Below are 42848 nucleotides of genomic sequence, written 5' to 3'. Positions count from 1 at the left end.
ACCTCAGCAGACAACCAAGCCGAACCTTGCGTCTGACCTGCGATACGGGTCAAGAGTGAATGGTGTACACGTATGCCATTAATCAAGGTGGTACCGCGGAACTCCTATTTCGTCCTTAAAACAGATGAAATAGGAGTTTTTTATGTAGAAATGGGATAGGAGTCGTGATGATGAAAAAAGGCAGATTGGTCGTAAAGATTGGAAGCAGTTCGTTAGCGAAGCGAAACGGCAGTATTGACCACAAATCATTAATCAATTACGCAAATGCGGTTAGCCACTTGCACGCATCAGGATACGAAGTCGTCCTCATATCTTCCGGTGCAGTTGCCGCAGGGTTTCAAAAAATCGGGTACCGCACAAGACCCATTACAACCGTAAAGAAACAAGCCGCTGCCGCTGTCGGGCAAGGTCTATTAATGGAAGCTTATGAGAAAGCCTTTAGTAAGAATACAATTGCGGTCGCCCAATTATTACTCACGAGAGAAAGCTTTGTTGTGGAAGAACAGTATGACAATGCGTATGCGACCCTTGAAGAATTACTACGGCGAGGAGTCGTGCCAATCATTAATGAAAATGACTCGATTGCAATAGAAGAATTAACGTTCGGCGATAACGATTGGTTATCAAGTCTTGTTGCTGGCTTGATTCGTGCAGACATGCTCATTCTTCTCACCGACGTGAACGGTGTGTACAACAAACACCCATCCAGCCCGGATGCCGTTCGCTATTCGACAATTACAGACGTTACCGATGACTTGTATGAACAAACCGCATCCACTCGTTCTACGCTTGGCACAGGAGGGATGCGCTCCAAACTCGAAGCCGCTAAGCGGGCGCAGCAACTCGGTATCCGGACGTTTATCGGGCAAGCAAGGGACACTCGCTCTCTTGAAGACGCTGTTCACTCAAACGGAGACGGCACGTACGTAGACGCCGGGCACACGCCGTGGACGAAAGGGAAGCAATGGGTCGGGCTTCACTCTCCTGTTGAAGGTGCAATCATGATTGATAACGGCGCGAAACAAGCCCTTCTTCACGACAAAAAAAAGTTTGCTAACCGTCGGCATCGTTGACGTAATTAAGACATTCCCTGAAGGAGCAGTTATTGACGTTTGTGACCAAGATGGTCATACAATCGGACGGGGAAGAAGTGCGGTTTCATCGGATCAAATTAAAACAACACATTATAATCAGTTGTGCATTCATAGAAATCACTGGGTATCTTACGTAAACGGAGGCGAATAATATGACAACCACAAAACAATTAGCATTACAAAGTAAAGCTGCGTCAAAGTCACTATCATCATTTACAGCTGCTGAGCGAAATGATGCGCTTCAAGCCATCGCCAATGTCTTACTCGACCATAAAGTTGACATACTCGCGGCCAATCAAGAAGATGTTGAACTGGCGAAAAAAAAATGATGTAAGCCGGGAGATGTTGGATCGCTTAACGTTAACAGAAGAACGTTTACAATCGATCTCACAAGGCTCGTGCACGTCAAAACGTTATCAGATCCGCTCAGTCAGCCTCCAAGCCGCTATGTTCGTGATGACGGCCTGGTTATAGAAAATCACCGGGTTCCTTTCGGTGTCATTGCGATGGTATATGAAGCCCGGCCAAACGTCACTGTAGATGCGGCTGGGTTGTGCTTAAAATCAGGAAATAGCGTCCTTTTACGCGGCAGTTCCTCGGCACAAAAAACGAACCGGGTACTCGTCAAATGTATGCAGGAAGGGTTGAAAAACGCTGGGCTACCAGCGGATGCAATTATCCTCGTCCCTCCTCATACACGTGAAAATGTGAAAGAGCTCGGCCAACTTCGTGGCATTGTCGATGTGATGATTCCAAGAGGAGGTGCCGCACTCATCCAAGCGGTTGTTCAAAACTCAACCGTCCCTGTATTGGAAACTGGAGAAGGAAATTGTCACCTTTTTATTGATCAATCAGCACGTGAAGACATGGCCATTTCCGTCGCAATTGATGCAAAAACTGACCGCCCATCGGTGTGCAATGCCATCGAAACGATCCTCGTTAACGAGGACTGGCTTTCTCGCCACGGAAAACAATTACTGCAAGCTTTGCTTTCCAAAGGGGTTACGATTTATGGAGACGAGGCCGTGCAACGATTAGATAACCGTGTAAAACAAGCGACCGAAGAAGATTGGGCAAAAGAATACTTGGACCGATTGTCGCCATTAAATGTGTGTCAAGTGTAGCAGAAGCAGCTCAGCATATTGAAAAGTACGGGACTAAGCATTCAGAAGCCATTATTTCTGAAGATGACGAGCACGTTGCGCAGTTTCGTCATTTGATCGACGCCGCTGCAGTCTATCACAATGCCTCTACTCGCTTCACTGACGGAGCTGAATTTGGATTTGGTGCAGAGATTGGCATTAGTACACAAAAATTACACGCCAGAGGTCCGCTTGGACTTGAAGCACTTACAGCGAATAAGTACTACATTACCGGTACAGGTCAAACGAAAGGGTCAGGTACACATGATGCACAATAAGCGCTTACTCTTTGTCGGGGCAGGGGCGATGGCTGAGGCGATCATCTCAGGCATTCGCCTAGCCGAACAACAACAATCTGACATTCGTGTGATCAATCGTAGTGATGAAACACGCCTGTCTTTACTTAATGAAAAATATAACATCGATAAAGGAATTGAAATGGATTTGGCCGTCGCTGAAGCTGACATGATTATTCTTGCTACGAAACCGAAAGATATGGCGTCAGCAATCGACCGAATTCAACCTTATGTGGAGCCAAGACATTTGATTATCTCTGTGCTAGCAGGCATTACAACGCAAACAATAACGAATCACCTCGGGAAAAACAACCCGATCATTCGAGCGATGCCTAATACTTCAGCGAATGTATTGCAGTCCGCTACAGCCGTTTGCAAAGGGGATTATGCCTCAGAATATGACCTGTCACTCGCAACCGCACTATTTGAAACGATTGGTTCCGTCATTCACGTTGAAGAAACTCAGATGGATGCAGTGACTGGAATTTCTGGCAGCGGCCCTGCTTACATGTATTACATGATGGAAGGTCTTCAACAAACCGCCCTCCAAAACGGATTAAACAAGGATGAAGCGAAAAAACTCATTGTCCAAACGGTTCTTGGTGCTGCGATGCGTTGGACGAAAACAGATGCTTCATTAGAGAGTTTATATAAAGAAGTGATGAGCCCAGGAGGTACGACCGAAGCTGCTTTTGTTACGCTCGAAGAAAACGAAGTGCAACGCCATTTTTCACGCAGCGTTCAAGCAGCGATTGAACGGTCCAAACAACTCGGTTCCTAATTAGGGGGAGTGTAGATGTGAATCAACGAAAAAACTGGAGGCAAACCCTTCAAGAAATTACAGACCACCGCTTTTTTACGGTGGTCGTTATGTTGCTTATCGGCGTGAATGCCATTATCGTAGGCTTGGAAACCTATCCTGAATTGTATGTTCCATATAAAGAATGGTTTTATATTGCGGATCGGATTCTTCTATGGATTTTTACCGTTGAAATTGCGATGCGGTTGGTCGCAGCGCAGCCGATGATTACCTTTTTCAAAAGTGGCTGGAACTGGTTTGACTTTTTAATTATATCCGCAGGTCACTTGTTTGCTGGCGCTCACTTTGTTACAGTTCTTCGTGTGCTTCGTGTATTGCGTGTACTTCGAGCCGTGTCCGTCATTCCATCATTGCGAAGGCTTGTCGATGCGCTGATGAGGACAATTCCTTCACTATTCAACATTATGTTCCTCATGAGTCTCGTCTTCTACATATTCGCAGTCATTGGGACAATGCTCTTCTCATCGATCTCACCAGAATACTTCGGGTCTTTAGGTCGTTCAGTGCTCACGCTATTTCAAATTGTCACACTGGACTCTTGGACAGAGGCTGTGATGCGTCCAATACTCGAAATTGAGCCGTTAAGTTGGATCTACTTTATTTCGTTCGTTCTCGTCGGTACATTTATCATCTTCAACCTCTTCATCGGTGTTATTGTGAATAACGTCGAGAAAGCCAATGAAGAAGACGAACAACTTCTAGGCAAAAATAAAAAAGATCAAGACATCGAGTCATTGCAAAATGAACTCCAAGAAATTAAAAAGATGCTTCGAGATATGAAAAGCGACAATTAGTAATGGATTGAGCTTGAGGACTGTTTCGTTCTTAAGCTCTTTTTGTTGTCAGTTGCCGGTAGCATCTCAGCATCGCCTCTTCGGGGTGCAAACACGACAATGTCAGCACCTGCGATCCACACGGAATGCAGTTAGCCATGCTGGTCACAGCCGCAGATGGACAATCGTGAATAATCCCTATTTCGTACAATCGGTTCTTCACACCTCTACTTGCAACTGTCATTTTAATGCACTCTCAAAAAACCCCAAAAAGTGAGTGTTAACTCTACCTTTTGGGGGGCACTTGTTCAATAGCCTCGAAGTTTTACGAGAGCCTTCTCAAGTTTATTGCTTAGCAACTCGAGCAAAGAATTCCTCATATAAGGCTTTTAATGCATTGTCCGCGTCTCGCTCTTTTACACCGAACGTTAATGATACTTCGGAAGAGCCTTGATTCACCATTTCGAGGTTAACACCTGCTCCAGCAATAGCGTCGGTAGCGCGAGCGGCAAGACCTACGGTTTCGTGCATGCCTTCACCAACAACCATTACCATCGCAAACCCATGTTCAATATAAGCGTCATCTACACCCAGTTCTGTTTGAATCCGTGTGAGAAGACGGTTTTCGCTATCTAAAGAAAACTGAGACGTTCTTAAAATGACCGACGTGTCATCAATGCCTGAAGGCAAGTGCTCATAGGAAAGGCCTTCTTCTTCAACCATCTCAAGAAGTCGACGTCCAAATCCAATTTCTCGGTTCATTAAGTATTTGCGCACGTAAATGATGCTAAATCCTTTATCTGCGGCAATTCCCGTAACCGGATAATACGTATCTTCTTTTCTTCTGCTCGCGGTAATTAACGTACCGTCACTAGAAGGGTTGTTCGTATTTTTAATGCTTACCGGTATATCATGTTGGAATGCTGGAATGAGTGCAACATCATGGAATACTGTAAAACCAGCATAAGAAAGCTCCCGCATCTCTCGGTACGTCATGTGATGGATTTCTTCAGGCTGGTCAATGACCATTGGATTGGCCACACAAACCGAATCGACATCTGTGAAATTCTCATATAAAGTCGCATTTACACCTGCTGCGACAATGGCGCCCGTAATATCTGAACCTCCGCGTGGGAAAGTAGTGAGAACGCCCGCTTCTGTGTATCCAAAAAAGCCTGGGAACACAATAATTCTTTCTTCTTTTTGCAGCTCACTTAATTGATCGTATGCTTTTGGAATGACTTGGGCATCACCTGCTTCGCCAGTAACGAGCAAGCCTGCATCTTTAGGATTCATGTACACGGCATCAAAACCAATGTTGTTAAAATGAGCCGCGATTAATTTAGCATTGTTATCTTCCCCTGCGGCTTTCATCTGATCCATAAACTGACCTGCATTATCTGCGTCGTACCGAACGCGCTCTTTAAGATCTGCTTCGATTTCTTCAATGACCGTCATCGGTAATGCCAATTCTTTGGCGATAGACTGATAACGACCGGTTACTGCCGCAAGTGCATCGGAAGTATCCTCGTTATTCAAACATTTCTCCCCAAGATCAATGAGCATATCTGTCACTTTCACATCGTCCGATGAACGTTTGCCAGGAGCAGATACAACAATGACCTTTCGTGTTTCATCATCTTTTACGATATTCGTGATTTTTTCAATTTGCGGTCCGCTTGCCACGGAAGTCCCGCCAAATTTTACGACTTTCATTCGAATGGTTCTCTCCCTTTTGTATAGTGAACGTCCGTTACAGACGATCTTCTTCTGTCCACTTCTGTTCGCCAATACCGACGAGCTGGAACACAGCTAATAGCAGAGGCACATCATTTTGCGTATAGAATTCTTGAGAACACGATGATTCTGCCTCGTAATCAAGAGATTGCGCATGCCCATACGTCGTTTCTTGCAAAAAATTCGTCATGTCTGCTGAATCAAAGCAAGACGGTGAGGCATACGTATGTGTCGTGTGGTCCAAGATGGTCCGTGTGTCTGATGGGGCATTTACGGTTATCGGAATAAACATTCCCGCAATAATGAGCACCACGAGCGTCGATAACAGCACTGTAATAATGTTCTTGTCCCTCTTTTTCATACGATGTTCCTTTCCATAATGCAACCTCTCCTCATTATACGTGGATTTACACAGAGGGTCTACCGTTAGTCTAATCGTTTTGTCGATGTCAGAAAGCATCACACAATTCTTGACAAAAATATGGCAAACTTCTACGATTATACATAGTACTACAATGTTTCATGCTGGTGTATGATGTCTTGCTTAGGCGAAAGGGACGTGATGACATGACGATTGACACCTTAAAGAATCGCCAGCTCATAAATAAAGAAATACACGATCTGATCATTTCACATGAAAAAGTGGCCCACGTACAATTACAAAACCGACTGGATCATGCGCTCTTAGTTTTGATTAAATCTGGTTATACTGCCATACCCGTATTGGATGTGGATTACCGTGTTCACGGTCAGATTAGTAAAAATGAAATCCTCGATTCAATTTTAGGTCTTGAACAATTAGAAATGGAAAAACTTCATGACATTACTGTTGATACGGTCATGAACACGAAACTGCCTCGTTTACGAATGGATGCAACATTTCATAAAGCACTAACGACCTCGATTAACCATCCATTCATATGTATTGTTGATGATGACGACGCCTTTGTAGGCATACTCACACGCCGTTCGATTTTGGCACTCATCCACCGTTATCTACAATAATAAAAATCGAGATGAAGATTCGACCTCTTCATCTCGATTTTTATCGTCTAACTACAACTACAACTACCGCCTGAACCGCAACCCCCACTGCATGAGGATGAGTCAAAGTATGGATTCGACGAAGGAATTTTAATACTTGGCGAAACAGAGTAGGCTAACAGCTCACTAATGCCCGTTAACAACTTCTCAAGTTCCCGTTCTGTCTTTCTATAATTCGCCACCAATTCACAAACATCCATTTCCCTTTTTGCTAATCGGAGTGCTTTCGTCACTTCATGATAGTCTGGATGATATTTACCAAACCGTTGCACTTCTTCAAAACGTTCTTTCTCTTGATTAAATGTATGAATAAGTGTTTGCGCCTCTTCGTCTTCATTCATCGCTCTTCTTGCGTCTGTAAATGCTTGATATAATTCAGATTGAAGCATCATACGAGAGAGCTCTTCTGAGCGATCGAGCAGTTCAATTGGTGTGGAAACAACCGTTTGCACCACAATCACCTCCATCATCACCAGTATAACATGTCCATTATGACATTTGAACGGTCTCTTCGTGCTCATAAAGCAACGTGTGCTCGAGATCGTACAACTGGAAGTGAACGTGATGTTCGCCTTCACTTAACCCTGTAATTGTAAAAGCCGCTTGATGCACACTTTCTGCAGGTTCTCCATCTACTGATACGGTCATATAACCTTTTGTTCGCTCATGATCCTTAGCTTCTGTCCGAAATGTAAAATCAGGAATGTATGACTCTACAAAAAGGGTTTCGTCTCTCACTTCAACCGATATTCGCACGTCTTGTACATCTTGGCTTACTTCGAGTATTTCTGGTAATGGCTCAATTTTAATTTCATCAGCATTCATCGTGAAACAAATCACAAATAAGAAATACACCAACATATAAACCCTCCTTTGGCTAGTATGTGCCAAAGGAAGGTCGGTTTATGCTATTTTCTGAACATGCTAAGCAAACTCATTGTCATCCCTAACCCTTGATTAACACGAGCTACACGTTGTGGCCACGTCTGACCATTAAACACTTTCGCTTCCTTCTCCATTTCCTGAAGCTGCTCAGGATGTCTTGCCAGGATGCGATACCATGTAGGCTCGGCACGCAAATACCTTTTCAAATCTTGCCGACTCGTTATATATACGAGCAGATCATTCCTCATACAACCTCTCCTTTATGTTAGAAACCACGGAACGAAAAAGGATTTTCTCTCGTACTGTTTTGAACAGGGCCACCCGTGTTTTGAAATTGACCCATGAGTTGCTGAACATTTCCCATTACACCACTGAATTGCGACAAATACCCTTGGAGATCATTAACATTCATCTGGCCGAGACGACTGACGACCGATGATACGGTCGGGTTGCTTTCCAAAAATTGATTTAACGAGTTTTGAGCTGCGTTCGTTGACGTTTCTCCACTCGTCTGTGTGTCATTCGTCGATGCTTCACCTACAGGCTCTGGCCCAGGGTTCGTTTGATAAGACGTCCAGTCAGCATGGTCACCTCCGATAATTGCCCATTCTTGATATAAATCATTCCATGAGTATCTTCCGTGTCGTACTTCTTGGATTAACCCTGGATGATTTTGAACGAACGTTTTGAATTCAATCACCGAAGGGTCCATATGCTCATCCGACATGAAAACCCCCTCCTTTTACAACTACTATACGTATAGACTCTTGTCTACGTTCCAGTCGTTAAGTTCACTTGGAACAATTGCAAATCTAAGCATTTCCATATAAAATAAAGAGTGGATTGATCCTTTGAGGAGGGAACGGCAGTGAAACTAACAGACTATAACTTTCCAGAAAAAGAATTGAAATTTGGCAACCTCTTGCCGGTAATGGACGAGCTCGGTTTTGTTCATGCAGAACAATGGGACTATGAAAGAGTCATGTTTGACTATAAAATGCTTGATGACCGTGTGAACGCTACGTATTACCTTCGCGTTCCGGCATATGCAGTAGAAGGTGACATTCCTGGAGAGGACACCATTGTGAAGCTAATGACACCTATCGTTGGCCGCCACTACTACCCTCACGGTGTAGAATATGACGAAGAAATGCCAAGCAAAGTACTTAACAAATGTGCAACAAAACTAAAAGGCATTGAAGAAGGCTTAAAAGGCTTCTAAAAAAGAAGGATGAGGGTGCAAACCCCCGTCCTTCTTTTTTATCCATAATATGGTGATATGAGAATGTAAATGAGTACGCCGGTAATACTTACGTATAACCATAGTGGCATCGTCCACCGGACAATCTTTTTATGTTTTTTCACTTGATTCGTGTATCCCCAAATTACAGATAAAAGGACGAGCGGGACGATGATGGCCGCAAGCGGAATATGTGTGAGTAAAATAAAGTAATACACGGTTTGTAAGATTCCATCTCCTCCGTACGTTGTGGAGTCAGCCAACAGATGGTGAGCCACATACGTGACGAGGAACAACGTCGTCGTCGTTAACGCCGCATAGATGAATCGACGATGAACTTTCACGTTCTTTTTTTAAAATTGCATAGAGCGCTGCAAACAGGAAAACGGTCGTAAAACTATTGTAGATTGCGTTAAGCATCGGCAAAAGCGTAACGTCAAATGAAGCTTCTGCGCCAATACCATCCATGAAAAAGAGCACGGCGATTAACCCGTTAATCACGATCGTTAACGTGACAACTAAGCCCGTGTAATTTTTATTACTTTTTGGTATTTGATTCGTATTTTCCAAGCTGGACAACCTCCTATCGCTTTCATTATACGTGAATGCCGCTCGAGAAACAAAACCACACCTTGACGATTGTATGACAACGCTTGAGCTGTGCTGAATCGTCAGATGCGTCCGAGACAAATGTTAGCGTAGAGGCAATAAGCTTCTGAGGTAGTTGAAAAACCTATATCGAATGAACTTAACATTTACCTGATTTGCTCAGTTAGTTGTTGCTTTCCACTGCAGGCGGATGCTTGCACTCCAAAGTATAAGGGCAACATCGGCGGCCAAAATACGTCCGCCGTGTTTTCTATACACTCCAGAGCACAAGTGCAACATCGATGGCGAAACTTCTGCCATCGTGTTTTCTATGCACTCCAGAGTATAAGTATGACATCACCTCACCCTGCGCTGGTGCTTGTGTTCGCTGTGTCTACTTGACCGCGGAGGACCGTGCGAGCCTCCTCGGTCACTCCGTTCCCTGCGGGGTCTCGTCCCGGCCCAACTTCTACAGGCGTCACCGCCTTTCGTTCCAAACAACGGTACTGAATACGCAACGTTATTGCACGAAAGGTGCTTAATTGTGACACGAAAAGTTATCGATGCACTTTGACTGTCAATGGTAGTCATAGAAACCATTCATTAATACTCCCATTGTAAACAATTAACATCGATCTCCAACGACTTTTACCTTTAAGCTCTAACAATTGGTTTACCATTGGTTCGTGAACAAATTCTATAGTTGAAATTATATAGATATTGTTTTTATAGAAGACTAGGGGTTGTAATGGCTACGCGTTGCATCAGCTACCTGGCTTCACGTGAGGATCTTTGGCAAATGGAATAAGGAAGTTCGACATCATTATGAATCATAATGATGTCGCACCAACCTGCTAAGGAGGCCGCCGTATGTTTCTCAGCCTTACACCCTACTTGCCTTTTTACACAATTTCATTAAGATATTTAGTTGTTTAGTCTTCTATGGAACCACCCGTGTAACCAAAAATAATGCTGTTGAGTATTTCTGGTTGCCACTTCTTCTACATTTTTACAGCCTTTTTCATCTCTTTCAGCATTGAAGTCTCCAAAGCGTGATACATTGCATGGATACGCAGCTCCTTGTCTATGACTAGTTTCTCGGCAAATTCAAGTATAGAGGACAAAGGAGCCTGCGTATTTTTTGCCTCAGTTGTTTTCCCACCCTAACATTTAGTGTAGAGCCGAGAAAAAACCCATACGGTCATGACCGTATGGGTTTTCCTTTACTCACATTTAGTACTTCGTCACACCGATAAGAAGCATAAGTGCAACAATGGTAGGAATAACAAGCACGATTCCGGATACAATAAACGTATTCGGCCAACCGTGGTCTTTATCCTTTAGGTGCATAAAATAGAACAGCTGCAAGAAGAGTTGAACCCCTGCAAGTCCGAGGATAAATGGTGTTGCAAAGGCGCCAGGCACAACATCTGCGCCAACAGCGATAAACGCTAGCAACGTAATTGCAATCATGAATGCAAATGCAATCGTTTGAATCCGTTGCTCACGGTTTATCTTTACCATCTCTTCTTGAGTCATCGCACTTTTCTCAAAGGGTTGAGATAAATTTTCACCCATTTATGATCAACCTCCGATTCCCATTAGATAGACGACGGTGAAGATAAAGATCCACACGACATCAATAAAGTGCCAGTACAGACTCGAAACATAGAATTTCGGTGCATTCGTTAACGTAATTCCGGAATTGCGATAGCGAATGAGTAACAAACTGATCCACAAAAGTCCAAAGAGAACGTGAGCACCGTGCAAACCAACAAGTGCATAAAATGATGAAGCAAATGCGCTTGTCGTGAATCCAAGTCCATAGTGTACATATTCCACAAACTCATAGATTTCAAAACCTAAGAATGCAGCACCTAGAGCAACCGTTACCCACATCCAAGCCTTCATCTTCTTGAACTGGTTCTTCTTCATTGCAAACATCGCGAACACACTTGTCAATGAGCTCGTCAAAAGAATCATCGTCATGATGAACACGAGTGGCAAAGAGAATATGTCTGCTGCTTCTGGGCCAGATCCTGTACCGTTTCTCAGACCGAGATACGTACCGAAAAACGTTGCAAACATCGTTGTTTCCCCGGCGAGGAAAACCCAGAAGCCAAGAAACTTGTTCTTACCTTCTAGCGTTGCTCGTTCCGGATGGGAGGGAAGTCCTTTCGAAAGATCAGTCGTTTCAGCCATTCGTCCCCACCTCTTTCTCAATTTCTTCTACAGTTTCTTTCGTAATGTGATAACCGTGGTCTTCTTTCACAGAATGTAAGGCCATTGAACCAAAGGTAATAATACCTCCGATAGCAATTACAATCCATGGGCTAATGATGGCTTCCATGTTGAGCATAATAAAACCAAAACCTACAAAGAATAAACCTAAACTAATTGTAAATGGATAGATCGATCCATTTGGCATATGAATATCTGCAACAGGTTCGGCAGGCTTCATCGTGCCGTCTCCATGAATCTTTTCATAGAATAGTGGATCAAGAGATCGAACTTGCGGCGTTTGCGCAAAGTTGTACTCTGGAACTGGTGTGTGTGTCGCCCACTCAAGTGTACGGCCATCCCAAGGGTCGCTACTCGCTTTCGGTGATTTCATTGCAGAGTACACGACGTTTACAACGAGTAAAATAATTGCAACACTCATGACAAACGCACCGATTGTAGAGACCATGTTCATCGCTTCCATGCCTTGGTCTTCGAGATATGTATACACTCGACGAGGCATACCAATCAGACCGAGAATGTGCTGTACGAAGAACGTTAAATGGAAACCAATGTAGAACAACCAGAACGTGAGCTTCCCTAATCCTTCATTTAGCTTATGGCCGAACATCTTCGGATACCAGTAGAACGTTGCACCAATGAGTCCAAGAACAATACCACCGAGGATAATGTAGTGGAAGTGAGCGACAACGAAATACGTATCGTGATACAAATGGTCAACAGGCGCCATTGCAAGCATAACCCCAGTTACACCACCAAGTACGAATGTCGGTACAAATGAAGATGCACAAAGCATGGCTGTGTTGAATGTGAGCTTACCGCCCCACATTGTAAATAGCCAGTTAAATATTTTAATCCCTGTCGGATCCCGATCACCATTGTCGCAATCGCAAAGACTGAGTTTGCAATCGGCCCAATTCCTACGGTAAACATGTGGTGCATCCATACCATGAAACCGAGGAAACCGATGATAAGTGTTGCAAATACCATCGCTGTATAACCAAACAAGCGCTTCTTGGAGAACGTTGGAATGATTTCAGAAATCATACCGAAAGCTGGCAATACGAGAATGTATACTTCTGGGTGTCCAAAGATCCAGAAGATGTGTTGCCAAATGACAACGTTTCCGCCCTCACCTGGGATAAAGAACTGCCCATCAAACATCCGATCAAGCATTAATAGTGCAAGACCTGCTGCAAGTGGTGTAAATGCGAAAACGATAAGAATAGACGTTACGAGCGTTGTCCAACAGAAAAGTGGCATACGCATCATCGTCATTCCTGGCGCACGCATGTTAATGATCGTAACGATAAAGTTAATCCCCGAGACGAGCGTACCAATCCCGGATACTTGTAGACCAAGAACATAGAAGTCAATCCCTATGCCCCCGTATTCTCGACTTGCAAGCGGCACATAAGACGTCCAACCTGCATCAGGTGCTCCGCCAAAGAACCAGCTCAAACTTACGAGAAGTCCCCCGAAGAAAAACAACCAAAAACCGAGTGCGTTCACAAACGGGAAGGCAACATCTCGAGCACCAATTTGCAAAGGAACAATATAGTTCATAAAAGCAAATAACAACGGTGTTGCCGCTAAAAACAGCATGATCGTACCATGCATCGTAACAAATTCATTAAATGTTTGGCCGCTTAGAAAATCATTCATTGGGCGCATGAGTGTATCCTCATGAAAACCGCCATAAGGCCGGCTTTCAAGAAGAACAGCGTACCCGAAATGAGATATAAGACGGCTAGCTTCTTATGGTCAACAGTCGTCAACCAATCCCAAAGCACGCTCTTTCTGAGCGTATTCGTAGCCTCTCTTACCACGTGGATTAGCCTCCTTTATGCATACCTTGAACAATTAGTCTCGTTCAAGTCCCTCTTTCGTTTCTGGATCTAATTTCTCTAATTGATTCAAGTAAGCAACAATCGCGTCGAGCTCTTCATCGCTGAGCTCTGGATACGCCGGCATCTCATTGCCTTGTTTTAACGATTGTGGGTCTTGAATCCATTCTTTTAGGTTCTCATCTGTGACTTCTAGGTAGTTCGCAATAGTCTCGCGATCGCCGAAGTTCGTTAATGCTGGTCCTTGCGCAGACCCTTGTCCTTCGACAGCGTGACAACTAATACACCCTTGCTCTTCAAAGATTTCACGACCTTGGTTAGCGAGTGTATCCGCAGGCTCTTCTGCTTCTTCTTGCATTGATTCTGCCCACTCTTCATAGTCGTCTTGTTCCAAAGCGATTAACCTGAAGTCCATGAGCGCGTGGGAAGGTCCGCAAAGCTCAGCACATTTCCCTTTATAAACCCCTGGTTCATCTGCTTGTAGCCACATGTAGTTTTCAATTCCAGGGATGTTATCAACCTTACCTGCAAGTGCAGGAACCCAGAACGAGTGCATAACATCTTCAGCTTCCAAGATGAACGCGACTTTCTCTCCAACCGGAACATATACTTCATTTCCGGCAGTGAATCCATCACCATGGTTGTAATCAAATTGCCACCAGAACTGATGACCTGTTGCTGTAATTTGAAGAACGTCATCATTCAGTTCTTCTAATTCTTCTTCAGACAACTCTTCTTCATTTACATCTTCTTGCGCTTCAGCATCTTCTAGGCCGGTATTCGATAAATAAAATTGACCGGTCACTGTCGGAACAGCAAGAATCGCAAGCAAGAAGAGTGGAATCACTGTCCAGGCAACTTCAAGCTTTGTGCTTCCATGTACCTGTTCAGGGTATTCGTTATCTCCTTCTTTATGTCTGAATCGAATAACAACGATAAAGAACAACACAAAGACTACAATAATTACGATTGCCATTACGTAAAGGCTCAAGATCATGTTGTCATAAATCCATTGTGACTGAGGTCCCATTGGATCAAGAGCCGTCAATCTCCGTTCACCACAGCCTGCTAGGAACAGGAAGACTGCCATAAACGGCGCAAACTTGAGAAGTTTTCTCCAACCATTCATGAGTGTTTAACCCCACTTTCTTTCTATCGCTGATATTACAAGTGTATCCGTTGCAACATGAAAACATGTAAAAACATCGGCGTGTGCATACAAATGAAAACATTTGTAGTTCTACACCGAACAGTCAACAGATTACAATTCTTCATCAGCCTTTTTGCATTCATCTGCACCATCTGCAACTTACAAATGTTTAGGCTGGCAGACAAACATCATCGCGAACAAAGTTCAGTCCGTTGTCATGCAACAAAGCATGAATACTTGTGTTCAGAAAATCGCGGTGCACATCAGCCTTAATTATGCACACATCGACGTTACAGGTAAGACGAATTGATAACGGCTTAATTGGCGGCAAAAGCAATTGCTTGATCGTCAAGCTCTTTACGAAAGTGGGTTCTCACGACCTATGTATGAAAAAAGCTCGGATCATCTGAGGTGAGTGCCTCCGTTCACAAAAGAGTCACAGACAAGTCATACTTCGCACGGTATACACGTTGTATTCATTCCTTCTAACTGTTCATCCTACACCATTAACGCCATGTCCGCCTTTGTCCGTCTTCACCCCCTTTTTGAAATAGACCAGTGAACACCATTCTTTGTTCGGCGACCAGTCAAACCCTACCTTATTCTACTACAAATAACGTGTAAAACGTAAGGGTTATCGATTTAATCTTATTATAGCCTAAAATAGAATTGGTTTCATTACATAAGGTGTAATCGTTTTAATTCCCTGAACTGAATTGCCACGAAATGTTCACTGGAGAAAAATTGACTTCCTTTGATTTCCTTCTTACTATTTAGTATAAAGGCATGTTTATTGTGCGTCGAGTTCTAGACAGCCTACATAGAATAATCGCTCGTCGACGGTTTGTCAACTTGTGTCGAATATACAGAATTGGGTATGCTAAATATTACTACACCCATCTGAATTTGGTAGAAAAGGTGATTGCTTTGAATAGAGGTTTAAAGTTTTTTGGCGTGGTCACATCACTCGGAATGATTCTCGTTTTGTTACAAGGGGCGATTGTGACGAAAACCGACTCCGGTGATGGCTGCGGAGACACATGGCCACTTTGTTTTGGCGAAGTGATCCCTAGTTCAACCGCACTCGCCACACTTATTGAGTATAGCCACCGGTTGGTTTCTGGCTTTGTTGGCTTACTCGTTATTATTCTCGCCATTTGGTCTTGGAAGAAGTTAAGCCACGTAAAAGAGACGAATTTCTGGGCACTTATGGCTGTGTTATTCATTATTTTCCAAGGCATGATGGGAGCCGCCGCTGTCGTGTTTGGGCATTCAAACATCGTCTTAGCCTTGCATTTTGGGATTTCAGCCATCTCGTTAGCGACTGTTGTCATCCTAACGATCCTCGCCTTTGAAGATGGTCACAACCCGCCAGCCCCGCGTGTTCGTAAAGGGTTTCGTAACTATTTATTTTTTGTTCTCGTGTATGCCTATCTTGTTATTTACACTGGAGCATACGTGAAACATACAGGGTCAACATACGCATGTACGAGCTTTCCGTTCTGTGACCCGGTAGCATCAAGCATGACGTTGCAAACGATCGTACAAATCGTCCATCGCTCAGCAGCAATTTTGCTCGTCGTACTTCTTATCATACTTGCGATTAAAGCGATCCGTTATTATCGAGAAAGTAAAGCATTGACTGTATGTGCATGGCTCAGCGTTGTACTCGTCTTCATTCAAGCGACTGCTGGTGTGTTGATTGTCATGTTACCACAATACTATATGGCAACCGCTCTGACACACTCGCTCGTCGTATCGATGATGTTTACGATCCTTTGCTACATGGCAATGATTTCAGTAAGAAAACCGGCGTATTAACTAAAAAGGAAGTGCCAAGGGCACTTCCTTTTTAGTTCGCTCTAGAATGCATCAAACAAGTTCGGGCGTGTCGACGGGATGGCTAAACATAGATCTCGAACATCTTGAGCCTCACCTTTTATCCGTCCATCAGCGTATAAATGTTCGCCGTTGACATATCCGAACAACAAAGGAACAAGTGTGGACACATCCATCTCGATAGGATGCGGGCCATCATCCATCCGTTTCACACCTTCAGAACTCACTTCAAAAATCCCGTCATTCCACGCGGCAAACTGGTCAGTAATCTTTAATACGAACGCCTGATCATCTTTGAATTGGAACGGAAATATAGAGAAGATTGCTTCTACATTTACAATTCTTCCCATAAAAAACGCTCGTTTCTTTTCTAAAGCCTTTGGGTTTTCCATGAAAAAACGCCATGACTCATTGTTTGCCACCTTCACATTCATACTGTCTGCCATTGAATCATGGTTTGCAAGAAATCGCCATAGCTGGCGCTCGGCTTCGTCATCTACAGCAACAAATTCTGACACTTTTAACTGCCTATCTTTCATTGAATAAAGCACATACCCACGGTCTTCGCCCTCAGCGTTGGTAAAAATGATATTTCTTCGCTGTTTCGTCCAATGTCTAAACTTGCGGCGCGTCCACCACCATTCATCCCGGTCGATCATCCCGGTAAATCGCGGGGCGTATGTCGCGTAAATATGCTGAAGTGCTTGCCAATCTTCTTGATTAACACTGCGAAAGGAACCGTTGCCTTCTTTTACAGGCGTTGGGAACTCGTCTTTTTTGAGTTCGGCGATCGTTTCATCGCAATACAGCTCCCAGCCAAACTTGCGATAATAACCAACAGAAAATGGATCGAGCAAGGAGACGAGGCTCCACGCTCTTTCATATCTTCGAGCCCTCGTTGCAATAATTCACGAACTAAACCTCCTCGACGCTCTTCTGGCCACGTGGAAACTCCTGTCACGCCACACCCTTGTACGGAAATGCCATGCAACCACACGTTAAGCGGCAGCAAGGATACTTTTGAAGCGAGTCTCTCGCCATCAAACGCTCCCCATACATTTTCAGGTTGAGTATTCTCCCGCAGGTAATCACGATCCTCATCTGTAAACCGATGTTGAAAGGCAAATTCTCCTAATTGTATTGCTTGTTCTTTTTCCTCTGGTTGTAATGTTCGAAACTCCACAACTTGGCTCCCTTCAGCCACTTTCTTACTCGGAGAACTCCACTAAAAGATCACCGGCTTCTATTGTATCTTGGGCTTGTACATGTATGGATTTTACCGTGCCATCCTTAGGCGCTTGTACGGTTGTTTCCATTTTCATTGCCTCAGTAATGAGCAAGTGATCTCCTTTCTTCACTTCTTCTCCATCACTGACGAGTACTTTTAAGATCGTTCCTGGCATTGTTGCTCCGATATGCGCAGCGTTCTTTTTATCTGCTTTTACTTTTTCTCGAATGTCTGTTTTAATACTTCGATCTTTAATGACGACCTCACGAGGTTGCCCATTCAATTCAAAGTATACGATGCGATCCGCTTTTTCATCAGCTTCTGAGATGGAGATCAGTTTTACGATCAACGTTTTTCCTTCTTCAATCACGACTTCAATTTCCTCACCTAAGCGAAGGCCATAGAAAAATGTCGGGGTGTCAAGGACAGACACATCGCCAAATCGATTTCTAAACTGCTCATATTCTTCGTACACTTTCGGGTACATCGTGTAGTTTAGAATATCGTGAGCAGTCACTTCTCGGTTTAGTTCTTCATACAACTGCTTACCGACTTCATCAAAGTCTACTGCTGACATATGACTGCCTGGGCGACCGGTTAACGGTTTGCGATTTTTGATAATGATGTTTTGAAGCTCCTTTGGAAATCCACCAGGTGGCTGACCAATTTCACCGGCAAACAATTCAATGACCGATTCAGGAAAATCAAGTGATTCACCTTTTTCAAAAATGTCTTCTTCTGTAAGTTCATTTTTCACCATGTATAACGCCATATCACCAACAACTTTGGATGATGGCGTTACTTTCACGATATCTCCAAACAATTGATTCACTCGTTGATACATATCCTTGACGTCGTCCCATTGTTCTTTCAAACCAACTGCCTTCGCTTGTTGAAGCAAATTGCTGTATTGTCCCCCTGGCATTTCATGCTCATAAATCTCAGGGTGTGGCGAGAGCAATCCATTTTCAAACCCTTGGTAAAAACCGCGAACATCTTCCCAATAGCCTGTAAGCTTACGTGCGGATTGAATGTTCAAGTTAGGCTCTTTGCCCGTTCCGCTTAACGCATAATATAAGCTTTCCATACTCGGTTGCGAAGTCGAACCCGCCATTGAACTAATCGCTGTATCGATAACGTCTACTCCTGCATCGATGGCTCGGCTGTACGTATACACCCCGTTACCACTCGTGTCATGCATGTGCAAGTGAATCGGTAAATCAACGGTAGCTTTTAGTTCACCAATCAACTCAAAAGCGGCTTCCGGCTTTAATAGCCCGGCCATATCTTTAATCGCTAGAATATGCGCCCCTTCACTCTGCAGTGTCTTAGCTAACTGTTTATAGTACTCGAGATTGTATTTCGAACGGTTCGGGTCAAGAATGTCACCCGTATAACAAATGGCAGCTTCAGCGACTTTATCTGCTGAGCGCACCGCATGAATGGCTTGTCGCATCCCTTCAACCCAGTTCAACGAATCAAACACACGGAACACATCAATTCCTGCATCCGCTGAACGCTTCACGAACTCCTCAATCACATTGTCTGGATAATTCTTATATCCGACAGCATTTGCTCCGCGAAGCAGCATTTGGAACAGTACGTTCGGCATCTTCTCTCTTAGATGGATTAAACGCTCCCACGGGTCTTCATGGAGAAAGCGCATTGATACATCATACGTTGCCCCGCCCCACATTTCCATCGAGAACAAATCAGGAAGCAAGTGTGCCGTTTCTTCAGCAATTGACGTTAAATCTTTCGTACGGATGCGCGTAGCTAAAAGTGATTGATGAGCGTCACGGAATGTCGTGTCTGTGATCATCGTCTTTTCTTGGTCTTTTAGCCACTTCGCCAATCCGTCTGGGCCGTGTTGTTCAAGCACTTGTTTCGTACCGCTTGGAAACGGTTTGGTGAGATCCACATCTGGTATACGAGGTTTGCTAAACAGCGGCTTGTCTTGTTTTTCCAAGTCAGGATAGCCGTTCACGATCGTTTCACCGATAAAGCTTAACATCTTCGTTCCCCGGTCTTTCCTTCTCGGGAACACAAACAATTCTGGCGTATCATCAATAAACGATGTATTGTATTCTCCATTTAAGAACGACGGGTGACGAACAACATTCTCTAGAAACGAGATGTTCGTTTTGATCCCTCGAATTCGAAACTCTCGCAAGTTCCGAATCATCTTCTCAGCTGCTACATCGAACGAAAGCGCCCACGTCGATACTTTAACGAGTAACGAGTCATAATGAGGCTAATGACCGCTCCTTGGAATCCGTTCCCGGCATCTAAACGCACGCCAAAGCCGCCGCTAGAGCGATAAGCCATAATTCGTCCCGTGTCTGGCATAAACTGATTTTCTGGGTCTTCTGTTGTGACTCGTGATTGAATTGCATAGCCGTGCAAACTTACATCTTCTTGTTTTGGTAATCGCAATTCTGGACCGAACAAAGTCGATCCGTCGGCAACATACAGTTGGGCGTGTACGATATCTACACCGGTTACCATTTCGGTAATCGTATGCTCCACTTGGATTCGAGGATTAACTTCGATGAAATAAAACTCACCATCTTGTCCGAGTAAAAACTCGACCGTGCCGGCATTCACATATTCAATGCTTTTAGCAAGGTCCAGCGCAGATTGGCAAATCCGCTCTCGCAAATCATTGCTAAGCCCAATGCTTGGTGCGACCTCTACGACTTTTTGGTGTCTGCGCTGGACAGAACAGTCTCGCTCGTACAAATGCAACAAGTTTCCTGCGTGGTCACCAATAATCTGTACTTCAATATGCTTAGGATTTTCTATTAGTTTCTCAACGTATACCTCATCACTACCGAAAGCAGATTTCGCTTCTGATCGGGCACGCTCGAAGTTCTGAGCGAGTTCGGATGATTCCCGAACAATTCTCATTCCTCGGCCACCACCGCCAAGACTTGCTTTTATAATAAATGGAAATCCATGTTCATCCGCAAACGCTTCCACTTCTCCGATGCCTTCAACTGCTCCGTCACTGCCTGGTATAACAGGTATACCCGCTTGGATTGCTGTCGTTCTTGCTTTAATCTTATCGCCGAACATATTCAAATGTTTCGACTTCGGACCAATGAACACAATCCCTTCTTGTTCACAGCGCTCCGCAAATTGAGTATTTTCTGCCAAAAAACCGTAACCTGGATGGATGGCATCAACACCAATTCTTTTGGCTAAAGAAAGGATATTCTCAATATCTAAGTAAGCATCAATCGGCTTTTTTCCTTCACCGACAAGATAGGCTTCATCTGCTTTATAGCGATGAAAAGCGCCTGAATCCTCTTTGGAATACACAGCAACGGTGCGAATGTTCAACTCCGTACATGCGCGAAAAATTCTAATGGCGATCTCGCACGATTAGCAACGAGAACTTTCTTGATGTTCTTGAGCTTGCTCATAGTTATGTCTCCACCTCATTTTCTATATGTTTCACTTATCATAGCATGTGAGGCGGCCAAACGGCTAGAACGAAACCGTTTAGTGACGTTAAACGAACGACCTAACATCTTGAAATCGGGCAAAATAACAACAAAAAAACCATTCTATTTATGTATAGAATGGAATCATTTATTCACTACAGTCGCTTCATGGAGAGCAGCCAACTGTCGTTCAAGCTCTGCTAAAATCTGCTTTCCGCTTGCTTCGTCAATGAGCTGTAAACGTATTGCAAAATCGATCTCGCGGGATAAGCCAAACATCTGTGTATCAAGTACTTCTTCATAAAGCGGGCATTGCGGCATCGTTAAGTTATCCATCTGCACTTCAATCAGCTGTCTGATTTTCTCAGCATCTGCTTTTAGGATGGCGAAGGCCTGCTCTCTGCTGTCCATCACAGTCTCCATATGCACATGCATCCCTCCAGTTTGAACTCTTCTCTCATCATATCGGCTGAGCGATAAAAATGCAAGTAAGATTCGAAAAACCTGCCTTTAAAATATGCTTAAATCATATTTTTGTGACAGATTTTTCAAAAGTTCAATCCCGACTTTACTATTCCCCTTCTCATCTAGCGGCGGACTGTAGATTCCAATGCCTACGCCTTGAGGCAATGAGCCTAAGATTGCACCCGACACACCACTTTTTGCAGGAATGCCTGATTTAATTGCGAGTTCACCTGAACTGTTATACATTCCACACGTCACCATGAATGTCTTTACGAGCTTGGCCACTTCCTTTGGAATGATCTGTCTCTGGTCATCCATAGCATACCCTCTAGTTCCCATAATGAGTCCGATGCGGGCGAGATGACAACAGGACACTTCGATGGAACATTGCTGGGTATAAACACGGATTAAGTCATCAATGTCATTCTCAATAATCCCCTCCCCTTTTAAATAAAATGCCAAAGCTCGGTTCTTATCCGTCGTCTCATATTCTGAATTAGCAACTTCTTGATTGATGCGAATGCTTGTGTCCCCAGCCACTGTCTGAACGAATGATAGAATGCGCTCACATCTTTCTTCAACGGTACGCCCCTTAATCATAGACGTAATCGCAAGCGCACCTGCGTTAATCATTGGATTTAACGGTTTTGCTTGGCGGGTGAGTTCTAACCTCGCCATTGAATAGTAAGGATCTCCTGTAGGTTCCATTCCGACACGTTTGAAAACTTCCTCTTCCCCGTGATCCATAATGCTAACGCGAGCGTCAAGATCTTTGAAACACTTTGAATCGTAAAGGTCGTGCCGACGTCTCCAAAGCGGTGACAAGCCCCTTCTTTCGTAAACACAGAGCATGCTACTAAATTTGGATCTGCCTCTTTTAAAGCCGGTATGTAATCCGCTACTTTCCCTGTCCGGCTTAACGGTCTTGCTTTTTCGATCATCTCTTCAATATCTGTTGCGGTTTGTAAAGCATGAATATCGATCGTAAGCGCCTCCTTCTACTTTCTTTATTCTAACCTTCCCTCATCCAAATAACCTAAAACAATCGAGTGGCAGAAAAGCAAGAAGCTGTTAACATGAGAATGAAATGCTCGAAGGAGGACAATGAATGGACGCTCACATACTTACCTTATCTGGAAATACGAAATTCACCATTACACTCGATCCTACCGTATGGATCTTCGACAACCGTAAAGTTGATTTAGATACATACTTTCATGAGGAATCGATAAGCGAAGAGAATAACGAACCAGAATTTGGTCCGAGAAGATGGCAAACCAATCAGATCCGTACAAAGAAAGAAGCCTCCATTGAAGGCTCCTATGGAATGAAGCTGTCTCCTTTTATTGACAACGCTGAACCATCAGCCGGTGCAACTACGATTACCGCTGTCACAAAAGACGGAGAAGAGCATCAATCATCTCTAGACGTGGGTAAAGATTGGATTGCCTGCTTTTCTGAAGACGGAAAGGCGATAAAAGAAACGGGGCCTCTCCACATCTACTTCGGGGATGGTTCCAACCAACATGCCCCGATCACGCACGTCACTGCTCTACGAATTGATTAATTACAGCAAGTCCGCAGCCAGTTGGGCGAGTGCAGAGCGCTCGCCTTTTTCTAATGTCGCATGCCCGCTTAACCGCTCATTTTTAAAACATTCAATCACGTACGTTTAATCCATTGTTGTACGCATCTAAATACGGGTGATCAATTTGTTCAGGATCTCCGACGAGAACGATTTTGCTATTCTCTCCAACTCTCGTCAATATCGTTTTCACTTCATGCTTTGTTAAGTTTTGCGCTTCATCAATAATAATAAATTGCCCTGGTAAGCTACGACCGCGAATATACGTGAGTGCCTCTACTTGAATGGATCCCATTCCTGCTAGAATATGATCCAGCTCTTCTTGTTTATTCGTATTGAACAAATACTCCAAATTGTCATAAATCGGCTGCATCCACGGACGTAATTTCTCTTCTTTTTCACCGGGCAAATATCCAATGTCTTTCCCCATAGGTACGACCGGTCTTGCCACTAACAATTTGTTGTACCGCGCCAAATCTTCGGTCTGATAAAGCCCTGCTGCAATGGATAGTAACGTTTTTCCCGTGCCGGCCTTACCTGCAAGCGTAATGAGCGCAATCGAAGGATCTAGCAACAACTCAACCGCCATCTTTTGCTGAACATTTCTCGGTTTTACTCCCCATATGTGCTCACGCTCAAACCGTAAAGGTGCCAACATTCGTCCGTCCTCACTCACTTTAGCAAGCCCAGATACCGATGGTTTCACCGTATTTTTCAGAATAAAAAACGTGTTCGGCTCCGCTCCTTCAACGCCAACGTCACGGGTTTTCACATCCCCTAACTGGTAAAACCGTTCCAACAGTTGCGGATCAACATCGAGTTGGCGATACCCTTTGAATAAGTCGTCATGCGCGATGACACGATCAAACAAGAAATCTTCAGCTTCAATCCCAAATGCTTCAGATTTAATTCTGACGAGCGCATCTTTGCTCACAACAATCACACGCTTTGGTTCATCGTACGTGTTCTGTTCAGTTTGCAGATTTAAAGCTAGAGCAATAATTCGATTGTCATTCGTTGCTAGCGGCAACGTTTCTTTCACTGCTTGATAAGAGCTGTGATTAAGTTCGACGCGTAAATGGCTATTTTTACTAACGGTAATACCTTTGTGCAATGGCCCTTTGTCCCTTAGCTTATCTAGAATTCGTGCCACTTCTCTTGCGTTTTTTCCAAGCTCATCCATGTTCTTTTTCTTGCCGTCAAGTTCTTCAAGAACAACGGCTGGAATGATGACATCATGATCTTTAAAAGAGAATAGTGCATAGGGATCTTGTAAAAGCACATTTGTATCAAGAACATAAATATTCTTCAATCGATTACCTCCCGGCATTGAGGTTTGGGCAAACCTCTCAGCAAACTTCTGCCTTACTTCTTTTTATGCAAAGAGAAGTTCAATGTTGACAAGTCTTTCAATTTCTGTCCGGGATTAGTAGAATAGAGGTATGTCTATTGAACAAAAAGGAGTAAAACAATGAGAGCAAAATGCTTGCTATGTGACCGAATTGATCGGCTTTCTGATGATGACCCCTTTACAAAGAAACTAAAAAACCGTCCGATTCACACGTATACGTGCCCGGACTGTTATGACCGAATTGAAAAACGAACAAAAGAGAGACGGGCAAACGGTCATTACCACGTCCCTCATCGTCAAGAAAACAACTTGTAATCAAACGCATACACAACTGCCTGCGTCCGATCTTCTACTTCCAATTTCTGCAGTACATGACTGACGTGTGTTTTCACAGTTTTAATCGTTATGAATAATTCTTCAGCAATGGTCCGGTTCGATTTTCCTTCAGCCATGAGCTTTAGAATTTCTCTTTCTCTCGTTGTGAGCTGCTCATGAAGAGCAACTTGTGGGGTTTTGTATAAAGAGAGCATTTTTCCTTGCACTTTCGGATCAAGAACCGACTCCCCAGCGTACGTTTTGCGAATCGCATCGGCAATTTCTTTTGCACTACTCGTTTTCAACACATAACTAGAAGCACCGGCTTGTAATGCCGGTGTTAGCATCTCCTCGTCAACGAAACTCGTCACAACGAGTACTTTGGCTTCCGGCCACTTCTCTTTAATTTCCTTCGTAGCGTCAACCCCATTCATTGGACTCATCACCAAGTCCATAATAATAACATTCGGCAATAGTTCGAGTGCGCGTTCAACACCTTCACGCCCGTCACTCGCTTCGCCTATAACTTCAATGTCTGTCTGGGTCGATAAATAAGCTGACACACCTAGACGTACCGTCTCGTGATCGTCAACGAGTACTACAGATATCATTCATCCCCTCCTCCTTTTCTATTAATGGCACACGCACTTCGATGCTCGTTCCACGATTTGGCACACTCATCAGTTTAAGCGTTCCTCCCATTTCTTCTGCTCTTTCTTTCATACTCGCAAGACCGTATCCTAAAGATTGTTCATGGACAATAAACCCTACCCCGTCATCGGTCACTTTTAAAAGGGCAATCCCGTCAACATGCTGATAGAAAATATCAACTGTCGACGCATTGGCATGACGAACAACATTCGCGACTGCTTCTTGGGCAATGCGAAACAGCTGATCTTCAATCCCAGTTAGAAGTCCTGCTTCGTCTGTAACAGACACATGAAAATGAAGCGCATGATATTGCCTTAATCGCTCCGTGAACTGCCGGATCCCTTCAGAAAAGCTCTTGTTTTCCAACTGAATCGGACGCAATTGAAAGAGCATCGAACGTAAGTCTGATTGTGCATCTGTAATCGTTTTTTCGATTTGTTGTAGTGCTAGCGCTTCGTTTTTCCCTTTTTGCTGTTCAACGTGAGCCGATAACAGCATGGAAGCGGCATACAATTGTTGAGAAACGGAATCATGTAATTCACGCGCAAGTCGATTACGCTCTTGTTCTACAATTTCTTGTTTCAGTGCCTTTTCGTTTTCAGACCAATCGTCAACGAGCCGTTGTGAGCGTTTCGCTTGCTCTTTTAAACGTTCGTTTACTTGTGTAAAACGATCAACCACGATATTAAAATCGGCATCAACTCGCTTAATCTCTTGCTTTGCCTGATCGAGCCGACCTTCTTCGGTTCGTTGCAACGCACTCGCCATCACGTCTACATTACGCCTCCAACTCCAAGATGTCGTAACGTTCATAAGCCAGATCGAGATAACGATGCCTATAATAATATAAAAAAGCGGTGGGATATATAGATGTGAGCGTTCAATCTCAATCAACCAACCCCAATTCGGTGTTTCAATGTAAAACTCAACAATGAAGAAAAAACTAGTCATGAGCAGCAAAATGATGAGCAGATGATAAACGCGTAATCGCCCAATGGCTTTCATCGTTGCTTCACCTCCACATCTCCTGCAACGAGGGACGTGTAGATTCTGACTCGCCTCGTAGTGCTTTCATATTGCTTAGAGTGTTTCGTTACACTTTGATTGAATCCTGTTTCATAATGTTCCAAGAGCCGCGTTTCTCCAAAGAAAGATGAATGATGGACCATTACACCTACATCATAAGGCAAATATACGGTCACTTTTCCAATGAATCCACGGACGATAACGACCGTGTCGCCAGAAGGAAGAACGGTATTCTCAAAGTGAATGGTCGTCTCCCCTAAACCGAGAAGGATATTGATGTCTTCCGAGTGAAAGTTTTCTTCATTAATTTGTTGTGAACCGACGAGCATCGTTTGGAAATACGGTTGCCGACGAGCATCCTCGATGTCACCTTCGGTATCCAACGTCACTTGAACGTTTTTATTGCTGGTCCTATTTTTCCAAAACGCATACAAAAGGTAGATGGCGATAAGAAAGATCGCAATACGAAACACATAAGAAGAGAACACACTTAAAGCCGCAATAATGAGGCCGAGAAGGACAAGCCATTTTCCGTGCCTAATCCGTTTAGAACTAAGCCCAAAATAAACGAGCAAAATCGCACCGATTAGGAAGAGGATCGGTTGAAAACGAAAAATCAGTTCAAGAAGAATTAAAATGATGAGTCCGAAAAGGATATAGGCAAGCAGTGGATTATTTGAAGAACTCATCATCATTCACCTTCTCTTTATGTAGTCGGAAGCGGGGAACGAATCTAGCATCCCTCTCCCCCGCTATTAGTATATCGAATCATTGCTTAGAATGCTCGTTCTGCTCCTCTAGCAATCGAAATTTCTCATCCAGTTCACTGTTTTCGGCTGTAAGGTCAACATACTCCGTAGATGTTGTGTCTTTTTCATCTTCTCGCTCATCGCTTTCTTTAAACCAATGACGAATCATTTTCTCAGCTTTTTCTTCCTCTGTACGTGCATGTTCAGAAAGGTGCTTTCTTTTTAAATTTTTCTTCAGAAAATGGAGCTCTCTTACACGTTTTTCAATGTTTTTCACCCGTGTTTTTTGTTCTTCAACCGTCACCTCATATTCGGTAACGAGCTCCTCGTAACGCACCACTTCTTGATGAGCGAGTGCAATAAGTTCTTCCTCTCCAGCAGATACGGCCATTTGCTTTTGCTTCGCTCTCTTTGCCATCATCTCTCTTGATTGGTCGAGCTCTTGCAAGAAATATGCTTCTAGTTGCTGTTGTTCATCTAAGCTTTTCTCGAGTTGCCGCATCTGTTTATCTAATTTTTTAAGTTCTTGCTCTACCGGAAGATTTGAAGTGACCTTCGGTTCCCTTTTTTCAAACAACTGGTCTAAGTCTTGTGTAATTTGATCTTTTAGATCTTGAAAAAATGTCATGTTCATCATCCTTACCGAGAGTATTTTGTGTCCAATGTCGAATGGGAGTGCAGTGTCCAACGCTCATATAAACGAACGAGCAAATAGACAGCTAGAAAACCGAGTGCCCCAAAGAGATTGCTAATGCCAATGAAAAATCCAACGACGACGAGCGTCCAGCACAACAATTTCACCCAAGATTTTTCTTGAATGCCCGCTTGACGGTAACCGACATACATGAAAAGAGCACCAACAGAAAAACCAATCATCGGTCCAAGTGTAGCGATAACGACAAGAATTAATACGATCGCGGCAATTATCGCAAGTATATGCCTACTCAACAGCGTTCACCTCCTTTTCTTCTTATTTACATTGTACGAAGACGCAGCGCCTCAACAAATGAGCTGGAGGCGGATTTCGTCTACGCCTGTAGACTGATATTCACATCAGACCGACAAAAAAACCGATCAACCCAATGGTTACATTGAGGTTGATCGGTTGCTTCATTTTATGATTCGGTTTGTTCTTGCGCAGCTTTTTGCTTTTTGTGCATTCTCAGTCGAAGTCGATAAATCCCGAGCACTAGCGCGGCGGCAATTAACGATTCTACAATCGGCATAAAGATGGCGAAAAATGTGAGCATGATCGCTCCAAACAGTAAAGCTCCGTACACAATGATGTTTTTCATCAACGACAGCTTTCTTGCAAATCCTAAGTTAAACACGAGAATGCTCATGACGACGACGGCCAAGTATAATAGCCAAAACCCCATCGCTGCGTTCTCATGAATATTCATAATGCCAGCAGCCCAAGAAACATCATCAATCGTCATTTCCGGTCCTTGCATGGCGAATCCTCCTTTTGCTAATTACGTTGAGATTTTCTTTTTTCGTTTCGTTTCACGTTCTCTCATGGAGGTATCTAACGTTTTCTTTCGCAGACGAATTGATGCCGGTGTCAACTCGCAGTATTCATCATCACCTAAATACTCAAGCGCTTCTTCAAGCGTGTGAATGCGCGGGCGCTTTAGTGTGGTTGTTTGTTCTTTCGTGGCAGAACGAATGTTGTTCGCCGCTTTTTCCTTCGTAATGTTCACGGCAAGGTCGTTGTCACGATTGTGCTCACCACAAATCATGCCTTCATACACTTCTGTCCCTGGCTCAATGAACATAACTCCACGATCTTCTAATTGCAACATGCTATACGTCGTCGCTTTGCCTTTTTCATTCGCAATCAGCACCCCTTGACGTCGACCTGCAATCTGACCGTCAAAAGCTTGTTGATACGAGTCAAATGAATGGTTAATAATGCCGTATCCTTTTGTTTGGCTCATAAACTCCGTGGAATACCCAACGAGTCCTCTGGAAGGAATCTTAAATTCAAGACGTACTTGTCCATCGCCTTGTTGTTCCATGTTAAGCATTTCACCTTTTCGTTCACCGAGCGACTCCATGACAGACCCAGTGTAAGCTTCAGGCACATCGACTTGAACGTGCTCATACGGTTCACATTTTACGCCGTCGATTTCTTTAATGATGACTTGAGGTTTAGAAACTTGTAGTTCAAAACCTTCACGTCGCATATTTTCAATTAAAATCGACAAGTGTAACTCCCCGCGACCTGATACGGTCCACGCATCTGGAGAATCTGTTTCTTCAACTTTCAAACTCACATCTGTTTCTAGTTGACGATATAAACGCTCTTCAAGCTTACGGCTCGTCACATGATCTCCTTCACGACCAGCAAACGGACTGTTGTTCGCAAGAAACGTCATTTGTAACGTCGGCTCGTCAATTCGGACAGGAGCAAGTGCTTCTATCTTTCCTTCTAAACAGATGGTTTCCCCAACGTTAATATCATCCACACCTGCAAGGGCAATAATATCTCCCGCAGAGGCATGCTCAACCTCGACTTTCTCTAAGCCGTGGAAACCAAACATCTTACTTACACGGAACGTATGCTCACTTCCGTCGCGTTTGACGACGACACAACGATCCCCTTTAGACACTTCTCCACGGAAAATTCGGCCGACACCAATTCTTCCAAGAAAATCATTATATTCAAGCATCGTCACTTGAAACTGCAATGAATCTTCAATGTTATCTTTTGGTGAAGGTACTTTGTTTACAATCGCATCAAAGAGTACTTCCATCCCTTTTGTATCAGTGTCCTCAGGTAACTTAGCGGTTCCTTGGACCGCAGACGTATACACAACAGGGAAATCAATCTGATCGTCGTTGGCACCGAGTTCAATGAATAAGTCTAGTACCTCGTCAACGACTTCTTCAGGACGAGCAGCATCACGATCAATTTTATTTACGACAACAACAGGCGTTAGTTCCTGGGCCAATGCTTTCTTCAATACAAAACGTGTTTGCGGCATGCACCCTTCGTAGGCGTCTACGACAAGCAAAACGCCATCCACCATTTTAAGAATGCGCTCCACCTCTCCACCAAAATCAGCGTGACCTGGCGTATCAAGGATATTAATCTTCGTGTCGTTATATTTAATCGCGGTATTTTTTGCAAGTATGGTAATTCCGCGTTCTTTCTCAAGGTCATTTCGGTCCATCGCACGTTCAGATACTTGTTCATGTGCTTCAAACGTTCCAGATTGCTTCAGCATCTCATCGACAAGCGTTGTTTTTCCATGGTCAACATGGGCAATAATTGCGATATTACGCAAATCGCTTTGTGTTTTCACTAGGCGTACTCTCCTTATATACCGTTACTTGAACTGTTCAACTTTTCTATTCTACCATAAATGTTCTCTCAACTCTATACACGCTCCTCTTTCATTTTGTGAGGAATTGCTTTACACTAAACGTATTGAATGAAAAAGCAGGTGAGACAATGAAAAACATCCAATGGCCCGTATTATTTATGGCAGTGCTTGCTGTTTTAGGTATTTCAACGATCGGCGTCGCGGTTGCAGAACGAAGCGTCTGGATTGCACTGCTTGCCTTAGTTATGATTGCGTTTGCTTTTATCGGCTCTTCAAAATACCGACAAAGTAAAACGGTCTCTTAACGTCAAGAACTCGGACTCAGCATCTTCTAGCTGAACCCGAGTTCTTTTTAAGTTTCATTTAAATACGCCAACATTTTCGTTTTCACTTGTTCATCTGCTGCTAAATACGTACACTCTCGGTCGAAGTGAAGCACCCCACCATCCAATTGGCAACAAGCGCCCCCCGTCTCTTCAAGAAGTACCGCTGCTGCCGCATAGTCCCACGGCGACAGCCTAAGGCTGACGTAGGCGTCTAACCTACCTGCAGCTACGTATGCACTTTCAAGTGCTGCGGATCCATAGGAACGAACCGCCCGCACTTCTCGGACAATGTTTGCGAAGGCATCCTTCATCTTCTCATCTGCCCGACCGACGAGCCAGCGTGCATTAAACCCAATGATCGCTTGGTCAAAGCGAACCGGGCGTCTCTTTGGTAGCCGCTTACCATTCACATATGCCCCTTGTCCACGAACAGCAGTAAACCATTCGTTCGCCCGCACATCATAAATGATGCCAATATGACCGACGCCTCCTTGATAAATGCCTATAGAGATCGCATAGTTCATCGCTTGATGTACGAAATTCGTCGTCCCATCGATCGGATCAATAAACCATGTTACCGCATGCGGGTCGACATACGCTTCGTCACCTTCTTCACCGACGATGTGGTGATTGGGATAATTGCGAGTAATCTTCTCGGTTAATATTCGTTGAACTTCAATATCTTTATCTGTCACCAAATCGTCGGCATCTTGTTTCGTATCAATGTGCAGCTGCTCCCGTTCAACCGTGCGAATACGCTCAGCAGCCTCCATTACGAAAGAAATCGCCTCGTCTTTTAGCTCAGACCAGTTAATCGCGTCAACGGCTGCACTGTCGTCTGTTAGCGTCACCGCGACATTCACTGCACGACCGGTGATACGCTCCATCTCTTTACTTATAACATTCGTGTAGTGATCCTCAATCCATGCTTTTGTACGTGAATCTTTCGCTTGTATGTAAAACGTGTCGTTTTTGTATGCGATGGGCTTTAGGTGCACGAGCCACGTCTCATAACTAGGCTTACTGATTTCTTTTTGGATGACACCTAATACGTCTTCCCATAATTTCTCTGGTGACAACAACGGATAGCCCCTCCTAATAGTATGTACATTCATGTGAAACACGTTTGATTGACCATATCTTTTCCCTTCATTTTATCTCACAAAACCTAGAATGTAAAAAAGCGAGCTTCTGCTCGCTTCCGTCAATCAACCCTCAAGTCTGAGTAATTCTTTTGCCAGTTCTTTGAGTTTGTTCTTTGCTTTCGTGATTCCATCAGAATCATTATTCATCATGTAGTCGTGGAGGGTAACGAGCTCATAATCAATTTCAAGTCGAACTACCGGTATGCGTTTCTCTGCATCTGTTCTCTTCAGCGTCTGAATGACTTGTTCCATCACAAACACCCCTCATTTTTTGGGACTCCCACCATCCTACTTAGCGGTAAGCCAAGTTTCTCTAGTCAAAAGTAATATGATTAAAAATTCTGATTTTGATAATTATATCATATGCGCTTTACAAATTAAATGTCCTTATATTTATCACTTTTAGGTGTCCCCCTAGCTTACATTTGATCTCAGGCATAAAGGGCGCTATCATCAAGGTAGACAAGCTTTGAAAGGAGTACCAACCATGTCAAACACTGGCTTTACAACAAAAGATTTTAACGTCTTTACCATCCCTGGACTAGAGCCTCGAATGGAAGCACTACAGGAGCAAATCCAACCGAAATTCAGAAACATTGGCGAACGTTTAGTTTCTGAAATATCTTCCTTAACTGGAGAAGAAATGTTTTTACACATCGCCAAACATTTAAGAAGAACGACCAATCCCCCTGATGATTCATGGCTAGCCATCGCCCCAGATAAAAGAGGGTATAAAAAGCACCCACATTTCCAACTCGGCTTATTTGATGATCACCTGTTCATCTGGTTGGCATTTATTTATGAATTGCCGAACAAAAAAGAGATCGGCGAAGCCTTTTTGAATGATTTGAACACGATAAAGACTTTACCGAATGACTTTGCAATTTCAACCGATCATACGAAGAAATCTGCCGAACAAATCGGTGACCATACAGAATCAGATCTCGAGAAAAAAGTTATACGGTTCCGCGATGTAAAAAAAGGCGAATTTCTTATCGGTCAGCAGCTCGCCCCTAGTGATAGCCGTGTACAAGATGAGGGAGAACTCATAAAAACAGCCATCGACACGTACGAAACGTTACTTCCTTTATACCGTATGAGCCTAACCCGCTAAAAAAGACTGTGCGCTGCACAGTCTTTTTTTACATCGTGATTCGGTATTCACGTTCTTCGTCTAGCGCTCGTTTAACGACATTCCATGTGTTCGTATTCGCTTGGTCATCATACGCTTTAAAATGGGTTTTCTCTTCACTCTTTGAAGGAACGACAACCTTAAATGCTTCATATGCGTCTTTAACGTCACCTGCTTTCACACCTGATCCGTACGCATATTCAATCTGTGTAAAAAAGTTGGCTACAGTTACAATTTCATCTTGATTCCAATCCACGGATAACGGAATCGAGACCGAACGTTCGTCCATATGATCGTCTCCTTTCCATAATTCCCATCATACAAAAAAAAGAAACGGATGGAAACCATCCGTCTCGTGCTATTTCTTCTTACGTTTATTTTTGCAAGCTGTACAACTACTATAAAGCGTTGCCACTTTATCACTTTTATAATGTTCGATCGTACAATCACACGTTTGACAAATAATCATTGCCATTTTAAGCACCCCTTATGAAAGCGTTTGTAATCTCCTTACATTTATAATATGATGTCACAATTGATTTGTCAACGGCTAATTGTATAACACAATAAGGCTATATATTTGATTAGCATAACTTTTTATCGTCATTGCTTTAGTACTTGCGTCAATGCAAAATGTGTAACAGATATAGCGAGGAGAAGATCGTCATTTTTGTGCTGATATACAAAATTCATCAGGCGATATCGTTCCATGGTGGTTCACTTTTTTGTAAATGTACGATGATTATGGAAGTTCCTTGCCGCGTTCTATATAGGAAGAACCTTAGATTTTCCTAATTTGTGCTATTGGTTGTTCTTTCCATTACAGGCGGATGCTTGTAGTCCAGACTATAAGGGCAACATCGGTGGTCAAAAGACGCCCACCGTGTTTTCTTTATACTCCAGAGCACAAGGGCGACATCCGTGGCCACAATACACCCGAGCACAAGTGTCCAATCTATGTTACATATGAATGTGAATGATGGCGTCCGATCTATGTGGGGGGTCCGACTAAAAATGGTCTCTCATTCAAAAAATCTCATCATGGACGTGGGATTTTGATTAGAGGCTATGGAATTGGCTCGCATATCAAAATTAAATCCATTTGAAAAAAATTCATACCGATTCTCTGTAGCCAACCGTGCTTTTATGGGGAGTCACTTTAAAATAACTCGGGAATGAGTTCAAAACGAACTGCTTGTTCAATCCGAAGGGCCTGTCCGGAACAGAAAACTTACATCTACGCCATTTAGTTCCGGACAAAGGATCTGTCCGGAACGGAAAACTCACATCTATGCATTTTAGTTCCGGACAAAGGGTCTGGGCGGAACGGAAAACTCACATCTATGCCGTTTGGTTCCGGACATAAAAGGTTGATGGTATGATAATGGTTCTTCTCCGCGTTCTTGTTCAATGAAGAGGCGTTTGTTTGATGGTACGAAACGTGGTTATAGGCATGAAACATGTCGTCGTTTACCGAGAATTCCTTATGCTCCTTTAAGAACATGGGTTATGTAATTCGCTCATATTGATTTTGTCTTTCTTCCTAAAAAGCTAGTGAAAAATGTAGCACAAAGCACGCGCTAATAATAGGCTGTCTTCTGAAACGCCCTGGCCGAAGAAAAAAAAGCCTAACAGATATGAATCTGTTAGGCTTTTAGTGAGTACATCCAAAGTTAGGTTCTGTTAGTCTTCATCGATATTTTCAATTTTAATTTCGTGAGGATTAACAAACCCGTAGCCTTGCTCTTCTAAACCTATAATAATATCTTCTAAAGCATCATTCGTATGTTCTAAGTCGTGCATTAGAATATTGGCCCCAGCGCCAAGTTCAGGTGCATTAAGTGTGTCTTCTGAAAATTTCTCAGCGTTTCCAATATAGTCAGCTTCCCAATCAAACCCAAACGTCCAATTCATGCCAACCATACCTTCTTCTTCCAATAGTTGCCAGCTATACTCTGTATTCTGGCCAAAAGGGGCTCTAAAGAAGTCAGGTCGTTCCCCTGTAATTTCCTCAATCTGATCGTTAACTCCTACAATCTCTTCTCGTTGTTCTTCTTCAGACAATTCCGGGAGACTTGGGTGACCATACGTATGATTTCCAATGGCATGACCGAGCTCTTCAATTTGGAGAAGCTCTTCTTGTTCTTCTGGTTCTGTTAACCTCATTCCATTCACAAAGAAAATCGCTTGAATGTCATGCTCATGCAATAATTCTGCCATTTCTAAGCTATATTCTTTCGGACCATCGTCAATCGTAATAAGTACAACGTCTTCGGGTGCATCGTCAATCGGATCAATGGAATACATCGTTGGGTTCACTTCATATCGTATTTCTACATCTTCTTCTATGTCTTCTTCATCATCTTCGGTTTCATCTTCGTCGTCCTCTTCCGGAAGCTCGTCCTCTTCGTCATCAGCGGCTTCATCATCATCCTCAAATGTAGGTTCTTCAGTTCCTTCCGCCTCTACATTCTCATCGCCTGCTTGTTCCGTATCATCTGCACACGCCGCGAGCAGTAGTGCTGATGCTGCCCCGAGTGCAAGCATACGCTTTGGCTTTCTCATGTTGACACCTCCAAGATTTTACAATACCCGTCTCCATCTTACACTAATCGACGAATATTGTAACACCATTTTTTAAGGAAAACACCGAAACTTTTTTCAGTCCGGATTATCACTTGCAAAAAATGGGTATAGAGAAGTTATAAGGATGACGCTATAACTGTGTTTACTAGTAAAAGTTTCCTTAATCGTTACAAATACATCTCGATGCTTTCGATCGTGTTACAGTTTGTTTATTCCAGCAAATTGGGAATTCACACATGCTATCATAAATATAAAGAGAAGAAATAAGGAGTGAGGACTCTTTTATGAGACAATATACATTACCGTTCGTCCGCTTCGGTTCGTTACTTCTTCTTAGCTTAGTTCTTGCTTCTTGTACCCACGGTTCCATACATGAACTTGATGCAATCGCAAGTGATGAAGACACGGGTCATGATGAACCATTTGTTGTGCTCGTCTCTAACGATGAAAACATAGATACTGAAAAGCAATATTACGAAGCACTCCTAACCATACAAAATGAACGGGTCAATGAAACAGCCGTTAACATTTTAAACGCAGATGACCATCGTACATTTATTGAAGACCATGAAGTCGATAGTTTCCCTACGCTTATCCTCGTCGCAGGTCAACCTCCGCACGAACAAGTGAATGGTGATTTAGCGAATGAAGACTTGATGTATATCTTAAGAAACCATTATGAGTAATCCTAACAAAGAGGGGAGTTGCCGATCGGCAACTCCCCTCTTTGTTTCGTCATTTGCAAAAGTCACTGTGCCAACAGATTGGCACGGTGATTTTTATATCGATCAAACTATTTAATATGAATGGGTGTTCCGATGGCAACTTCCGCTGCTTCCATTGTAATCTCACCTAGTGTTGGGTGAGCATGGATCGTCATCGCCACATCTTCTGCGGTCATGCCTGCTTCAATCGCAAGACCAATTTCTGCGATCATATCTGATGCACTAGGTCCGGCAATTTGCGCACCAATGACAAGGCCATCTTCACTGCGCGTAATGAGCTTCATGAAACCGTCTGAATCGTTAAGCGAAAGGGCACGACCATTCGCTTGGAATGGGAATTTCGATGCTTTCGCATCAAAACCTGCTTCTTTCGCTTCTTCTTCAGAATAACCAACAGATGCCAATTCAGGCTCTGTGAACGCAACGAGTGGAATACCAAGATAATCAATTTCACTCGCTTCACCTGAAATGACTTCCGCAGCAATTTTACCTTCATAAGACGCTTTGTGAGCGAGTTGTGGACCGTCTACAATATCGCCGATTGCGAAAATGTTGTCCACGCTGGAGCGAAGCTTCTTGTCTGTTTTGATGAGTCCACGATCTGTAAGGTCAACACCAATTTGCTCAAGACCAAGTTCATCAGTGTTCGGACGACGGCCAACAGATACGAGCAAGTAGTCTGCTTCAATCTTCTGCTCTTCGCCTTTTACGTCTACAGAAACGGTAATGCCTTCATCTGTTTCTTCTACACCTGAGGCTTTTGCTTGTGTAATGAACTCAACGCCTTTGCTCTTAAGTCGACGTTGTACAAGTTGAGCCATTTGCTTTTCAAAACCGCCAAGAATACGCTTCTCACCTTCAAGAACGGTAACTTCACTGCCAAGGTTTGCATAAGCACCAGCGAGTTCTACACCGATATAGCCACCGCCAATAACGACAAGACGCTTTGGAACTTCTTTAAGAGCAAGTGCGCCTGTAGAAGTACCTACACGGTCGCTTAAAGGAAACGCTGGTAATTCGATTGGACGTGAGCCCGTTGCAATGATACAGTTCTTAAATTTGTACGATTGAGAATTGTAGTTTTCTCCAGAGACACGCACCGTGTCCTTAGCAGAGAAATACGCTTCACCTTTAACGATATTCACTTTGTTCCCTTTAAGAAGTCCTTCAACGCCACCCGTAAGCTTTTTAACGACGCCAGACTTCCACTCTTGAACTTTAGAGAAATCTAAAGAAACGTTTTCAGTTGTAATGCCTAACTCATCGGTACCATGCGCCTTTTCAAAACGGTGACCGGCTTCGATTAACGCTTTCGAAGGAATGCAACCGACGTTCAAGCAAACGCCACCCATATCTTCTTTTTCTACGATCGTCACTTTTTGCCCAAGTTGAGCGGCACGGATGGCGGCTACATAGCCACCCGGTCCGGATCCGATAATGAGTGTATCTACTTCTTCTGCTAAATCCCCTACTACCATTTATTACCCCTCCATTATTATGCGTTCTGGATCGTTAAGCAAACGCTTCACGTGGTTTAAAGCATTTTGTGCAGTCACACCGTCAATCAAACGGTGGTCATAACTTAATGATAAAGCAAGCATTGGTCGAACGACAACTTCCCCGTCTTCAACAACTGCTTTTTCTTCAATTCTTCCGATACCAAGAATCGCTACTTCAGGGTGATTAATGACTGGAGTGAACCATGCCCCGCTGGCAGAACCAACATTCGAAATTGTGCTTGTTCCTCCTTGCATATCGCCGCTTGTAAGTTTACCGTCTCTTGCTTTCACCGCAAGCTCTGAAATTTCGGATGCGAGCATAAACACAGACTTACGATCTGCTTCGCGAACGACGGGTACAACGAGACCACGATCCGTGTCTGCAGCAATACCTACATTATATTGCTTTTTGTACACAATTTCTTCGTTCTCGTCGTCAATCGACGCGTTGAGTGCTGGATACGCACGCAGAGCAGACGTATATGCTTTTACGACATATGGCAAGTACGTTAGCTTAATGTCTTGGTCAGCAGCAATCGGCTTGAATTTTTTACGGTTTGCCACGAGCGCACTTACTTCAACTTCATCCATGTGCGTAACATGTGGAGCTGTATGCTTACTGTTAACCATTGCTTTGGCAATCGCTTTACGAACACCTTTTAGCGGTTCACGTTCTTCCGTAACCGTCGAAGTCGTCGTCTGCGTTGCGGAAGACTCTTCTTTTGCTTCTGTTGTTTCTTCAGAAGCCGAAGTACCATCACCAGAAAGGTGGGCATCAATGTCTTCTTTTAGAATACGACCATTTTTTCCGCTACCGGTTACTTGTTGGATCGTTACGTCGTTCTCTCTTGCGTATTTACGAACCGTAGGCATCGCAATAACACGCTTCGACTCATCTTCAGTAGACGTTTCTTCTTTTGACTCTGACTTCGTTTCATCTGACTTAGCATCTGAAGACTCTTCTTTTTTCTCTTGCTTTTGTTCTTGCTTTTGGTCGTTCTCGCCCTCATCTTCGTCATCATCGCCACTGCCGTCATCAATGGTCAAAATCACTTCACCAACCGTAGTTGTCGTGTTTTCGTCTACTTTTATTTCAAGAACGGTACCGTCGACAGGAGATGGAATCTCCACAACAGCTTTATCGTTTTGTACTTCACAAAGCACATCATCTTCTTCTACTTTGTCACCGGCTTTGACGAACCATTTTACAATTTCGCCTTCATGAATGCCTTCGCCGATATCCGGCAGTTTAAATTTATATGCCATCGTTTCGTACCTCCTTTTCTTTACCGCTCACTAAAACTCGATCGTTTCTTTCGCTTTTTCATAGATGTCTTCAGCATTCGGTAGCCAAGCATCTTCATCTGAAGCAAATGCATACACCGTATCTGGAGCAGCAATACGACCAACAGGTGCTTCTAAGTGAAGAATTGCACGCTCACTGATTTCAGCAGAAACGGTTGCGGCAACGCCTGCTTGACGCTGTGCTTCTTGTACGACCATGGCACGATTTGTCTTTTTAACGGACTCAATGATTGTTTCTAAGTCGAGTGGACTTACTGTGCGCAGGTCGATGACTTCAGCATTGATGTCTTCTTCAGCGAGCTTGTCTGCAGCTTTTAGCGCTTCATGAACCATTGCTCCGTAGCTCACAATCGTAATGTCTGTTCCTTCACGCTTAATATCTGCTTTTCCAATTTCAATCGTATATTCCTCATCCGGAACTTCTCCTTTAAATGAGCGGTACAACTTCATGTGCTCAAGGAAAACGACAGGGTCGTTGCTACGAATCGCTGAGATGAGAAGCCCTTTTGCATCATAAGGAGTTGATGGAATGACGACTGAGATTCCTGGTGTTTGTGCAATTAAGCCTTCGAGGCTGTCGGAGTGTAACTCTGGCGTCTTCACTCCCCCACCAAATGGTGCACGAATGGTAATCGGACTGCTGTAATGACCGCCAGAACGATAGTGCGTACGAGACATTTGCCCCGCTACACCGTCCATCACTTCAAATAAGAATCCGAAAAACTGGATCTCCATAATTGGGCGAAAACCTGTAAGGCCAAGACCAATTGCGAGACCACCGATACCAGACTCAGCGAGTGGCGTATCAAAAACGCGGTCTTCACCAAATTCTTCTTGTAGACCTGACGTGGCACGGAATACACCACCGTAATGACCCACATCCTCACCGAAAAGGAGGACATTTTCGTCATTTTTAAGCTCCGTGCGCATGGCTTCAGTAATTGCTTGAATCATTGTCATTTCCGCCATAATTATTTCGACTCCTTCGCACGATAGTATTCAAGTTGTTCTTCTAAGTTTTGTCCGAGATCATTGCCCATAATCTCAATAAGTTCGCTTACTTTTTGACGTGGCGTTTCATCTGCTTCTTTAATCGCCGCTTTTACATCCGCTTTCGCTTGCTCCACAATTTCATTCTCTTGATCTTCAGACCAGATCCCTTTTTCTTCCAAGTACTTACGGAAGCGAACGAGTGGATCTTTTTTCTCCCATGGGTCGTTCTCATCATCGGTACGGTACCTCGTCGGGTCGTCACCAGATAGGGAGTGTGGACCATAACGATAGCAAAGCGTTTCAATGAGTGTCGGCCCATTGCCTGAAACTGCATTGTCACGCGCTTTTTTCGTGGCCGAATACACAGCTAGCACGTCCATTCCGTCTACTTGAATGCCTTCGATACCTGCTGCAACAGCTTTTTGAGCAACTGTTGATGCGGCACTTTGCTTTTCAACAGGTACAGAAATTGCGTATTGATTGTTTTGCACGACGAAAATCGCTGGTGCGTTAAATGCACCTGCAAAGTTCATTCCTTCGTAGAAATCGCCTTGCGAAGCACCACCATCACCTGTATACGTAATGACGACGTTTTCTTTATTCTTTTTCTTAAGACCTAGGGCAATTCCTGCTGCTTGTACGATTTGTGCCCCGATAATAATCTGTGGCATAAGGACGTTAATGCCTTCCATTTGCCCGCCTTTGTAATGCCCTCTAGAGAAGAGATATGCTTTTGAAAGCGGGTAGCCATGCCAAATGAGTTGTGGAATGTCACGATATCCCGGTGCAATCCAGTCTTCTTTATCCAACGCAAAATGTGATCCGAGCATTGAAGCTTCTTGCCCAGCAACTGGGGCATAAAAACCGAGTCTTCCTTGACGGCCTAACGAAACCGCACGTTGGTCAGCAACTCTCGTATAAACCATGCGTTTCATGAGTTCTTTTAGCTCGTCATCACTTAGTTCAGGAACAGCGTCTTCATTTACGATTTTACCGTCCTCGTTTAGAATCTGAAAAGTTTCGAACTTATTCTCTACTGCATCAATTGTCTTTTCAGCCAAAACGGCTCACCTCTTTCATTTATTATCACACACGTGAATCGTTGAACGTACGAAAAGTTACTACTTGTAACGTACCCTCAACAAACAGATTTCAACCTTTTTCTTTGGGGAATTCTGTTTCAATTCATCACGCTAAAAAACTAATACACAATCACTCCATTTCAGCATACATGATCTTTAATTCATTCGTCAATGTATTATAACCAGTTCTATTGTTTAGCCAGAATAATATTTTAAATATACTAAAAAATTTACCCTGTTATATATCATACTCCAATAATTGTTTCATAATAGTAATACAGATGTATCAATTTCCTGTTTTACCGAGCCGACAACATTCGATAAACTTGTGCTTTCCAGTCTTTGCGTCACCCGGTCATCATCAGAGGAACATTCGTTTACGTATTCATCAATCATGAGCTTCTTACTATGTGAGGGAGGTTTTTAATTATGCTCGGTCAGGTAGCGGGGGTAAAGCGGTTGTCACGTAATAAAAAGAAGATGGACACATTTAAGAACAATCTATAGTTTGTAGGTTTCTACATAAAATGCTGCTTTGAAGTACGTGCGACCCTAAATCTTTGTAACACTTGAACTAGGAAGTCGATCTTTTTGCCGACCGTTTGTGAGGAAGAACATTTACTTATTCGCCCGCTTCATAATGAGACACGCTCCATCCCCATCGTGTCACAGATCATTTGCGGTCGCCAGTGGTAGACACTCGGCTGCAGTGTGCATTACTTGTGTAATTTTAAATGCTGTAATAAGACACCCCTATAGCTTTGCTTAACTTACTGAAAAAAGGAAATCCCACATCGCCCATGCCGAAGCCGTTGAATCTCGTGCGACCTTCTAATGAACATGTCGTTATAACACGACTTGTTCACGTTATAGGAATGAATGAGTGATCATGCGTTTCACCTCGACTGTTCCAGCGTTTATTGAAATACAGCGATGTACACGAGTGAAATTAAAGAGATTCATTCGGCTAAAAGATCAGGATTTGCAATGATAATTGGCCGTACATAAACTTGCCACATCCACGGACTGAGCATGGGCGCGGGACAGAAATCTTACCTTAGATGGTCCTAAGGTAAGATTTCACTTGTTTTACGAGGTGTATTGTTGAAAATCCTCCCATAGAGAAGAGAAATCTTACCATAGATTGACCAATGGTAAGATTCTATATAGAAAGAACTTAATATTTTCCTCATTGCACAGTTGGGTTG

At 43.6% G+C, this 42848-nt stretch carries 40 protein-coding genes and 6 pseudogenes; 13 read left to right on the top strand and 33 right to left on the bottom strand.

The genetic code is table 11. The features are described 5' to 3' along the window. Positions 1–170: 170 nt before the first annotated feature. The 5 genes and pseudogenes from proB (at position 171) to JCM19039_RS18730 (ending at position 4146) form a co-directional block, all read left to right on the top strand. Positions 171–1073 (top strand): glutamate 5-kinase, encoded by a 903-nt coding sequence (proB, locus tag JCM19039_RS18745; protein ID WP_052398939.1) that lies wholly within the window; start codon positions 171–173, stop codon positions 1071–1073. Next, the gene (locus JCM19039_RS28220; protein ID WP_152550279.1) at positions 1006–1245 is read left to right on the top strand and encodes a PUA domain-containing protein; all 240 of its coding nucleotides are present in this window, start codon (positions 1006–1008) and stop codon (positions 1243–1245) included. Before proB ends, JCM19039_RS28220 begins: the two co-directional genes overlap by 68 nt. Before the next feature lies 1 nt (position 1246). Next, positions 1247–2514: pseudogene (locus JCM19039_RS28215) on the top strand (glutamate-5-semialdehyde dehydrogenase). Beyond that, entirely contained in the window at positions 2501–3313 is an 813-nt protein-coding gene (proC, locus tag JCM19039_RS18735) for a pyrroline-5-carboxylate reductase (RefSeq protein WP_042430112.1), read from the top strand. Before JCM19039_RS28215 ends, proC begins: the two are co-directional and overlap by 14 nt. 17 nt (positions 3314–3330) lie before the next feature. Further along, complete coding sequence (locus tag JCM19039_RS18730; protein WP_238545142.1) at positions 3331–4146, top strand: ion transporter; 816 nt, start codon at positions 3331–3333, stop codon at positions 4144–4146. A gap of 324 nt (positions 4147–4470) precedes the next feature. Here the strand turns inward: JCM19039_RS18730 and JCM19039_RS18725 are convergent, their stop codons facing one another. Together JCM19039_RS18725 and JCM19039_RS18720 are read right to left on the bottom strand one after the other, a co-directional pair. Next, positions 4471–5841: an aspartate kinase gene (locus tag JCM19039_RS18725; RefSeq protein WP_042430107.1), complete on the bottom strand. Its 1371-nt coding sequence runs from the start codon at positions 5839–5841 to the stop codon at positions 4471–4473. Between the two features lie 37 nt (positions 5842–5878). Then, positions 5879–6223, bottom strand: a complete 345-nt coding sequence (locus tag JCM19039_RS18720; protein WP_042430127.1) for a hypothetical protein — start codon at positions 6221–6223, stop codon at positions 5879–5881. 206 nt (positions 6224–6429) lie between these two features. Between JCM19039_RS18720 and cbpB the strand changes: the two genes are divergently transcribed. After that, positions 6430–6867, top strand: coding sequence for a cyclic-di-AMP-binding protein CbpB (gene cbpB, locus JCM19039_RS18715; protein ID WP_042400890.1), 438 nt, complete (start codon positions 6430–6432; stop codon positions 6865–6867). A gap of 47 nt (positions 6868–6914) precedes the next feature. On the opposite strand, the gene JCM19039_RS18710 is transcribed toward cbpB, so the two are convergent. The 4 genes from JCM19039_RS18710 to ylbD are packed head-to-tail and all read right to left on the bottom strand — an operon-like array spanning position 6915 to position 8518. After that, positions 6915–7358: a YlbF family regulator gene (locus JCM19039_RS18710; RefSeq protein WP_307190295.1), complete on the bottom strand. Its 444-nt coding sequence runs from the start codon at positions 7356–7358 to the stop codon at positions 6915–6917. Positions 7359–7395: 37 nt separating this feature from the next. Beyond that, a complete protein-coding gene (locus JCM19039_RS18705; protein ID WP_042430104.1) occupies positions 7396–7767 on the bottom strand; it encodes a hypothetical protein in 372 nt (123 codons plus the stop codon). A 47-nt stretch (positions 7768–7814) separates the two neighbouring features. Next, a complete protein-coding gene (locus tag JCM19039_RS18700) occupies positions 7815–8039 on the bottom strand; it encodes a YlbE-like family protein (RefSeq protein ID WP_042400896.1) in 225 nt (74 codons plus the stop codon). Positions 8040–8056: 17 nt separating this feature from the next. Further along, positions 8057–8518 (bottom strand): spore coat protein YlbD, encoded by a 462-nt coding sequence (gene ylbD, locus JCM19039_RS18695; RefSeq protein ID WP_042430101.1) that lies wholly within the window; start codon positions 8516–8518, stop codon positions 8057–8059. Between the two features lie 141 nt (positions 8519–8659). Between ylbD and JCM19039_RS18690 the strand changes: the two genes are divergently transcribed. After that, positions 8660–9013 (top strand): YugN family protein, encoded by a 354-nt coding sequence (locus JCM19039_RS18690; protein WP_042430098.1) that lies wholly within the window; start codon positions 8660–8662, stop codon positions 9011–9013. A gap of 38 nt (positions 9014–9051) precedes the next feature. Here JCM19039_RS18690 and JCM19039_RS18685 read toward each other — a convergent pair. From JCM19039_RS18685 to coxB, 5 genes and pseudogenes are all read right to left on the bottom strand, one after another. After that, positions 9052–9535 (bottom strand): annotated as a pseudogene (locus JCM19039_RS18685) (DUF420 domain-containing protein). Between the two features lie 1317 nt (positions 9536–10852). Continuing rightward, on the bottom strand, positions 10853–11197 hold the full coding sequence (locus tag JCM19039_RS18680; protein ID WP_042400905.1) for a cytochrome C oxidase subunit IV family protein: 345 nt from the start codon (positions 11195–11197) through the stop codon (positions 10853–10855). Between the two features lie 6 nt (positions 11198–11203). Further along, complete coding sequence (locus tag JCM19039_RS18675) at positions 11204–11821, bottom strand: cytochrome (ubi)quinol oxidase subunit III (RefSeq protein ID WP_042430095.1); 618 nt, start codon at positions 11819–11821, stop codon at positions 11204–11206. Then, positions 11814–13689, bottom strand: a pseudogene (gene ctaD / locus JCM19039_RS18670) (cytochrome c oxidase subunit I). Before ctaD ends, JCM19039_RS18675 begins: the two are co-directional and overlap by 8 nt. Positions 13690–13723: 34 nt before the next feature. Further along, complete coding sequence (gene coxB / locus JCM19039_RS18665; protein WP_042400908.1) at positions 13724–14836, bottom strand: cytochrome c oxidase subunit II; 1113 nt, start codon at positions 14834–14836, stop codon at positions 13724–13726. Between the two features lie 948 nt (positions 14837–15784). Here coxB and JCM19039_RS18660 point away from each other — a divergent pair. Next, complete coding sequence (locus tag JCM19039_RS18660) at positions 15785–16678, top strand: heme A synthase (RefSeq protein WP_042430092.1); 894 nt, start codon at positions 15785–15787, stop codon at positions 16676–16678. Between the two features lie 41 nt (positions 16679–16719). Here JCM19039_RS18660 and eis read toward each other — a convergent pair whose 3' ends face one another. The 5 genes and pseudogenes from eis to glsA all read right to left on the bottom strand — a co-directional run bounded on the left by eis (position 16720) and on the right by glsA (position 22779). Continuing rightward, the gene (eis, locus tag JCM19039_RS18655; RefSeq protein WP_042430089.1) at positions 16720–17553 is read right to left on the bottom strand and encodes an enhanced intracellular survival protein Eis; all 834 of its coding nucleotides are present in this window, start codon (positions 17551–17553) and stop codon (positions 16720–16722) included. Next, entirely contained in the window at positions 17448–17879 is a 432-nt protein-coding gene (locus tag JCM19039_RS23395; RefSeq protein WP_193744295.1) for a GNAT family N-acetyltransferase, read from the bottom strand. Before JCM19039_RS23395 ends, eis begins: the two co-directional genes overlap by 106 nt. Positions 17880–17904: 25 nt before the next feature. Then, a pseudogene (gene pyc / locus JCM19039_RS18650) lies at positions 17905–21352 on the bottom strand (pyruvate carboxylase). A 165-nt stretch (positions 21353–21517) separates the two neighbouring features. Further along, a complete protein-coding gene (locus JCM19039_RS18645; protein WP_042400999.1) occupies positions 21518–21796 on the bottom strand; it encodes a YlaN family protein in 279 nt (92 codons plus the stop codon). 87 nt (positions 21797–21883) lie between these two features. Next, positions 21884–22779 (bottom strand): annotated as a pseudogene (glsA, locus tag JCM19039_RS18640) (glutaminase A). A gap of 167 nt (positions 22780–22946) precedes the next feature. Here glsA and JCM19039_RS18635 point away from each other — a divergent pair. Next, the gene (locus JCM19039_RS18635) at positions 22947–23405 is read left to right on the top strand and encodes a hypothetical protein (protein WP_042430087.1); all 459 of its coding nucleotides are present in this window, start codon (positions 22947–22949) and stop codon (positions 23403–23405) included. On the opposite strand, the pseudogene JCM19039_RS18630 reads toward JCM19039_RS18635, so the two are convergent. After that, positions 23406–24735, bottom strand: a pseudogene (locus JCM19039_RS18630) (PhoH family protein). Between the two features lie 159 nt (positions 24736–24894). Between JCM19039_RS18630 and JCM19039_RS18625 the strand changes: the two are divergent. Continuing rightward, positions 24895–25089, top strand: coding sequence for a YlaI family protein (locus JCM19039_RS18625; RefSeq protein ID WP_042400920.1), 195 nt, complete (start codon positions 24895–24897; stop codon positions 25087–25089). Here the strand turns inward: JCM19039_RS18625 and JCM19039_RS18620 are convergent. From JCM19039_RS18620 to typA, 7 genes are all read right to left on the bottom strand, one after another. Next, positions 25071–25700, bottom strand: a complete 630-nt coding sequence (locus tag JCM19039_RS18620) for a response regulator transcription factor (RefSeq protein ID WP_042430084.1) — start codon at positions 25698–25700, stop codon at positions 25071–25073. The genes JCM19039_RS18625 and JCM19039_RS18620 overlap by 19 nt on opposite strands. After that, positions 25678–26745 (bottom strand): sensor histidine kinase, encoded by a 1068-nt coding sequence (locus tag JCM19039_RS18615; RefSeq protein WP_052398937.1) that lies wholly within the window; start codon positions 26743–26745, stop codon positions 25678–25680. Before JCM19039_RS18615 ends, JCM19039_RS18620 begins: the two co-directional genes overlap by 23 nt. After that, positions 26742–27455, bottom strand: coding sequence for a cell wall-active antibiotics response protein LiaF (gene liaF, locus JCM19039_RS18610; protein WP_193744294.1), 714 nt, complete (start codon positions 27453–27455; stop codon positions 26742–26744). Before liaF ends, JCM19039_RS18615 begins: the two co-directional genes overlap by 4 nt. A 79-nt stretch (positions 27456–27534) precedes the next feature. Next, entirely contained in the window at positions 27535–28143 is a 609-nt protein-coding gene (locus JCM19039_RS18605; RefSeq protein ID WP_042430082.1) for a hypothetical protein, read from the bottom strand. A gap of 11 nt (positions 28144–28154) precedes the next feature. Further along, on the bottom strand, positions 28155–28463 hold the full coding sequence (locus JCM19039_RS18600) for a hypothetical protein (protein ID WP_042430078.1): 309 nt from the start codon (positions 28461–28463) through the stop codon (positions 28155–28157). Between the two features lie 167 nt (positions 28464–28630). After that, positions 28631–28969, bottom strand: coding sequence for a YlaH-like family protein (locus tag JCM19039_RS18595; protein ID WP_238545141.1), 339 nt, complete (start codon positions 28967–28969; stop codon positions 28631–28633). Positions 28970–28990: 21 nt separating this feature from the next. Next, positions 28991–30826, bottom strand: a complete 1836-nt coding sequence (gene typA / locus JCM19039_RS18590) for a translational GTPase TypA (RefSeq protein ID WP_042430077.1) — start codon at positions 30824–30826, stop codon at positions 28991–28993. 149 nt (positions 30827–30975) lie between these two features. Between typA and JCM19039_RS24610 the strand changes: the two genes are divergently transcribed. After that, positions 30976–31152, top strand: a complete 177-nt coding sequence (locus JCM19039_RS24610; RefSeq protein WP_193744293.1) for a DUF5325 family protein — start codon at positions 30976–30978, stop codon at positions 31150–31152. A gap of 47 nt (positions 31153–31199) precedes the next feature. Here JCM19039_RS24610 and JCM19039_RS18580 read toward each other — a convergent pair whose 3' ends face one another. Beyond that, the gene (locus JCM19039_RS18580) at positions 31200–32252 is read right to left on the bottom strand and encodes an inositol monophosphatase family protein (protein ID WP_193744292.1); all 1053 of its coding nucleotides are present in this window, start codon (positions 32250–32252) and stop codon (positions 31200–31202) included. Between the two features lie 129 nt (positions 32253–32381). Continuing rightward, positions 32382–32570: a hypothetical protein gene (locus tag JCM19039_RS18575; protein WP_042400943.1), complete on the bottom strand. Its 189-nt coding sequence runs from the start codon at positions 32568–32570 to the stop codon at positions 32382–32384. Positions 32571–32805: 235 nt separating this feature from the next. On the opposite strand from JCM19039_RS18575, the gene JCM19039_RS18570 reads away from it, so the two are divergent. Next, entirely contained in the window at positions 32806–33432 is a 627-nt protein-coding gene (locus JCM19039_RS18570) for a YktB family protein (RefSeq protein ID WP_042430072.1), read from the top strand. A gap of 28 nt (positions 33433–33460) precedes the next feature. Here JCM19039_RS18570 and JCM19039_RS18565 read toward each other — a convergent pair whose 3' ends face one another. The 3 genes from JCM19039_RS18565 to JCM19039_RS18560 all read right to left on the bottom strand — a co-directional run bounded on the left by JCM19039_RS18565 (position 33461) and on the right by JCM19039_RS18560 (position 36015). After that, positions 33461–33739 carry a UPF0223 family protein gene (locus tag JCM19039_RS18565; RefSeq protein ID WP_042430070.1) on the bottom strand — a complete coding sequence of 93 codons (279 nt, stop codon included), beginning with the start codon at positions 33737–33739 and terminating at the stop codon, positions 33461–33463. 69 nt (positions 33740–33808) lie between these two features. Further along, the gene (locus JCM19039_RS23390; RefSeq protein WP_307190299.1) at positions 33809–33919 is read right to left on the bottom strand and encodes a GapA-binding peptide SR1P; all 111 of its coding nucleotides are present in this window, start codon (positions 33917–33919) and stop codon (positions 33809–33811) included. A gap of 1214 nt (positions 33920–35133) precedes the next feature. Beyond that, complete coding sequence (locus JCM19039_RS18560; protein WP_042430068.1) at positions 35134–36015, bottom strand: polysaccharide deacetylase family protein; 882 nt, start codon at positions 36013–36015, stop codon at positions 35134–35136. Positions 36016–36320: 305 nt separating this feature from the next. Here JCM19039_RS18560 and JCM19039_RS18555 point away from each other — a divergent pair, with 305 nt between their 5' ends. Then, entirely contained in the window at positions 36321–36722 is a 402-nt protein-coding gene (locus tag JCM19039_RS18555; protein WP_042430065.1) for a hypothetical protein, read from the top strand. Between the two features lie 107 nt (positions 36723–36829). On the opposite strand, the gene lpdA is transcribed toward JCM19039_RS18555, so the two are convergent. Genes lpdA through pdhA form a run of 4 tightly spaced genes read right to left on the bottom strand, consistent with a single transcriptional unit; the run spans position 36830 to position 41619 of the window. Next, entirely contained in the window at positions 36830–38239 is a 1410-nt protein-coding gene (gene lpdA, locus JCM19039_RS18550; protein ID WP_042430063.1) for a dihydrolipoyl dehydrogenase, read from the bottom strand. 3 nt (positions 38240–38242) lie between these two features. Then, on the bottom strand, positions 38243–39526 hold the full coding sequence (locus JCM19039_RS18545; RefSeq protein ID WP_042430060.1) for a dihydrolipoamide acetyltransferase family protein: 1284 nt from the start codon (positions 39524–39526) through the stop codon (positions 38243–38245). 30 nt (positions 39527–39556) lie between these two features. Next, entirely contained in the window at positions 39557–40534 is a 978-nt protein-coding gene (locus JCM19039_RS18540; RefSeq protein ID WP_042430057.1) for an alpha-ketoacid dehydrogenase subunit beta, read from the bottom strand. 2 nt (positions 40535–40536) lie between these two features. Next, positions 40537–41619, bottom strand: coding sequence for a pyruvate dehydrogenase (acetyl-transferring) E1 component subunit alpha (pdhA, locus tag JCM19039_RS18535; RefSeq protein ID WP_042430055.1), 1083 nt, complete (start codon positions 41617–41619; stop codon positions 40537–40539). Positions 41620–42848: the final 1229 nt, after the last annotated feature.

The organism is Geomicrobium sp. JCM 19039 (assembly GCF_000698145.1).
GTDB lineage: Bacteria > Bacillota > Bacilli > Bacillales > Marinococcaceae > Geomicrobium_A.
Note: the sequence above shows the minus strand (reverse complement) of the source record. Positions and strands in the feature narration are given on the sequence as shown.

What these genes read in the sequence shown, in the direction of transcription:
- proB (WP_052398939.1), top strand. Translation starts at nt 171, where the DNA reads ATGAAAAAAGGCAGATTGGTCGTAAAGATTGGAAGCAGTTCGTTAGCG.
- proC (WP_042430112.1), top strand. Translation starts at nt 2,501, where the DNA reads ATGATGCACAATAAGCGCTTACTCTTTGTCGGGGCAGGGGCGATGGCT.
- JCM19039_RS18725 (WP_042430107.1), bottom strand. Translation starts at nt 5,841, where the DNA reads ATGAAAGTCGTAAAATTTGGCGGGACTTCCGTGGCAAGCGGACCGCAA.
- JCM19039_RS18720 (WP_042430127.1), bottom strand. Translation starts at nt 6,223, where the DNA reads ATGAAAAAGAGGGACAAGAACATTATTACAGTGCTGTTATCGACGCTC.
- cbpB (WP_042400890.1), top strand. Translation starts at nt 6,430, where the DNA reads ATGACGATTGACACCTTAAAGAATCGCCAGCTCATAAATAAAGAAATA.
- JCM19039_RS18705 (WP_042430104.1), bottom strand. Translation starts at nt 7,767, where the DNA reads ATGTTGGTGTATTTCTTATTTGTGATTTGTTTCACGATGAATGCTGAT.
- JCM19039_RS18700 (WP_042400896.1), bottom strand. Translation starts at nt 8,039, where the DNA reads ATGAGGAATGATCTGCTCGTATATATAACGAGTCGGCAAGATTTGAAA.
- ylbD (WP_042430101.1), bottom strand. Translation starts at nt 8,518, where the DNA reads ATGTCGGATGAGCATATGGACCCTTCGGTGATTGAATTCAAAACGTTC.
- JCM19039_RS18680 (WP_042400905.1), bottom strand. Translation starts at nt 11,197, where the DNA reads ATGGGTGAAAATTTATCTCAACCCTTTGAGAAAAGTGCGATGACTCAA.
- JCM19039_RS18675 (WP_042430095.1), bottom strand. Translation starts at nt 11,821, where the DNA reads ATGGCTGAAACGACTGATCTTTCGAAAGGACTTCCCTCCCATCCGGAA.
- coxB (WP_042400908.1), bottom strand. Translation starts at nt 14,836, where the DNA reads ATGAATGGTTGGAGAAAACTTCTCAAGTTTGCGCCGTTTATGGCAGTC.
- JCM19039_RS18645 (WP_042400999.1), bottom strand. Translation starts at nt 21,796, where the DNA reads ATGGAGACTGTGATGGACAGCAGAGAGCAGGCCTTCGCCATCCTAAAA.
- JCM19039_RS18635 (WP_042430087.1), top strand. Translation starts at nt 22,947, where the DNA reads ATGGACGCTCACATACTTACCTTATCTGGAAATACGAAATTCACCATT.
- JCM19039_RS18625 (WP_042400920.1), top strand. Translation starts at nt 24,895, where the DNA reads ATGAGAGCAAAATGCTTGCTATGTGACCGAATTGATCGGCTTTCTGAT.
- JCM19039_RS18620 (WP_042430084.1), bottom strand. Translation starts at nt 25,700, where the DNA reads ATGATATCTGTAGTACTCGTTGACGATCACGAGACGGTACGTCTAGGT.
- JCM19039_RS18615 (WP_052398937.1), bottom strand. Translation starts at nt 26,745, where the DNA reads ATGAAAGCCATTGGGCGATTACGCGTTTATCATCTGCTCATCATTTTG.
- liaF (WP_193744294.1), bottom strand. Translation starts at nt 27,455, where the DNA reads ATGAGTTCTTCAAATAATCCACTGCTTGCCTATATCCTTTTCGGACTC.
- JCM19039_RS18605 (WP_042430082.1), bottom strand. Translation starts at nt 28,143, where the DNA reads ATGACATTTTTTCAAGATCTAAAAGATCAAATTACACAAGACTTAGAC.
- JCM19039_RS18595 (WP_238545141.1), bottom strand. Translation starts at nt 28,969, where the DNA reads ATGCAAGGACCGGAAATGACGATTGATGATGTTTCTTGGGCTGCTGGC.
- JCM19039_RS24610 (WP_193744293.1), top strand. Translation starts at nt 30,976, where the DNA reads ATGAAAAACATCCAATGGCCCGTATTATTTATGGCAGTGCTTGCTGTT.
- JCM19039_RS18575 (WP_042400943.1), bottom strand. Translation starts at nt 32,570, where the DNA reads ATGGAACAAGTCATTCAGACGCTGAAGAGAACAGATGCAGAGAAACGC.
- JCM19039_RS18570 (WP_042430072.1), top strand. Translation starts at nt 32,806, where the DNA reads ATGTCAAACACTGGCTTTACAACAAAAGATTTTAACGTCTTTACCATC.
- JCM19039_RS18565 (WP_042430070.1), bottom strand. Translation starts at nt 33,739, where the DNA reads ATGGACGAACGTTCGGTCTCGATTCCGTTATCCGTGGATTGGAATCAA.
- JCM19039_RS23390 (WP_307190299.1), bottom strand. Translation starts at nt 33,919, where the DNA reads ATGATTATTTGTCAAACGTGTGATTGTACGATCGAACATTATAAAAGT.
- JCM19039_RS18560 (WP_042430068.1), bottom strand. Translation starts at nt 36,015, where the DNA reads ATGAGAAAGCCAAAGCGTATGCTTGCACTCGGGGCAGCATCAGCACTA.
- JCM19039_RS18555 (WP_042430065.1), top strand. Translation starts at nt 36,321, where the DNA reads ATGAGACAATATACATTACCGTTCGTCCGCTTCGGTTCGTTACTTCTT.
- lpdA (WP_042430063.1), bottom strand. Translation starts at nt 38,239, where the DNA reads ATGGTAGTAGGGGATTTAGCAGAAGAAGTAGATACACTCATTATCGGA.
- JCM19039_RS18545 (WP_042430060.1), bottom strand. Translation starts at nt 39,526, where the DNA reads ATGGCATATAAATTTAAACTGCCGGATATCGGCGAAGGCATTCATGAA.
- JCM19039_RS18540 (WP_042430057.1), bottom strand. Translation starts at nt 40,534, where the DNA reads ATGGCGGAAATGACAATGATTCAAGCAATTACTGAAGCCATGCGCACG.